Source organism: Rhodococcus sp. NPDC003322 (assembly GCF_053589555.1).
In genome coordinates this window covers 399,425-456,280 of the sequence record NZ_JBSFSC010000002.1, presented here as the reverse complement: position 1 = coordinate 456,280, position 56,856 = coordinate 399,425, and the positions used below count along the sequence as shown (strand labels likewise).

Sequence of the window (56,856 nt, the reverse complement as noted above, 5' to 3'; positions counted from 1 at the left end):
TTCTTGACGGCCTCCTCGATCATGCGGCCGCCGAGCGACCAGTCGGAGACGTCGCCGGTGACGGCGATCGCCTGGCCACCCGCCGCGCGGATCTCCTCGGCAACCGCGTGGGCGGCATCGCCCATGTCGTTGACGACGACGGCGGCGCCGGCCTCGGCGAGCGCGAGGGCCTCGGCGCGGCCCAGGCCCGCCCCGGCGCCCGTGACGATGGCGGAGCGGCCGGCCAAGCTGACAGATTCACCCATGGAATGTCTCCCGTGTTCGGTTGCCGCGGTTCGTCCGACGGCCCATGAACCGAAAACTAGTATTCATTCTAGTTCCTTGCAAGGGCGCATCCCACTGCGGCGGCAGTCCCGTTGTTCGGGAGTGACGCGCGCCACTCGCTCCCGTTTCGTGGGACCGTGTGCGACGCCGATCACACCCGCGTCAGAAGGACTCTGGATGTCGCTCAACCTTGCAGATCTGTTCGAAGCCGCCGCGGACGCCGTTCCGGACCGCGCCGCCATCGTGTGCGGGGATGTCCGCCTCACCTACGGCGAGCTCGACGCCGGTGCCAACCGGCTCGCCCACCACCTGACCGGCGCGGGTGTCGGACCCGGTGACCACGTCGGCATGTACATGCGCAACAGCACCGAGTTCGTCGAGGCGCTGCTCGCGTGCCTGAAGATCCGGGCCGTGCCGGTGAACATCAACTACCGCTACGTCGACGCCGAACTGACCTACCTGTTCGGCAATGCCGAACTCGTCGCGGTGGTCGCCGACGGCGAGTTCGCGGCCACCACCGCCGCGGTGCTGCCGCAGACCCCGACCGTGCGGCACGTGGTGACCGTCGGTCCGGTCGCCTCCGCGGACCTGGACTGGGGGAGCGTCACCGCCGTCGACTTCCACGAGGCCGTCGCCGCGCAGCCGGCCGACCGCGGCTTCCCCGAGCGCAGCAACGACGACCTGTTCATCATCTACACCGGCGGCACCACCGGTATGCCGAAGGGCGTGATGTGGCGGCAGGAGGACTTCTTCCACGCCGCGCTCACCGGCGGCAACCCGTTCGGTGAGCCGTACAGCGGTGCGGAGGCGGTGGCCGCCGCGGTCCCGCACATCCCGGAGATGACCTGGATGCTGACCGCGCCGCTGATCCACGGCGCGGCGCTGTACTCGCTGTTCACCGCCTTCTGCATCGGGACGACCCATGTGCTGATGCCGAAGTTCGACGCGATCGAGGCCCTCGCACTGATCGAACGCGAGCGCGTGATGACGCTGACCGTGGTCGGTGACGCCATGGCCCGCCCGCTCGCCGACGCCATCGCCGAGCACGGCGCCGAGTACGACCTCGGCTCGCTGATGGTCGTCGGGTCCGGCGGCGCACTGTTCTCGAAGGGCGTGCGCGACCAGCTCGTCTCGCATCTGCCCAACCTGACCGTCCGGGACGGGTTCGGGGCGTCCGAGTCCGGCGTCGACGGGAACCTCGAGATCGGCGCGGACGGCCTGATGCGGATCGCCGCCAAGCCGACCGTGCGGGTCGTCGACGAGCGGATGCGTCCGATCGAACCGGGTTCCGGCGAGGTCGGTTACATCGCCCGGTCCGGCAACGTGCCGCTCGGCTACTGGGGTGACGCGGAGAAGACGGCCGCGACGTTCCCCGTCGTGGACGGGGTGCGGATGTCGATCCTCGGCGACATGGGCCGGGTCGAGCCGGACGGCGCCATCGTGCTCCTCGGCCGCGGGTCGATGTGCATCAACACCGGCGGGGAGAAGGTGTACCCGGAAGAGGTGGAGATGGCCATCAAGAGTCATCCGGCCGTGATGGACGCCCTGGTCGCCGGCGTCGACGACGAGCGGTACGGGCAGCGGGTCGGCGCGGTCGTGCAGCCCCGCGACGGCCACGAGGTGCCCGACCTCGACGAGCTGATCGACCACGTCACCACCCAGGTCGCCCGCTACAAGGCGCCCCGGATGGTCGTCGGGGTCGACACGATCGTCCGCTCGCCCGCGGGCAAGGCCGACTACCGCTGGGCCAAGGCGACCCTGCAGGAGCAGGCCACCCGCGCCTGATCCTCCACGCCCCACAAAAGGCTGAAGGTCACCTTCATGCGCGTGAAGCGCACGAAGGTGACCTTCAGCCGGAAATGGGGGCGGTCAGACGCCGGAGGAGAGGATGCCCCGGCCCTCGTCACCGCCGTTGAGCACCCGGCCCACCCGGCGGGTGACCTTCCACTCGCCGTCGATGCGGGAGAGCTCCCACCGGTTCGCGGTGATCCGCGCGACCCCGTACACACCGGTCTCGGTGTCGCGCAGCACCAGCTGCGAGTGGCAGGTCGCGACCGCGGTGTCGCCGTCCAGCTTGATGTGAGGCGGGTAGAGCAGGTGACCGCTGCCGCCGTGGATGTAGGACTGGTGGTTGCGGGAGTGGACCATCGCCTCGATCTCGCCGCGGCCGTGCATGGCGCCGGTGTCGACGTCGTACAGGCCGTCCTCGGTCCACAGGCCGGAGACCTTCTCCGCCTGGCCGCTGTCGACGGCCGGGCCGTACGAGCTGATGAGGTTCATGATCGCCAGCTTGTCCTCGAGCAGCTGGACGCGGTCGGCGAGCCGTGCGACGAGCTCGGCGGTGTCGGTCATCTGTGGGCCTCTCTGTTGTCGATCGGTACTGCGGTGGATCAGTCGAATTCGATGCCGAGGGGGCGGGCCAGCTCGGCCAGTGTCGCGAGCTGATCGCAGTAGTGGTCGACGCCGGTCGCGTCGATGGTGACGCCGGCGATCGTGGCGCCGGCATCCCGCAGTCGGGTCAGGGCGCGCGCCGCGCCCTCGGGGGCGCCTGCCGGGTCCAGCGGTCGGCCGGCGGCGAGCACGATCTCCATGCCCTCGGGGGCGGGGGTCTTGGCGAGCATCGCGGTCAGGTCGTCCAGGCGCAGACCGAACGGCACCCAGCCGTCGCCCAGTTCGATCGCGCGGCGCAGCGACCGCGGCGTGCGGCCACCGATCCACAGCGGCATCCGGTCCTGGACCGCGTGCGGTTCCACGACCATGTCGGCGAAGTCGTAGAACTCGCCGTGGTACTCGGGGGTCGGACGGCCCAGCGCGGCCCGCAGTGCGCGCAGTGCGTCGTCGGCGCGGGCGCCGCGGCCTTCGAACGGCGCGCCGAGCAGGTCGAACTCCTCACGCAGGCTGCCGACTCCGAGGCCGAGGGTGACGCGGCCGCCGCTGATCCGGTCGAGGGTGCCGTATCGCTTGGCGATCTCGAGGGGGTGGTGATAGCCGAGGACGAGGACCTGGGTGAGCAGCCTGATCCGGGAGGAGTGGGCTGCGAGGAACCCGAGGGTGGCGAGGGGATCCCAGTAGGTGCCGCCGCGCTCGGCGGCGATCTCGACCGGGACCGCGACATGCTCGCTGCACGTTACGTGGTGATACCCGAGCCGGTCCGCGGCGGCGGTTATGGTGGCGACGTCGCCGATGCCCGCACCGATTTCCCAGTCCGCGCGGGTGGCGGGGTGCTGGATGAGCACCGGGGTGACGATCCCGATTCGCATGACCTTCTCGCTCCCGTCTGTCGGGGGACTTCGGGTCCCGCGACCGGTTTCTACATCACCCGGGGTGTGCGTGCGGGGACCCTCTCGGTCACCGGGACCGGTGATTGGAGTGGGGTGTTCCACATCACTGTCCGGTTTTGCTACAGTTTCAGAATTGATTTCAGTTTTGGATCGGATGGTCGATCCACCGGACCTTCAGGAGTCGTCATGACGGTCGTCACCGAAGCGCCAAGCCGCAAGACCCCCCAGGGCGGTCGCGAGGTTCCGCCCTCGATGGTCGAACGCATGACGTTGATCCTCGACGCGTTCGACGGCCGCGCCGCCCGGCTCACGCTCGAGGAGGTCGCCTGCCGCTCGCAGCTGCCGCGCTCGACCGTCCACCGCATCCTCGACTCGCTGGTCAAGCTCAACTGGGTCGAGCACGCCTCCTTCGGCTACCGGCTCGGCCGGCGGGCCCTCGGCACCGGCGGGGACGGCGGGCACGCCGAGATCCGTGAGGCCGCCGCACCCCTGCTGCACGAACTGCACCTGCAGACCGGCATGGTCGTGCACCTGTCCTTCCTCGACGGCCACGAGATGGTCTACCTCGACAAGGTCGGCGGCCGGATGGCGAGCGCGATCCCGTCCCGTGTCGGCGGCCGGGTGCCCGCGCACTCCACCGCCGCGGGCAAGGCGTTCCTCGCCTGGCTCGACCCCGAGCGGGTGGACGCCGTGTGCACCGGCCGGCTCGCCCGGGCAACCGCGAACACGATCACCAACCTCGGCACCCTTCACCTGGAACTGAACCGGATCCGGCAGCGTCGCGGGCTGGCGTTCGAGCGCGAGGAATCGGCCCGGGGAGTCGCGTGCGTGGGCGCCGCCATCCGCGGTCCCGAGGGGCCGGTCGCGGCGCTGTCGCTCAGCGGTGACGTGCGCACCGCCTCCCTCGAGCGGGTTGCGCCGCTGGTCGTCGACGCGGCACGGGAGATCGGCCGCACCCTGTACCCGGAACTCGGAGCCACCCGTCGTGCCGTGCAGCCGGCGGTTCCGGTCCCGGCGGACACCTGGTCGCCGGAGGCGCGGACCCGGGTGCTCGGTGGCCGCGCGGGCGGCTGGATCTAGGACGGACGGAACTCGGGCCCGGTCACGAGTGGCGTGACCGGGCCCGAGTGCTGAAAGCCGGTGGGCGTCAGCGGTTGTCTTTCGCCGCCTGACGACGGTCGCCGGCGGCGATGGTGGAGGCCTCGTACTTCATCCGGCCCGGGGACTGCCGCGTCTGGTCCACGCGCTGGACCCCGGCGGAGGACACCTTCCCGGTGTCGGTGTCGACGCCACCGAACGACGGCGCCTCCTTGCGGGCCCGCGCCAGCCGCTCCTGCTTGAGCTCGAGTGCGGTCTGCTCGGCCACGACCGCCAGCCGCCGACTGACCCGGGCCAGGGCGTCCTCGAAGAGTTCGGCCTTGCGGGCGTTGATCTTGTTGGCCCTCTTGCCTGCGCCGCGTCCGCCCTTCTCCACGACCTTCTTCGCGCCCGCGCGGCGGTACTTTCCGACGTACTTGTTGCGGGCCTTGCGGATCCGGCTGTGCAGGACGATCAGGTCGTCCTCGTCGAGGTCGGCCATCTCGGTCTTCTTGGTCTCACGAATCAGCAGGAATTCTGCTTCGTCCAGGGACTTCAGTGCTTTCGCCATGTCTACTCCCGTTCCGGGTCGTGGTGTGGGTCATGCTAGTCCCGGGTGGCAGGTCGTGAGGGCCATCGCCACGCCGGTCGGGCGGCGCCCGACAATCTCGCTGATCGGGAAAGTCACTCCCAGCGGGATGCCTGACCTGGCACCGTCGGGTCCATGACGAGCGAACTGACCTACGAGGGCACCAAGCGGGAGGTCGCCACCGACCTCGGCGTGCTCCGATACCACGAAGCCGGTGACGGCCCGCCGTTGCTGCTCCTGCACGGTTCCGGCCCCGGCGTCACCGGCTGGCGCAACTACCGCGGCGTCCTCGGCGATTTCGCCGAGCACTTCCGCTGCCTCGTTCTCGAGTTCCCCGGCTTCGGCGTCAGTGACCCGGGCGACGGGCACCCGATGGTGATGGCCGGCGCGTCCGTGGGGACGTTCCTCGACGCGCTCGGCATCGACGAGCCGGTGCACATGATCGGCAACTCGATGGGCGGCATCGTCGCCACCAACGTCGCCATCAACGCGCCGCAGCGGGTGAACAAGCTGGTCACCATCGGTGGCATCGGCAAGAACGTCTTCGCCCCCGGGCCCGGTGAGGGCATCAAGTTGCTGATGGAGTTCACCGACAACCCGACCCGTGAGGGCCTGATCCGGTGGCTGCACTCGATGGTCTACGACCCGGCCGTGGTCACCGAGCAGCTGATCGAGGAGCGTTGGGCGCTGGCCACCGAGCCGCTCACCCTCGAGATCGCCGCCCGGATGTACAGCAGCAAGGCGTTCGCCGCCAATGCCGCCGCCGCGAAGGCCTCCGGCGCCACCCCGTACTGGGCGCAGCTGCACAAGGTGCAGGCCCAGACGATGCTCACCTGGGGTCGCGACGACCGGGTCAGCCCCGTCGACATGGCGATGCTGCCGATGCGCGACATCCCGAACGCCGAACTGCACGTGTTCCCGAACTGCGGGCACTGGACGATGATCGAGGCCAAGGAGGCCTGGACTTCCGCGGTGCTCGCCTTCCTGACCCGCAAGGACAGCTGAGAATGACCACCGACCAGAACTGGGACACCACCGTCGACTTCCTGATCGTCGGCAGCGGCGGCGGCGGCATGTCCGCCGGCGTCACCGCCGCCGAGCTGGGCCTGAACACCCTGATCATCGAGAAGGGCAAGAAGTTCGGCGGCTCCACCGCCATCTCCGGCGGCGGCATCTGGATCCCCAACGCCCCCACCCTCACCCGCAAGGGGCAGGTCGACGACCCCAACGAGATCAAGGGTTACCTGCGCACCCTGACCAAGGGCTCCGGTGTCTCCGACGCCCGGATCGACGCCTACGTCGACAACGGCCCGAAGCTCATGGAGCTGCTGGACCGCAACAAGAACATGAAGCTGTACTGGGTGAAGGGCTACTCCGACTACCACCCGGAGGAGAAGGGCGGCAGCCCCCTCGGCCGCACCATCGAGTGCCTGCCGTTCGACACCCGGAAGCTGAAGGAGGACGAGCAGTTCCAGCGTCCCAACAGCATGAAGGGACCGCTCGGCCTGTGGGTGACGTCGAAGGATTACCACGACCTGGCACTGGTCAAGCGCACCTGGGCCGGCCGCCGCGCCTCGCTCGTCGCCGCGTGGCGCGTCGCGTCGAACACGGTTCGCCGCAGGCACATGTCCACCGGCGGTCGGGCCCTGGCCGCGCGGATGCGAATGGTGCTCAAGGACTACGGCGTCCCGCTGTGGCTGCGCACCTCGATGACGGAACTGGTCACCGACGCGAACGGCACCGTGATCGGCGTCGTCGCCGAGCGCGAGGGCAAGACCGTGCGGATCCGCGCCACCCGCGGCGTGCTGCTCGCGACCGGCGGCTTCGACCACAACCAGGAGATGCGCGACAAGTACCTCCCGGAGCACGGCCGCGCGAATGCCAGCGCCGGTGCCCGGGAGCTCAAGGGCGACGGCATCCTGGCGGGCCAGAAGCTCGGCGCCGCGGTCGACCTGATGGACGACGCCTGGTGGATGCCGTCGGTGTTCCACCCGATGGGCGCGGTCATCCCGCTGGTCTCCGAGCGGTGCATCCCGCCGTCGGTGATCGTCAACGCCAATGGCGAGCGGTTCACCAACGAATCGTCGCCGTACGTGAACTTCGTGCACGACCAGCTCGAGGGCGGTCACGTCCCGGCCTGGTTCGTCATGGACACCAAGGCGAAGAACCGCTACCCGTTCGCGCAGGTGCTGCCGAACATGCCGTTCCCGCAGGGCTTCTACGACTCCGGTGTCATCCACAAGGCCGACACGCTGCGTGAGCTCGCCGAGAAGATCGGGGTCCCGGCCGACAAGCTGCTCGCGACCATCGACCGGTTCAACGGCTTCGCCCGGTCCGGCAAGGACGAGGACTTCGGCCGCGGCGACAGCGCCTACGACCGGTACTACGGCGACCCCACCATGAAGAACCCCAACATGGACGAGATCGTCAAGGGCCCGTTCTACGCGATCAAGTGCGAGGCCGGTGACCTCGGCACCAAGGGCGGTCTCGTCACCGACGAGAACAGCCGGGTGCTGCGCGGCGACGGCTCCGCCATCGCGGGCCTGTACGCGACCGGCAACACCACCGCATCGGTGATGGGCAACGAGTACGCGGGCGCGGGCGCCACCATCGGTCCGTCGATGGTGTTCGGCTACCTCGCCGCCAAGTACGCCGCCGCGAACACGCTCCCACTGAGCGAGAGCAGCGAAGCCGCGTCCGCCTGAGGCTGGGACGTTCAGACACAAGAGGCGGCCCCGCCGCCGGATCATCAGCAGAGATGAGGGAAGTCATGGGAGAGGTCCTGGACCGGATCATGCAGCACGCGGACGAGATCCGCGAAGGCGGCATCGAGGGCGAGAAGCTCATGCGTCTGTCGGATGGCAACGCCAAGCGGCTGCGTGACTCCGGCGTCATCCGCATGCTGCAGCCGAAGGAGTTCGGCGGCCTCCAGGCGCACCCGCGTGAGTTCGCAGAGACCGCGATGGGCATCGGTGCCATCGACGGCTCCACCGGCTGGGTCTCCGGCATCGTCGGCGTGCACCCGTGGGAGATGGCCTTCTTCGATCCCAAGGCCCAGCAGGAGGTGTGGGGCGAGAACGTCGACACCTGGATCGCGTCGCCCTACGCACCCATGGGTGTCGCGGTCCCGACCGACGGCGGCTACATCCTCAACGGCCGCTGGTCGTTCTCGACCGGTAACGACCACTGCGATTGGGTCATGATCGGCGCCGCCCTCGGCGACAAGGACGGCAAGCGCACCGGCAAGAACCTGCACGTGCTGGTTCCGAAGTCGGACTACACGGTCGACGACGACAGCTGGAACGTCGTGGGCCTGCGCGGCACCGGCTCGAAGGACTTCGTCGTCAAGGATGCGTTCCTGCCCGAGTACCGCACGATCGACGCCGACATCGTCCTGCAGGGCAACGGCGCCGCGCACGCCGGACGCGACGAGACGCTGTACAAGTTCCCGTTCTCGTGCATCTTCCCGCTCGGCATCTCCTCGTCGCTGATCGGTATGGCGGAGGGCGGTCTCGGACTGTACATCGCCATGCAGAAGGAGCGGGTTGCGGTCACCGGCGTCCCGATCAAGGACGATCCGTACGTCATGTACGCCATCGGTCAGGCCGCGGACGAGATCAACGCGTCCCGTGTGGCGATCCTCGAGACCGTCGATCGCTTCTGGGACAAGACCGAGAAGGGGCAGGAGATCACCTTCGAAGAGCGTGCGATCGGTCGCCGCACCCAGACCAACGCCGCATGGCGCGCCGTGAGCGCACTCGACGAGGTCTTCGCCCGCGCCGGTGGCGGTGCGATGAAGGTGACGCTGCCGCTGCAGCGTTTCTGGCGTGACGCACACGTCGGCCTGTCGCATGCGATCCACGTGCCCGGTTCGATCAACCACGCATCGGCCCTGACCCAGCTCGGCGGTGAGCCGCAGGGCATCCACCGCTCGATGATCTGATTCCGGAAGGATTGGGAAGAGACATGACCGACATCCACTCCCTCGGGTACCTGCGGGTTCAGTCGCAGGATCTGGCCCGTTGGCGCGAACTGGTGATCGACGGACTCGGCATGGCCGAAGGCACCGGACCGGACGAGAACGGCCTTTACCTGCGCGTCGACGAGCGCACGTCGCGACTGCAGGTGCTGCCCGGCGACGTCGACAAGGTCCTCGCCGTCGGCTGGGAGGTGCGTGACCAGTTCGCGCTCCAGGCGGTGCGCGAGAAGGTCGAGAAGGCCGGCATCGAGGTCCGCGAGATGACGCAGGACGAGGCGGACCACCTGCGCGTCGAGCGGGCGATCACGTTCCAGGATCCGTCCGGCACGGTCGCCGAGGTCTTCTTCGGTCCGGTCCTCGACCACAGCCCGGTCGTCACCCCGCACGGTGGACGGTTCGTCACCGGTGCGGCCGGTCTCGGTCACGTCGTGCTGCCGACGCCGAAGTTCCAGGAGACCTACGACTTCTTCACCGAGGTCCTCGGGTTCCGTCCGCGTGGCGCGATCCGGCTCGGCGGCCCGGGTTCCCCCGGTCCGGCGCGGCGGGTGCGGTTCCTCGGCGTCAACCAGCGGCACCACAGCCTGGCGATCTGCCCGGCGCCGCCGACCGAGGCCCCCGGCATGGTTCATCTGATGATGGAGGTCGACACCCTCGACGCCGTCGGTCAGGCCCTGGACCGGATCAACAAGCTCGGCTTCTCGCTGTCCTCGACCCTGGGCCGGCACACGAACGACAAGATGGTCTCGTTCTACGTGCGCGCACCCGGCGGCTGGGACATCGAGTTCGGCACCGAGGGCATGCTCGTCGACGAGGATCACTACACCGCGGAGGAAATCACCGCGGACAGCTACTGGGGCCACGACTGGTCGGCCTCCGAGCCCCTCGCGGCGTTCACGCCGAAGGCCTGATTCCTCGGGCTCCGGCCCACCGATGCCGAATGCGGCGGTCGCTCACGAGGCGACCGCCGCATTCGGCGTCTTCGGGTCACGGGCGAGGCCCGCGGCGCCTATCGTGGATTCTCGGATCGCCGACGCCGGCCTGACGGCCCGCGCTCGCTCACCGGACTGCACGGCCGGCGTACCGCCGTCACATGGAGGTGCCCATGTCCAGTCCCTCGTCCTCGGAGCCGCGACCCGACTTCACCGGTCTGCTCGCGGTGTACGTCAACTGCACCCTCAAGCCGTCGCCGGAACTGAGCCACACGCAGGGTTTGATCGACCGGAGTGTGTCGCTGATGCGGGACGCGGGGGTGGCGGTCGACCAGATCCGGGCTGTCGACCACGACATCGCGACCGGCGTGTACCCGGACATGCGGGAACACGGGTGGTCGAGTGACGAGTGGCCGCGACTGTTCGAGCGTGTCCTGGCCGCCGACATCCTGGTGCTGGCCGGTCCGATCTGGTTGGGCGACAACAGTTCCGTGATGAAGAAGGTCATCGAGCGGTTGTACGGGTGCTCGGCGATCCTCAACGACAAGGGGCAGTACGCGTACTACGGCCGGGTCGGAGGCGCCCTGTTCACCGGCAACGAGGACGGCGTCAAGCACTGTGCGATGAACGTGCTCTACAGCCTGCAGCACCTCGGGTACACGATCCCGCCGCAGGCCGATGCCGGGTGGATCGGTGAGGCCGGGCCGGGTCCGTCCTATCTGGACGAGGGATCGGGTGGGCCGGACAACGACTTCACCAACCGCAACACGACGTTCATGACGTACAACCTCATGCACATGGCCGCAATGATCAAGGCCGCGGGCGGGATTCCCGCCCACGGTAACCAGCGTTCGCTGTGGGACGCGGGCTGTGCCCCGACGTTCCCGAACCCCGACTACCGCTGAATCCGGTTGCGCCGCCGCGTCTCCTCGGGCAGGGTGGTGGGCAACGTCGCGTGTCGATGGCGGACTGCGTCAGGCATGGAGGCGTCGTAGCTGAGGGGTTCTTCGTGACCATCTCGTTCAACCACACCATCGTCGGGGCGCGCGACAAGCAGCGCTCGGCCACCTTTCTCACCACGCTGTTCGGTCTGCCGGATCCGGTTCCTGCGGGCCACTTCCTGTCCGTGACACTCGCCAACGGTGTCACGCTGGACTATGCGCAGCCGCCCGGTCACGTCGACATCGTGCCGCAGCACTATGCATTCCTGGTCTCGGAGGACGACTTCGACGCCATCTACGGGCGGATCGTCGCCGAGGGACGCGACCACTGGGCCGATCCGCGGCAGACCCGGCCCGGCGAGTACAACACCAACGACGGCGGTCGTGGGGTGTACTTCCTCGATCCGGACGGGCACTACCTCGAAATCCTCACCCGGCCCTACGGTTCCGGAGGTCAGGCCGGTTCCGGAGGCTAGAGCGTGGCCGGGTCCGGGTGGAACGGGCTCGGCTCGGAGACCGGGGCTCCGAGCAGGCCGGCGGCGGCGTCGGTGAGGAAATTGCCCAGCGCTTCCCACGCCGCCTCGCGGTTGCCTGCGGCGACGGACGCCTCGTATTCGGCGCAGACGTCGAAGATCATGCGGCTCAGGATCCAGGCCCTGCCGATCATCACGTCGCGGTCGAGGTGGCCGAGGTGGGTGAGGGTCAGCGCGCGAATCTCCTCTGATTCGGACGACACGGTCGTTGCCCGCTCGGTGAGCAGTTTCACCGCGGTCGGGTTGTGTCGCGCCTGGCTGATGAACCGGGCCCGCCACGATGGTATCGGCAACGCCGAAAATGACTGTGTCGCAGGGAGGATCATGCAGCGCAGGTAGTCGGTCAGGCTCCCGTCGGCGCCGATCTCGCGGAACATGGCGGTACGCAGCGCGTCGGTGGTCTCGGCCTGTCGCTCGAACAGTGCCCGGATCAGGCCGTCGCGGTCGCCGAAGTGATAGGCGACCGCCGAGTGGTTGGCGGCCCCCGCGTGTTCGGCGATGCGCCGACTGGAGACCTGGTCGATGCCGTACCGGCCGAAGAGTTCCTCGGCCGCGTCCATCAGCGCTGTCCGCGCCAGCTCGCTCTTGCGCGCCATCTCGCTCCTGTCGTCGGTGGAACCGGCTGCTGGTTCCGTCGGTGTGACCCGGACCCATGATCTCGCGTGCGGTGAGACCAACGTCATGCACGCGTCACGTTGTCCATTTTAAGTCACGTGGCGTAATTTTGACTGGTACTCGGTCCGAGCCGGGAACGCAGTGACGCAGACGAGGAGTGGCCGTGAGCAAGAAAGTGCAACCGCCGGTCGAGGGGGTGGACCAGGTGGATCCCGCAGCTGCCGAGGCGGCGCGGGCCCGTAAGGAGAAGATCGCCCGCTACGTCGGCATGCTGATCTTCCCGTTCCTGATGGTCTCGATGATGGTGAGCGGCTACCTCGGAGCGATGCACGCACCGAAACCGCACGACCTGCCGGTGGCCGTCGTCGGAACATCGCAGGCCGAGGCCGCCCGACTCGCGGACGCACTGGAGGCGTCCAACCCGTCGGCCCTCGAGGTCCGGGTCGCCGACAGTGTCGACCAGGCACGGGCGCTCGTCACCGACCGTGAGGTCGTCGGAGCCGTCGTGTTCTCCGACTCCGGCGAGGCCACCGTCCTGACCGCAGGCGCGGCGGGTGCCTCCCAGGCATCGACCGTCAACCAGTTGCTGGTGCCGTTCGCGGCATCTCAGGACGCCACCGTCACCACCGACGACCTGGCACCGCTGCCCGCCCACGACAGCGCAGGCCTCGGCGTCATGTTCATGACCACGGCACTCGTGCTCGCCGGGTACATGCCCCTGAGCCTGATCCTCTCGGCGGCTCCGGAACTGCTTCGTAAGCGCCGCATCTACCCGCTGCTCGGGGGCTGGGCCGCACTGATCTCCGCCGTCGTCTGGTTCATCGCGGACCCGATCCTCGGGGCCGTCGAGGGTCACACCGCCGCGGTCCTCGGCATCTGCTGGCTCGGCGTGTTCGCCATCTCGTGCGTGCAGTTGTTCCTCACCCGCATCTTCGGGCCGCTCGCCGTGCTCGTCGGCATGCTGTTCCTGATGGTGCTCGGCATCCCGGCCTCCAACCTGGGCATGTCGGTGCACACGATGCCCGGCATCTTCTCGGTCCTGTACAACTTCCTGCCGTCGCCCGCCATCGGTGAGGCACTGCGCTCGGTCCTGTACTTCGGGGGCAACGGACTGACCGGCCACCTCGTCGTCCTCGCCGTCGGTGCCCTGGTCGCCGTCGCGTTGACGGTGCTCGTCGACGCCCTCAAGCGGCGCAAGAACCCCGAGACGGCGCTGCCCGAACCGACGCTCGCCTCCTTCACCGGCAACCGGCCGCAGTCGACCCGCGCCCGCTACGCCACCATCGCGCTGTTCCCGCTCGCCATGGTCGCGATGATGATGTCGATCATGACGTCGTCGATGTACCAGCCGTCGCCGCGCGAACTGCCCGTCGCCGTCGCCGCGTCGGACCCGGCGCAGGCCGAGCAGATGGCCACCGGCCTGGACAAGTCCATGGAGGGGATGTTCGACTTCCGGGTCGCCTCACCCGACGAGGCGGAGCAGCTGGTCGTCGACCGGACGGTCGTCGGTGCGTTCGTCCTGCCGAGTGCGGAGAACCCGACGGCGACGCTGATCACCGCAGGTGCTGCGGGCATGAGCCAGCAGCAGACGGTCACCACCGTGTTCACGCAGGTGGCACAGCAGCAGGGCATGCCACTGACCACTGCGGACGTCACCCCGCTCGGTTCGAACGACACCATGGGCACCGTGAGCATGTACCTGGCGATCGGCTGGATGATGTCCGGGTTCATGCTGATCATCGTGATGGGAACGGCGGCGCCGGAGCTGCTGGCCCTGCGCAGGCTGCTGCCGATCGCGGCCGGCTGGGCGCTGGCGATGTCCGTGGTGGTGTGGACGATCGCAGGCCCGATCGTCGGGGCCGTCTCCGGTCACGCCTGGCAGCTGATCGGCATCGGTGCGCTCGCGACGTTCACCATCTCGATGTTCACGACCGTGTTCGCGCGACTGCTCGGCATGCTCGCGGTGCTGCCGGTGATCCTGGTGGTCATGTTCCTCGGCGTCCCCGCCTCCGGCGGTGGCATGTCGATCTACCTGTCGCCCGAGATCTTCCGGGTACTCCACGACATCCTGCCGATGCCGGCCGCGGTCGAGTCGGCCCGCTCGATCCTCTACTTCGGCGGTGACAGCGTGGGAGGCCATGCGGTCACGTTCCTGATCTGGGCGGCCGTCGCGCTGGTCTGCGTGATCGCCATCGAATGGTTCGCCGGCCGCAAGCGGAACACCCCGCCCGCCGAACCGGTGGCCGAGGAGAAGGTTGCGGAGCTGGTCTGACCGCCGGCATGACGACGACCGCGGGCCTGGTGGACGACTCCACCGGGCCCGCGGTCATCGTCCTTCCCTCACCCTGTGCACACGGCTTCTGCAGCGCGCACAGGGGCATTCGACGCAGAAAACCCCTGTGCACACCCGAAAAGGAGTGTGCACAGGGGTTTTGCCGTGTTGCGTGGAGCGCCTACTTCTTGGCGGCGGCCTCACGCTCGGCGACGATCGTCAGCGCGATGTCGATGAGCATGTCCTCCTGGCCACCGACCAGGCGACGCTTACCGGCCTCGAGGAGCAGGGTGCGCACGTCGACGCCGTAGCGCTCCGCCTGGATCTCCGCGTGCCGCAGGAAGGACGAGTACACGCCGGCGTAGCCCAGGGTGAGGGTCTCGCGGTCGACGCGGACCGGCCGGTCCTGCAGCGGGCGGACGATGTCGTCGGCCGCGTCCTGCAGCTTGAAGACGTCGCAGTTGTGCTTCCAGTCGTACAGGTCGGCGACCGCGATGAACGGCTCGATCGGGCAGTTGCCCGCGCCGGCGCCGTGCCCGGCGAGCGAGGCGTCGACGCGGTAGACGCCCTCCTCGACGGCGACGACGCTGTTCGCCACCGACAGCGACAGGTTCTCGTGCGCGTGGATGCCGATCTCGGTGCCGTCGTTGAGGACGTCCTTGTACGCGCGGATGCGGTCCCGGACGTCGCCCATGGTCAGGCGTCCACCCGAGTCGGTGACGTACACGCAGTGCGCGCCGTAGGACTCCATCAGCTTGGCCTGCTTGGCCAGCTCCTCCGGCGGGGCCATGTGGCTCATCATCAGGAAGCCGGAGACGTCCATGCCGATCTCGCGGGCGGTCTCGATGTGCTGTGCGGAGACGTCCGCCTCGGTGCAGTGCGTCGCGACGCGCACCGACCGCACACCCAGCTTGTAGGCGTGCTTGAGCTCCTCGATGGTGCCGACGCCGGGCAGCAGGAGGGTGGTCAGGCGAGCGTGCTGGAGCACCTCGGCGGCCGCCTCGATCCACTCCCAGTCGGTGTTGGAGCCGGGACCGTAGTTCACGGAGCCGCCAGCCAGGCCGTCACCGTGCGCGACCTCGATGGCGTCGACACCGGCGTCGTCGAGGGCCGTGACGATCCGCTTGACGTCCTCCGGGGTGATCCGGTGGCGCACCGCGTGCATGCCGTCCCGGAGGGTGACGTCCTGGACGAAGATGGTGGGGTTGGTGCTCATCGGGTGGCTTCCTTCTTCTGGGCGATGCGCTCCGCGATCTGCTGTCCGGCGGAGGTCATGATGTCGAGGTTGCCCGCGTAGGTGGGCAGGTAGTGACCGGCGCCCTCGACCTCGAGGAAGATCGAGACCTGGTGGGTCGGGCGGGTGGCGCCCTCGACCAGCAGCGTCTCGACGGGCTGATCGGCCGGGATCTCGGTGATCTGGACCTGCTGCTTGAGCCGGTAGCCGGGCACGTAGGCGGACACGTCGCCGACCATCTTCTCCACCGACTGGCGGATCTCGTCGTGGGTGGCCGGGTCCGCGGCGTCGACGAGGCAGAACACCGTGTCGCGCATCATCAGCGGCGGCTCGGCCGGGTTGAGGATGATGATCGCCTTGCCGCGCTTGGCGCCGCCGACCGAGACGATCGCCGAGGAGGTGGTCTCGGTGAACTCGTCGATGTTCGCGCGGGTGCCGGGGCCTGCCGACTTCGACGCGATCGACGCGACGATCTCGGCGTACGCCACCGGGACGACCCGGGAGACGGCCGCGACCATGGGGATGGTCGCCTGACCACCACAGGTCACCATGTTCACGTTGGGGGCGTCGAGGTGCTCGTCGCCGTTGACCGCGGGGATCACGAACGGTCCGATCGCGGCCGGGGTGAGGTCGATCATCCGCTTGCCGAGCGCACCGAGGCGTTCGTTGTTCACCACGTGCGCCTTGGCGGAGGTGGCGTCGAAGACGATCTCGATCTCGTCGAAGTTCGGCAGTGCCACCAGGCCCTCGACACCCTCGTGGGTGGTCGGGACGCCCAGTGCGGCGGCGCGGGCGAGTCCGTCCGAGGCGGGGTCGATGCCGACCATCGCGCCCATCTCCAGGTACTCGGAGTGGTTCATCACCTTGATCATCAGATCGGTGCCGATGTTGCCCGATCCGATGATCGCGACCTTGACTTTGCTCATGCTTCCTTCTCTTCCACGAAACGAGCGGTCACGGTGCCGAGACCGGACACGGTGACGGTGACGGTGTTGCCGGCGCCGACGGGCGCCATCGGGCCGAGCGCGCCGGAGAGGATCACCTGTCCGGCGAGCAGCGGCTGGCCGAGCTCGCGGGCGGTCTGCGCCAGCCACACCACGGCCTCGATCGGGTCGCCGAGGCAGGCGGCGCCGTTGCCGGTCGAGACCTCGGTGCCGTCGACCTTCATCGACATGGTCACGTCCACCGGTTCGACCTCGTCGAGGGTGCGGCGCTCGGAGCCGAGGACGTACACACCGGACGAGGCGTTGTCGGCGACGGTGTCGCTGAAGCGGATGTCCCAGCCCTGGATCCGGCTGTCGCAGATCTCGAGCGCGGCGACCGCGTAGTCGATGGCGTCGCGCACCTGCGCGACGTCGAGGGGGCCGTCGATCAGGTCCTTGCCGAGGACGAAGCCGACCTCGCCCTCGATCTTCGGCTGGATCAGCCGCGACATCGGGATGTCGGACCCGTCTGCGAAGTCCATGTCGTCGAAGAGCACGCCGAGGTCGGGCTGGCCGACGCCGAGCTGCTCCTGCACGGCCTTCGAGGTCAGGCCGATCTTGCGACCGACGATGCGGGCTCCGGCCTGCAGTCGCCGATCGTTGAACTGCTGCTGGACGGCGTAGGCGGCCTCCAGGTTGGCCTCGCCGATCAGGTCCCGGATCGGCGCGCACGGCGCACCGGCCGCGGCGGCGGACGCGAGGCGGTCCGCGGCAGCGGCGATGTCGGATTCGCTCGCCGCGATGGAATTCGTGGGCTGGCTCATGGGCACTACTGTTACGGCACTCGCGCGAGGGGACCAGCCCAACGTCTCACTCAGCGATACGCTGGTCCATGTGACCGGCGCCGCGAATCTCGACACCGTGCTCGGCAAGGCGGTGACCATCCTGCGTGCCTACCGCCCCGAGGATCAGGTCCTGCCCCTCGCCGAACTGGTCCGCCGGACCGGCCTGCACAAGGCCACCGTGCACCGGCTCGCCGGCGAGCTGGTCGCGAACCGGCTCCTCGACCGGGTGGACGGCGGCTATCGGCTCAGCGGCGGGCTCTTCGAACTCGGGATGCTCGCCTCTCTCGAACGCAGCCTCCTGGAGATGGCGATGCCGTTCCTGCAGGACCTGTACGAGCGGACCCACGAGACCGTGCACCTAGGGGTCCGTGACGGCCACGACGTGGTCTACGTGGCCAAGATCGGCGGCCACAGGCAGGCCAAGTCCCCCTCCCGGACCGGCGGCCGGATTCCGTTGCACTGCTCCGCGATCGGCAAGACGCTCCTTGCCTACGCCGCGCCCGACCTGCAGCAGGAGGTCCTGGCGGGGCCGCTGGTCCGGCGCACGCCGCACACGATCGTCGCGCCCGGGATCCTGCGGCGTCAGCTGGACCGGATCGTTGAAACAGGGGTCGCCTTCGAGCACGAGGAATCCGCGCTCGGCATCAACTGCGTCGCCGCCCCCGTCGTCGGTCCCGGAGGGGACACCGTCGCGGCGATCAGCGTCACCGGGCCCACGGGACGGTTCCGGCCCGAAACCCAGGTCGCGGCCGTCAGGGCGGCCGCGGCGGGCCTGGGCAGCACCATCTCCCGTCGCGAGCAGCTGCGCTAGAGCCCACGCCGTCCCGCACCGCGATTGTCGGCCGAACGGGCAGCTCGCCATCACCGGAATTTGCTCACCAAAGGAAGTTGGCCGCAACCCCGAACAGGGCTGACGCGCCGCTGCAAGGGGTGCTGGCTATCGGCAATGCGTAGTCCGAAAGTCATGTGTCGCAACAGCGGAGCGCTCTTCGCCGCCCGCGCGATGTGGTGATGTCGGAGTGGTGACCCCCGACGGTGCCTGGATCGTTTCATGGTCCGTCAGGCTATGTTTTATCTCACTGCTGAAGTACTCTCGCGTTGAGAATGCATTCTTCGAAGGAGTGATTGTGAAGTACGTGAGTTTCGAGGTGTCGGAGAACCTGCCGAGCTGGGGTGCCGTGGTCGATGGGCAGGTCTACGACTTGGGGTCGGGGGGCGCGAATGTGGCCGCAACCTTGCGAGACGCGATCGAAGGAAATCTGCTTCGCGATTCCCTGATCGATGGACTGGAGCCTGTCGGCTTGGAGTCCGAGGTGTCGTTCCTGCCGGCCGTGCCGAATCCGACGAAGATCATTTGCGTCGGCGTCAATTACCGGTCTCATCAGGAGGAGACCGGTCGGGCGGAAGCTGGCGCGCCCACGCTGTTCACGCGGTTTGCCGACTCCCAGACCGGCCACCTCGTCCCCGTGCAGATTCCTGCGGTCGCAGGCCAGTTCGACTACGAGGGCGAACTCGCCGTGGTCATCGGTGCGCGGGCGTTCAAGGTCCCTGGTGCCGATGCGTCCTCGGTGATTGCGGGATACAGCATCTACAACGACTTCACGGTGCGCGACTGGCAGCGCGCGACCACTCAGTGGACCCCGGGCAAGAACTTCCCGGGCACCGGGGCGATGGGTCCGTACTTCGTGCCGGCTGCCGATGTAGCTGATCTCGACTCCTGCACTCTGGAGACACGGGTCAACGGTGAGCAGCGCCAGAAGGCGACGATTGCGGACATGCGATTCCCGATCGATCGTCTGATCGAGCACATCTCGACCTTCACCCCGCTCGCTCCCGGCGACATCATCGTCACCGGAACACCGGGCGGCGTGGGACTTTTCATGGACCCGCCGGGCCTGCTGAGCCCCGGCGACGTCGTCGAGGTCGAAATCACCGGCCTTGGAGTCCTTCGCAACGAGATCGTCGCGGAGCAGTAGCCGTGACGATCGCGGTCTGCACGATGTCGCACTCGCCGCTCATCGGAGAGGTCGAGCCTTCCGGTGGAGTGCTGGACGAGATCGACGCGGCGATGGCCAAGGTTCGGAGCGCGATCGAGGCATTCGATCCTGACGTTACGGTTGTCTTCGGGCCGGACCACTTCAACGGCGTCTTCTACGACATGATGCCGGCCTTCTGCATCGGCTCGGGGGCTGTCAGCGTCGGCGACTGGAGCACGCAGCAGCGCGTGCTCCCCGTCGACGGCGAACGCGCCGGTCTGCTCGTGCGGGCGGCGCTCGACGCGGAAATCGATGTCGCTCAATCGGAGAGGCTGTACGTCGACCATGGCATGGCTCAGACTCTCGAGATGCTGTTCGGTGCAGACTACGAGCGTCCCATCGTGCCGATCTTCGTCAACGCGGTGGGATTGCCACTGGTGGCGATGCGGAGGGTCAGGAAGCTCGGTGAGGCGATCGGCCGCGAGGCCGCGCTGTGGGGCAAGCGAGTCCTGGTTGTCGGCTCCGGAGGCCTCTCACACGACCCGCCGGTCCCCAAGCTGCAGGGTGCCTCGGCCGAGGTGCGAGAGCGCCTGATCGACGGCCGCCATTACACCACCGAGCAACGGCAGGAGCGGCAGCGGCGAGTCATTGACGCCGCGCTCGCCCACGGCCGAAACGGAGCCGGTCAACAGCCGCTCAACGAGCAGTTCGATCAACTCGTGATGGACACTCTGGCGGAATGTCGGCTCGGTGAGGTCGACGACTGGGCCAATGAATGGATGGTGCGCGAGGGCGGGGGATCGGCGCACGAGATCCGCGCTTGGGTCGCGGCCTTCGCGGCCGCCAACGCGGTCGCAGTGCCGACGGTTGCCGGCCGCTGGTACTGGCCGGTCCACGAATGGGGTACCGGCTTCGGCATCATGCTGACCGATCCTGTCGGTTCCTGATCTGCCGGCCTCTCGGGTCGCACGAGTGTGCTGCTCGTCGGGCCACCCCGTGCGGGCAAGTCAACTGTCCGTCGGGGTGGCCGTACCGTGACCGGGTTGCGGCATCGACGAGGATTCCACTGATCCCGCTCCGGCTGTCTGCGAACCGCAGCCCCAGCCGTTCTCCCGAGATCTGCTTGCCCACGTTCGAGTTCCACCGGCCAGACTTTGCCGGGATCGACAGCCGGTAATCGGCTGGGCTTGATCGCCCGGGTCGGATGGTTGGCTCAATCCGTGATTCGCATGTGCCTTGTTCATGTTGTGGCACAAGCTGTTCGAGTGTCGATTCTGACTTGGTCACCCTCGGATCGCTGCCCACGCCGGCGCCGGGCGGGCGTGGGCTTCGCCGAGTTGTCCCTGTGCCGCAGTCGCCCGTTCTCGGGCGGAGCCTTCGTGCCCTGCGCTTGAGTGGAACTCACTCGAGTCGAAATCATAATCATGGACAATTGTGTCTGGCATCACTAGAATGATGATTCTAGATACTAGATTCGCCTCGTTGCAGGCGACCCACCCTGCCTCCTGCGGGTGCCCCTGATGAAAGGAACTGCTGGCATGCCTTTGGCAGTCGCTGCCATGTCCCATGCGCCGTCATTCGGCAATGTCGACCCGGGAGGCACGATGATGGCGGAAATCGAGGCCGCGATCGGTGAGGTGCGTGCCTTCGTCGAGAGCTTCGACCCTGAGGTGGTCGTCGTCTTCGGCCCCGATCACTTCAACGGCCAGCTGTACTCACTCATCACTTCCTGGGCGATCGGAGCCGAGGCCGTCGGCGTCGGTGACTACGGCACCACGGCAGGCCCGGTGCCCGTCGACGGAGACACCGCCCGCACCCTGCACGCCCTGGTCCTCGAACAGGGAATCGACATCGGCCGGTCCGAGCGGATGACGGTGGACCACGGCATCCTGCAGCCGCTCGAGTTCATCTATGGCCACCCGCTGAGCCGACCCATCGTTCCCATCTTTGTCAACGCTCTCGGCTTCCCGCTCACGCCGATGCAGCGTGTCCGGTTGTTCGGGGAAGCAGTCGGTAGGGCGGCGCAACAACTCGACAAGCGAGTTTTGCTGGTGGCCTCCGGCGGCATCTCGCACAACCCGCCTGTCCCGCGCTGGGAAGGCGCCCCGGAACCGTTGCGGGAGCGTCTCATCGCATACGCCCCCACCCGAGCTGATCGCGCCGCGCGCGAGCAGGCGATCGTCGCGGGAATCCAGGCCATCGCGGACGGCAAGGCCTCGAGCGCGCCCCTCAACGAAGCCTGGGACGAGCTGGTCCTTGATGTGTTCCGCTCCGGTGACCTGTCCACGGTCGACGGATGGTCCAACGACTGGTTTGTGGCCGAGGGCGGCAGCGCTGCGCACGAGATGCGCAGCTGGATCGCGGCATACGCCGCGCTCTCCACAGCCGGTCCCTACCGCATTGCCGTCGACCACTACTGGCCCGTGCAGACCTGGGGCGCCGGTTTCGGTATCCAGGCCGCGATCGGAGCGTGATGACATGTACGAGTTCAAGACCTTTTGGGCAGCAATCGCAGACCTGCCGCACCGCCTCGACTACGTCGAGGTGAACGGCTGGCGCACCCGTGTACTCACGGTCGGCGGCACTGGCCGGCCCGATGAGCAGACCGTGGTCCTGCTCAACGGAACCACAGGGCACATCGAGGCTTTCACCCAGAACATCCGTGCCCTGGCGTCGAAGTACCGCGTGGTGGGGTACGACTATCCCGGCCACGGCTTCACCACTCTGACCGATCACGACCTGGAGATCCCCGAGTACGAGGAACACCTGCTCGCACTGCTCGACGTGCTCGGCATCGAGCGCGCGCACCTGTGTGGCGAGTCCCTCGGCGGATGGATCGCGATCAAGTTCGCCGCCCGCCACCCCGAGCGGGTGCGGACGGTGATCCTCAGCGCGCCGGGCGGTCGCGTCACGACCGCCGAGCGGGTGGACCGCGCGCAGTCCGTCAGCCGGCAGGCCGTCACCGAACCGACCTTCGGCAATGTCAGGCAGCGGCTGCAGGTCGTCATCCACGACCCCGAGAAGATCACCGACGAGCTGGTCCACATCCGGCAGGCGGTCTACTCCCGCGAGGGCTTCGGCGACTCCATGCACCACATCGCGGTGCTGCGTCAGCCGGAAACCCGCTTCCGCAACCAGGTCACCGACGAGGACTTCGCGGCGATCCCCGTACCGGCACTACTGGTGTGGACCGACCACGAACCCAGCGGCGGCCCCGAGGTGGGAGAAGAACTCGCCGAACTGATCCCGGACGGCGAGTTCCTGCTCATCGAGAACGCAGCGCACTGGCCGCAGTGGGAGGACCCCGAGACCTTCAACGCCGCCGCCCTCGACTTCCTCGCACGAAAAGGCTGAACCATGACAGACACCAGCGTCATCGAGCAGATCGCCGATGAGCTCTACTGCGCCCGCCGCGAGGTCACGACCATGGACTTCGTCAGTCCGCGGCTGTCCGAGCGCGATCTGGATGCGGCGTACCGCATCTCCGAGCTCGTCGCCACCCGGCGGGAGGCCGAACTCGGCGTGCGTCGCGTCGGCCGCAAGGTCGGCCTGACCAATCCGCTCGTGCAGAAGCGGGTCGGGGTCTTCGAGCCCGACTACGGCATCATCCACGACGACATGGTTCACACCTCGGGTGTGGTGCGGCCGGCGTCCGCGCACAACTTCCTGCGAATCGAGGCGGAGGTTGCCTTCGTACTGGCGAAGGACATCCTCGACGCCGAGCTCGAGGCGATCAAGGACGCAATCGACTACGTCACTCCGGCATTCGAGCTCGTGGACTTCCGCTACGCAGGCAACGTCGGTCAGATTGTCGACACCATCGCCGACAACGCAGGGTGCGACGGGGTCGTATTGGGCGAGGAACGACACGCCTACGGCGAAATCGAACTGGCCGACGTCGAGATGGTGATCACCACGGCGGCCGGTTCCGAAATCACCCGCGGCGTGGGTGGGAACGTGCTGGGCGACCCGATCAACGCGGTGCAGTGGCTTGCAGAGACGGCGTTGCGGATCGGCCAGCCGCTGCGAGCCGGCGAGATCCTGCTCTCGGGCTCCATCGGATACATCGAGCCCTGGCCGGCCGACGTCGAATGCACCGCCACCATCACCGGACTCGGTTGCGTTCGCGCAACCCTCGACTCGAAGGAATGAAGCGATGACCGGAATCACCGAGAACGTCTCTGGGACTGCGCCCGTTGTCAGCACCGAAATCCGCGTCGCCATCGAACAACTGGTGGCAGAGCACCATTGGATGATCGACCACGGTCATGCCGACCGGCTCTACACGCTCTACGCCGAGGACGCAGTCTCTTTCGGACCGCTCGGCACCATGAACGGCCGCGATGCCATCAAGGCGTGGGGCGAGCGCCGCGTCACCCAGGACGCGGGCACGGTCCGTCACTTCTCCGGCGGCACCCGCCTGGCCTGGGAGGACGGGGTCCTCACCGGCACGACCTACTACACGACTTTCCGCAGCACGCAGGACGATCCGCTGCGGCCCGCAAGCGTCGGCGAGTTCCGCGAGGAGTACGTCCAGGTGGACGGCGAATGGCGTATCCGTCGCCGGGAGATAGTTCCGGTCTTCGGTGGTGAGAACGCAGCCGCCCACGCTCGTCGACTGGCCGAGGGTGGCAAGTGACGAACATCCCCGCCCTTCTCCATGTCGCCACCCCGTCTCTGAGCATCGTCGAAAGCGGTCTGTTCAACGGGTACGACGGTGTCGTCATCGACCTGCAGCACGGTGAGGTCGGGCTGGAGACCGCCTGCACGATGCTGCGGGCGATTCCGCGCGACGTCGGGTACGCCTATGCGCGTGTGGCGCGCATCGACTCGGGTGCGATCGGTCGCCTGATGGACAGCGGCGCGCGCGGCGTCATCGCCCCGACCATCGAAAGTGCCGACGAGGCCCGCGCCCTCGTGGCGGCGACCAAGTATCCGCCGCTCGGTCGCCGCAGCCTGGGGCCCAGCCGCCCCCAGTTGTATTCCGGCAGCAGCTACACGGAGGCCGGGAACGAAGCGGTCGAGTGCATCGTGCAGATCGAGACGCGCCGTGGGCTCGACTCCGCCGAGGAGATCCTCTCGGTGGAGGGTGTCGGGTCCGTGTACATCGGACCGGCGGATCTGGCCGTGTCCTTCGGTCTCGGTGGTGGGGCCGACTGGACGGACGGCCCGGTGTACGACGCGATCGTCGAAGTCGCGAAGGCGGCTCGGGCACACGGGCGGACCTGCGGCATCTACTCCAGTTCCCCCGTCTACGCGGGTGATCTGGCTCGTGCGGAACTGATCGATTACGTGGGGCTCGGGATCGACCTCCTCATGGTCGGCGCCCAGGCACGGCAGAACATCGCAACCCTGAGGAGTGAATCGTGAACACGGACGTCCTGATCATCGGCGCGGGCCCCACCGGGCTGACGCTCGCGAACTTGCTTGGGCAGCAAGGTGTGCGCACTGTGCTGATCGAGGCACTCGAGGAGCTCATCGATTATCCGCGTGCGGTCGGAATCGACGACGAGGCGCTGCGGGTGATGCAGTCGATCGGCTTGGTCGACAAGGTGTTGCCGCACACGGTCCCCGACCAGCAGGTCCGGATCGTCAACGGGGACATGAAGATCATTGCGGAGATCAACCCGACGACACGCGAATTCGGTTGGCCTCGACGTAACGGCTTCGTGCAGCCGTTGGTCGACCAGGTCCTGTTGGCAGGTTTGGAGCGTTTCGAAACGGTCGACGTCCGGCTCGGGACCGAGGCAATCGACCTCGTGTACAACGACAGCGAGGCGACAGTCACGGTCAGATCAGGCGAAGAGACCTCGCAGATCACTGCGCGCTACGTCGTCGGGTGTGAGGGTGGTCGGTCCTTCACCCGGACCCATCTCGGTATCGAGTTCGAAGGCGAGACGCGCAAGCAGCGCGGTCTGGTGATCGATGTCGCCGACGACCCGCTCGGCACACCGCATGCAGTATTCGGTGGCGATCCGACGCGTGGCTACGCCACTCTCGGTCTCCCGCATGGTATTCGGCGCTGGGAATTCATGATGCTCGACGACGAGGGGGAGGAGTTGGTGGAATCGGACGAGTTCATCTACGGCCTCCTTGCCGAGCACGTGCCCGATCCGAGGCGACTCAACATCATCCGTCGACGCGTCTACACCCATCACGCTCGACTGGCAGCGAGGTTCCGGGAGGGGCCGGTTCTCTTGGCCGGAGACGCGGCCCACGTCATGCCGGTGGTCGCGGGTCAGGGGTGGAACTCGTGCATTCGTGACGCGATGAATCTTGGTTGGAAGCTTGCTGCTGTCGTGAAGGGGCGAGCCGACGACGCGTTGCTCGACACCTACGCGGAGGAGCGTCGCGACCATGTGAAGGCGATGGTCGATCTGTCGGTCGGCATGGCCAACCTGGTCACCAACCGCAGCAAACTGCGTTCTGCCGCGCGTGATGCCGCGGCAGTGGTCGTCGACAGGTTGCCGCGGCTCAAGGCGTACGTTTCCGGTCAGGGGTTCAAACCCATGCCGCGCTACGAGCGTGGCGTCGTGGTGCCGGCGCGGGTGCGGCAGTTGAAGTCGGTACCCATTGCAGAGGACTTCAAGTCGGCTGTCGGTACGCTCTTCCCGCAGCCGCGGGTGTGCACCACGACCGCGTCCGATCAGTTGCTCGACGATGTGACGGGGGCCGGCTGGCGGATCTTCGTGTGGAACAACGATCCACAGCAGCTCATCGACAAGGAAAACGCGGAGCGGTGGGAGTCGCTCGGCGCTCGCCTGGTGCATCTGGTACCTGCTGCCCAGCTTTCGTGGGCGGCGGCGAACGCGGGGGACGGCGTGAACGTAGTGGGCGATCCGTCGGGCGTGATCAAGTCCTGGTTCCATCAGCGGCCGTTCTCGGCGGTGATTGTGCGACCGGACCATGTCATCGCGGCCGAGTGTCTCGCTCAGGATCTCGACTCGACTCTGGAGTCGGTGTTCTCCACTGCTCGTCTGCAGTTGACCTGAGAATGCATTCTCTAGCACAAATGCATTAATGCTTGATTAATGTGAAATATGTGACATAGTCGATGTTGCGGGCGTCACACCTGCACGGCCGATCAAGATCGCCGGGAACAGTCGGATTCAGGGAAGAAGGAATTCATGAAGCGGACCTTGTCTGTGCTTGCCGGGAGCGCGGCCCTGGCGCTCGCGCTGACTGCGTGCTCCAGCGGTTCGAACGACGGCGCCGCACCGAAATCGGACAGTGGCCTCGACGTCGTGAAGGTCGGGCTCTTCCCCTCATCGGCGGTCGGTGCCTTCGAGATCGGTATGGAGCAGGGCTTCTTCGCCGATCACGGCATCGAGGTCGAGCTGGTCATGGGCCAGTCGAGCGCCGCGCAGCTGCCGGCCGTGAATTCCGGAGGCCTCGACTTCGTCCTGGCCAGTCCGACCACGCCCCTGGTCGCGAGCAGCAAGGGCCTCGATGTCCCGATCGTGTCCGGCTACGCCAAGAATCGTCCCGACACCGTGAACGACTCCGTCGCCGTCCTCGTCGGCGCGGGCTCGGACATCAAGTCGGCCAAGGATCTCGAAGGCAAGCGCGTCGCGATCAACGCCCTCGGTAGCATCGGCGAAATCGGGATCAAGGAGGCCGTCGCGCAGGATGGTGGCAACCCTGACAGGATCACGTTCGTCCAGCTCGGCTTCGACCAGGTCGCCGCGCAGCTCGCGAGCGGTCAGATCGACGCCGGGATGGCGGGCCCTCCTTTCATGGGGCAAATTCTGAGCAGCGGCGGCACCATCGTCAGCGACTTCATCCCCGCTGCGGGCCTCGGCGGAGCCGAGCTGGTCATCGTTGGCGGCCGCAAGCTCGTCGACGCCAACCCCGATCTGGTCGAACGGTTCACCGCAGCCCTCGACGAAACCCTCACCTACGCCGAAGAGCATCAGGATGAGGTCCGTGCCCTGCTGCCGAAGGTGATCGGCACCGACCCCGCGGTCGCGGCGAAGACCGAATTCATTCAGTGGGACGCGGCGTTGGACGTCGACGCGATCGACCAGTTCAGCACCCTGCTGGTGAAGTACGGCGTCATGAACAAGGAGCCCGGCGAGAACGTCGTCTGGACCAAGTGACCGCGTGGGTCGGGCCGCAAGGCCCGGCCCGCCCCCCTTTTCTGTAACACTCGAAAGGTTGCCTGCCATGAGCGTGGCACAACGAGAACGGGAGAGCCCCATCGCGGTTCGGCCGCAACGGGTCGGTTCCCGAACGCCCAATGCAATCGCCCCGTACAAGCCACTCCTCCTGGGTGTGGCCGGCATTCTGGGTTTTCTCCTGATCTGGCAGGTATTCGCTGCCGTCGGACCGGTCAGTTCGCACTTTCTGCCGCCACCGACGGTGGTCTTCTCGGAATTCATCCAGAACCTCTCCGACCCGGACTTCTGGATCGCAGTCGGTTACACCCTTCGGGCGTGGCTGATCGGCCTGGTGATCTCCAGCGTCGCCGCGATCGTGGTCGGCGTGGTCATCGGATCCAGTGCGTTCCTGCGGCGGGCAACCCATTCGACGATCGAGTTCCTGCGCCCTATCCCAGCGGTCGCTCTCATTCCGCTGGCGGCGCTCCTCTACGGTCCGGCCCTCAGCGCCGAGTTGCTGATCGTCGTCTATGCCTGCTTCTGGATCGTGCTGGTCCAGGTGCTCTACGGCGTCGCCGACGTCGACAAGGTCGCCACGGATACCGCCCTGACCCTGCAGATGAACTTCTGGCAGCGGGTTCGCCATCTGATCTTCCCGACCCTGTTGCCCTACCTCATGACGGGTGTGCGATTGGCCGCCACGGTCGCCTTGATCCTGTCCGTCGGCGTCGAGCTGATCCTCGGTACACCCGGTCTGGGACTGGATGTCGCACTCGCACAGATCAACGATGACGCGCCGGCGATGTACGCGCTCATCGTCACCAGCGGTCTGCTCGGGATGCTCGTCAACTGGCTCATGGGAACGGTGGAAAGCAAGGTTCTCTTCTGGCACGCGTCTGTGCGTGGAGGTGTGCGGTCGTGAAAATGCTGAAGAGTTTCGGATACTTCGTCGGTCTGCCGGTCGTGCTGATCGCATGGTGGTCTGCCGCCACGAAAGACGGTGGCAGCTTCTATGTTCCGGACCCGGAGCAACTCGTCACCGCGTTCCGCACCGTGTGGCTCGGCGACGGGCTGACACAAGACGCCCTCCCGAGCGTCGTGCGTCTTCTGATCGGTCTGGCGATCTCCATCGTGCTCGGGGTGGCGCTCGGTGTCACCATCGGCTCGATCGACTGGGTGCGGTGGCTGTTCAGCCCTCTGCTCGAGTTTCTCCGCGCGATTCCGTCGACGATCATGATCCCCGTTCTGCTCCTTCTGATCGGCATCAACGACGCCATGAAGGTCACCATCATCGTCCTCGGATGCCTGTGGCCCATCCTCCTGAACACCGTCAAGGGCGTCGCCTCCATCGACGAGGTCCAGGGCGACACCGGCCGGGTCTACGGACTCACCGGCATCGACCGGATGCGCTATCTCGTGCTGCCGGCCGCCTCACCGCAGATCTTCGCCGGCATCCGACAGAGTCTCGCAGTCGGACTCGTCCTGATGGTTGTCTCGGAGATGTTCGCGGCCACTGAAGGAATCGGCTACGCCATCATCAATTTCCAGAATCGGATCGACATCCCCGAAATGTGGAGCGGCATCGTGTTGCTCGGCCTGCTCGGCGTGGCGCTGTCCGTGTTGTTCCAGATCGTCCAGGGCCGGATCCTCGGATGGTACGAAGGATTGAAGGAAAGTGCGAATGACTGACCACCAAGACGTTCGACTCCATGTCGACAAGGTGAAGAAGGTTTACCGCCGCGACGGCAACGAGTTCGAAGCGGTCAAGTCTCTCACCTTCGACCTGCACCAGGGTGAGTTCGCTTGCCTCGTGGGCCCGTCGGGTAGCGGTAAGACCACGCTGCTCAAGTGCATCGCCGGTCTCATGGAGCCGACCTCGGGTTCGGTTGTGCTGGACGGAAAACCCGTCCACGGCCCGGCCAAGGGTATGGCGGTGGTGTTCCAGGAGTACGGCCGCAGCCTCTATCCCTGGATGACGGTGGCCGCCAACGTCGAGCTGCCGCTAAAGGTCGCCAAGCTGCCCAAGGCGGAGCGCCGTGAGAGGGTCGACGAGGCGCTGCAGTCGGTCGGCCTCGAACAGGCCCGCAACAGCTACCCTTGGCAGCTGTCCGGCGGTATGCAGCAACGTGTTGCCATCGCTCGGGCGGTCGCCACGCACCCGAGCGTGCTCCTCATGGACGAGCCGTTCGCCGCGGTCGACGCGCAGACCCGTGCCGACCTCGAAGATCTGGTCCGCTCGGTGTGGAAGCGACACAACATGACCATCCTGTTCGTCACCCACGACATCGAGGAGTCCGTCTACCTCGGGCAGCGGGTCCTGGTGCTGTCGAGTTCGCCCACGGTGATCCAGGACGATCTGACGATCGACCTGCCGGACGACCGGGACCAGCTCGCGACGCGCTCGCTCGCCCGGTTCAGCGAGCTGCGAGCACATGTGTACGAGCAGGTGCAGATTGCGAAGACCAACAAGGGCGGAATGCTCACCTCGCATCAGCCCGCGGTGTTGTGATCTCGAATGAATATGCAGCAGAAGAATATTGATGCAGATGCGGTCATCGTCGGCGGTGGCCCCGTGGGGCTCACCCTTGCCCTGCTCCTCGCCGACGAGGGCGCCCGGGTTTCGGTGATCGAACCGATGACCGTACCCGGGGACCTGCCCCGTGCAATCAGCATCGCCGACGAGTCCTTCCGCATTCTCGACCGTCTGGGGCTGGCGGACGACCTCAAAGCCGAGTCCTATCTGGACACCGGCGCGCGCTACTTCGGCCTCGGCGACCGCATGCTCGCCCAGTCCAAGCCCGTTGCGTCCCGCACCGGACACCCCGCCAAGTCGCAGTTCGACCAACCCGTACTGGAACAGTTGTTGTGGGACAGGGCGGTCGAACACCCCGACATCGACTTTCGCATGGGCCAACGCGCGGTCGCGATCACCCAGGACGGCACCACCGTCACGGTAACCACCCGCTCCGAGGAAGGTGTCACCTCGACCGTCGTCGGATCGTGGCTGGCCGGCGCGGACGGAGGCCGCAGCTTCACCCGCGATGCCCTCGGCGTGCCCCTGGTCGGATCGACCCAGGAAGAACGCTGGGTGGTCATCGATCTGCTGAACACCACCCGCGCGAAACAGCCCTACGCCGAGTTCCACGGCAACGGCAGCCGGCCGTACGTCTACGTCCCCGGCATCAAGGGACGACTGCGTCTGGAATTCATGATGCTCCCCGGCGATGACGCCGAGGAGATCACCCGCCCGGACAAGATCCGCGAACTGGTCCTTCCGTTCCACCCACAGGTGACCCCGGAGGACATCCGGCGCGCAGTCGTCTACGTCGCCCACCGGAGGCTCGCCAAGACCTACCGGGTCGGACGGGCGTTCCTCGTCGGTGACGCCGGCCATCTCATGCCCCCGTTCTCGGGCCAGGGACTCAACGCCGGTCTGCGCGACGCGTCGAACCTGGCATGGAAACTGCGGGCCGTGCTCGACGGTGTCGGCACCGAGCGCCTTCTCGACAGCTACGAGTCCGAACGTCGCACCCACGCCAAGAAGATGGTGCGCATCTCGCACGTCACCGGCTCGATCGTCATGGCCCGCGGTGTCGCCGCCGTCGCCCGCGACGCCGTCTTCACCGTGGCTCGGTTGTTCCCGCCGGTCCACGCCTATCTGTCCTCCATGCGGTTCATCACCCCGCCGGACTATGCGAACGGTGTCGCCGTCAAGCCGGGACGTGAGGTGGACCGCAGCCTCGCAGAAGCCGTCGGCAAGGCCATGAGCCAGCCGACGGTCGAGACCGCCGAGGGCACCACCTCGCCCCTCGACGCGCATCTCGGCACCGGATGGGCGATCCTCGAACTCGGGACCGGTCGGGTCGCACGCGATCCGTTCTGGAACGGAGTTCCGCGCGTGCGCCTTCTCCCACGCGGCCACCACCGTGGCCCGGAGGAGGCAGGTCCCTGCGATCTGACCGATCTCAGCGGCGCGTTTGTCGACCCGACCCGCCCGCTCGGCGTGCCCCACGCCGTCGTCGTTCGCCCGGACCGCTACGTCGCGGCTGTGCTCACCGCTGCCGACGAGGCGCGGGTGGTCGCCGCACTACGGACCTACGTCGACTTCTCGCGCAGCGTCGACCGCTCCCGGAGGAAAGAGAGCAGATGAGCACTTCTGGTATCGACCGCTACGACGACCTGTTCTGGCGCGACGAGTACGAGCCGATCACCGAATCCGACGACTTCCTGCAGGAGATCGCTCACAAGGCCGATCTTCCCTCGCTGCTGGTGGCCATCGCCGCCGCAACCGGTGACACCACCATCCTCACCGAGGACCTGCGCCCACCGTTGACGCCCGTCGACACGATCGGACACCCTCACGGTGGCATGTCGGAGGCTCAGCAGCACAGGGCCCGCGAGCTCGTCGCGGAAGGGCTGCGCCGCATCCGCGACGAGCGGATCACGCGTGTCGACATGCTGTCCGATCCTGCCGTCGCCGATGTGCTTGGCTATCTCACCGGCGGCAACCCCGACTGGGTCGACTCGCTCAAGCACGAACTCGACCTGGCCGAGGACAAGGGCGCCGCTCCGGACTGGCGGTACGACGACATCGCCGCGGGACGCCGCTTCGAGGTGCTCATAGTCGGTGCGGGCGTCTCCGGTATCGCCGCCGGGCACCGCTTCCGTCAGGCCGGCGTGCCCTTCACGATGATCGACACCGCCGACCGGATGGGCGGCACGTGGCAGAAGAACCACTATCCCGGAGTGCGCCTGGACACACCGACTTTCGGATACTCCTACTCCTTCGCGCAGCGCGTCGACTGGCCCCACCAGTTCGCCGAGGGCGGGGAGATCGACGACTACCTGAGCACGGTCGCCGATCGCGCCGGGCTCACCGAGCTGATCGAGTTCGGTACCCGACTGGTGAGTGCACGCTGGGACGAAGCCGGCGAGTGGGTGGTGGTGACCAGCGACTCGCACGGCGTCGAACGCACCCGAACGTTCCAGGCGATCATCAGCGCGGTCGGGCAGTTGGATATTCCGAACATCCCAGACTTCCCCGGGGCCGAACGCTTCCGCGGTGTCACCATGCACTCGCAGGAGTGGGACGACTCCTACGATTGGCGTGGCAAGCGGGTCGCCGTCGTCGGTACCGGTGCCAGTGCCTATCAGATCGTGCCGGCGATCTACGACGAGGTGGCGTCGCTGACCGTCTTCCAGCGCAGCGCGCCGTGGATGCTTCCCGCGCCGACCTACCACGACAACCACTCGGAGGCGTTCGCCTGGCTGGTGCGCAAGGTGCCCTACTACGGGCAGTGGTACCGACTGTGGGTGATCACGCAGGGAACCCCGGGTCGGTTCCACACTGTTCGTGCCGAAAAAGACTGGCACGGTGTGTCATTGAGTGTTTCAGTGAAGAACCAGCAGGTGCGTGAGGAGCTGATCGCCCGGCTGACCGAGCAGTTCGAGGGCCGGCCGGACCTGCTGGAGATCGCGATCCCGTCCTACCCACCGGGAGCGAAGAGGATGCTGCGTGACAACGGTGTGTGGGCGAAAGCGTTGATGGCCGAACACACCCGGGTGTCGACGCACGGCATCGTGGAGTTGACCGAGACCGGTATTCGCACTGCCGACGGCGAGCATCACGAGGTCGACCTCATCATCTACGCAACCGGATTCAAGCCGTCGGACTATCTCGACGGTATCGAGGTGACCGGTCGCAGTGGGGCCGAGATCCACGAGTACTGGAAGGATGACGCTCGCGCCTACAACGGCATCACCGTGCCGGGCTACCCGAACTTCTTCATGCTGTACGGCCCCAATATCGGTGGTGTCGTCGCCGGCAGCCTGCACTTCATGCTCGAGCGCGCGGCGGAGTACTCGCTCGAGGCGGTTCGTGAGGTCCTCGAACGCGGCGTCAAGGCCCTCGACGTCACCCCCGAGGCGCTGGATCGTTTCGTGGAGTGGGTCGACCGAGAGAACCGCCAGATGGCGTGGGGCCAGCCCTACGTGCGTAGCTGGTACCAGAACAGTGTCGGCAGGGTCTCGCAGGTGTGGCCCTACACCAACGCCGAATACTGGAAGATCACCGAGCGCGTGGACCCGGACGACTACACCTTCCTGCCGTGACCTCCGTGAGTGCGAACATCAGGGAGTTCGCAGTCAGCAGCGGCGTTGTCCGCGCCGACGTCGCCGACGGGGTCATCGACGCCCGCGGTGTGCGGTACGGGGCGCGGCTCGACCCGGCCGATCGTGGTTCCGAGCTGGGGCCGCCGACCGTCGCACAGTCGCCGCCGACCGCATTCCCTCAGGTCAGTGGGGTGCTCGACGGGATCCTCGGACCGGCGCTCGCTGAACTGCCCCAGCACGAGGATGCCTTCTCGCTGCGGATCCAGGCACCTGTCGACGCCGTCGGCCTGCCGGTGCTGCTGTTCGTCCCCGGCGGCGGATTCACCACCGGCTCCGGCGAGTCACGCTGGTACGACGCTCATGATCTCGTCCGCAGCGGACGGATCGTGCTCGTCACGGTCAGCTATCGGATCGGTGCGCTCGGACATCTCTGCGGCGCCGGCGATGCCGCCGCCTCGGCCCGGCCCCTTCGAGATCTCGAGGGGGCGGCTCGCTGGGTGCGGGACAACATTGCCGCGTTCGGCGGCGATCCCGCCAATGTCACGATTGCCGGGGACTCCGCCGGTGCGTGGTACGCGCATGCGCTCAGCGTTCTGCCCGGTACCCGGGGGATGTTCGCCCGCACGCTGCTGGTCAGCGTCCCGCGCCTCGCACCGTTGTCCGCGGACGACCACGCGGCTCGGCGTGTGGCGTTCGCTTCGGCGCTGGCACCGGAGCGGATCGCCACTGCCCCAGTCGAGTCCGTTCTGGCAGCGCAGCGCGCCACGGTGCTGGGCTACCGCGGTGCGGGCTTCGCCTTTGCTCCGGCTGCCGGGCCCCAGGCACCCGGATGGCTGGGCGCGCCGAGGTCGAGCGCCGCCCACCTGCACACCTCCGCGCTGCTGGTGCTCACCACCGCCGACGAGTCTGCGGCATTCCTCAGGGCAAAACCCGCGGAGGAGTTCACACGGGCGGCACTGGAGGACTTCGTCACGCGCTCCTTTCGTGCGCCCGAATCGGTGCTCGAGCACACCGCCGGCCGGAAGTCCGGGTACGAGCAGGCTGTGGCCGCGATGACGTGGTGGCAATTCCAATCGGTGGCATACGATCTTGCGCAGTACGCGGCGGTTCCGACGCGACTGATGCGGCTCGGTGTGCGCAGTCCTCTGGAGCGGGCCCTGTCGCCGCACTGCTTCACGCTTCCGTTCCTCTTCGGGGATCGTCACGCTTGGCGGGACGCACCGATGATGGAGGGCCTCGATCGGGACGTCTTCGAGTGCGTGCGGGCGGCATTCCGGGACGCGATCGTCCCGTTCGTCCGTGACGGTGCCGGCACTGCTCCCGTGTGGCAGTCGGCGAGTCCGCGCCTCCTCGCGGTCGAGGAGAGCGGCGCTCGCACGGTTCCTGTTGATGACCTGGCCGTTATGGAGGCGAGCGACCGATAGGTTTGGTCGGTGCCGGGGCGGGACGATATTGAAGTATTTCGTAGTTTGTGAATGCGGTGAGGAGAGTGGAATGGCGAGACGTCGGATTCACCAATCGACCCCGGAGAACGAGCGGGCGATTCTCGAGGCGGCGTTGAGTCTCGCTGTCACGGCCGGTTACGAGGGCACCACGATGGCCGAGGTGGCCAGGCGGTCCGGGCTACCGATCGGCTCGGTCTACTGGCACTTCGAGAACAAGGAACAGCTCTTCGCCAAGCTCATCGAATTCTGTTTCGAGATCTGGAAGCAGGACCACACCGGTCCGACGAACCGTGACCTGTTGCGTCGCAGCATCGCTGGATCGGCGGGCGGTTCGGCCAACCCGGAGAACAAGGCCGAGGCGTTCTGGATCCTCGCCCTGATGTTCGCCTTGGAACGTCGTCTCGAGGACAACAAGGCGCGGCAGAAGTACCTCGAGGTCCGTAAGCAGATGTTCGAGTTGATGGTGCAGCGGGTGGAGCCGCAGATCCCGGCCGAGGTACTCGCCGCAGATCCGGAGTTCGGCCGCAAGATGGTCGTGCTCGGTCGTGCCCTCACCGACGGCTTCTACATCGCGGCGTGTGCCGGAGACGAAATCGACTTCGCCGAATTCGCCGATCTGTCGGCGTCCGCCGTCGAGGCGCTCATCGCGCGCCGCGCCGATGAACTGAGCAAGGACGAAAACTCATGACGCAGAGGGCAGCAGTTGTTGTCGCAGGTGGCTCGGGCATCGGTGCCGCCGTCGCCACGGAGTTGCACGAACACGGCTATCAGGTGGCGATCCTGTCGCCGTCCGGGCGCGGTCGCAAACTCGCCGAGGAACTCGGCGGTGTGGGACTTGACGGAACGAACCGCTCCGAGGACGACCTGCGGGCCGTCGTCGACTTGGCCTTGTCGGAGTTCGGCCGGATCGACACCGTGGTCAACAACTCGGGGCATGGCGCCACCGGTGGTGTGCTCGATCTGACCGACAGCGATTGGCAGGACGGCATGGAGGGCTACCTGCTCAATGTCGTCCGGATGGCCCGAGTGGTGACTCCCCATTTCCTCGAGGCCGGTGGTGGCAGCATCGTGAACATCTCCACCAGCTCGCCGTTCGAGCCGAACCCGCGGTATCCGGTGTCGGCGACATTCCGGGCCGGGCTCGCCTCGTTCACCAAGCTCTACTCCGACGAGTACGGGCCGTCGGGTATTCGCATGAACAACGTCCTTCCGGGGTGGACCGTCGCCGACCCCTCCGCGGTCGCACCCGAGTGGACCCAGCGCATCCCGCTGCGCAGGGCTGCCAGCACGCAGGAGATTGCTTGTACCGTGCGCTTCCTCGCCGGCGAGGAGTCGAGCTACATCACCGGACAGAACATTCGCGTCGACGGCGGGGTCACCCGCAGCGTCTGAAGTTCGTCCCGGTCGACCGTGTCCGGGTGGTTGCGCTCTCGCGGGATCAGCCGAGCGACTGTGCGATGACCCTTGTCGTGCTCGTGTAGTGCTCGCGCAACAGCTTCTCGGCGGTTGCCGCGTCACGAGCGAGCACGGCCTCGAGGATCTCCCGGTGCTCCGCTTCGATATCGCGTGATTCTGCAGCCTGCGAGGGTGCAGTCCACTGCCGGTAAAGAACGGTGGCATCGGCGAGCGTTGCCGCCAGGTCGGTAAGTGCCGAGACGCGGCACGGTTCCAGAATCTTTGCATGGAAGTCCTGGTGGGCCTCGAGCCACTCAGGGCTGATGTGATGCGGATCGTCGACTCTGCGGCGAGGCGTTCGCTCCAGCCTGTGGTGAGCGCCGATCAACTCCGATTCCCACGCGAGGCTCCCCCGCTCGATGGCGAGACCAACGCCGAACCCCTCGATCCGGCAGCGCAGTTCGGTGAGGTCCTGGAGTTCATCAAGCGTCAACTGAGCGACGAAGAAGCCGTGATTGGGAACGAAGGAGACGAGCTGCTCGCCAGCGAGCCTGGTGAGGGCCTCGCGCATCACGGTGGTGCTGGCGTCGTATCGCTTGGAGAGCTCGCCGACCTGAAGTCTTCTTCCGGGTTCCCACTTCCCGCTCAGGAGGTCGGCGCGCAAGGCCTCCCGTATTTGCGTGCTGAGTGAAGCCCATTTGTCTGTACGCGCCATGCAGACAATATACCGATCCCCACAGAAAACATTATCTGGTCGTCTTCCCTCAGGGGTTGCTCAGCCCCAGCGAGCGCGCCAGCGTTGGCCACGTGTCCGGTAGCTGGTCCTTCCAATAGGGCCAGGCGTGCACGCCGGTGGGTTCGTAGCGGAACGTCGCGGGAATGCCGAGTTCCTTCAACCGTGATTGCAGGCGCCGGGTGCACGTGTTCGACGCCGCCTCGATGGGGCCGCCGAGGAGCACGCGGTCCGTGAGGACGCTGTCCGCATCCTCGTGCCGTCCGGGAACACCGGTCATCGCCGAGGCGTAGATCTCCATGCCACGCAACCCTTCCGCGCCGAGCACCGAATCGTGCGCCACCCATCCCGGCCCGCCGATCTCGCCCCAGATGTTCGCCGGGTCCCCGCCGCGGGACGAGATCGTCTCGAGCACGCTGAGGCGGCCGACGTCGTCCATCGTGGAATAGCAGCCGCTGAGCACCGCGATTCCGCGGTACATGCCGGGATGGCGGTGAGCGAGCATCATCGCGCCCTGCGCGCCCATCGAGACGCCGAGCAGCGACTTGACGCCGTTGGTCTTCAGTCGGGCGTCCATCAGCGGGGGCAGTTCCTCGGTGATGAACGTTTCCCACTTGTGCAGTCCGACAGTGGGATCGGTCTGCTCCCAGTCGGAGTAGAGGCTCGCCACACCGCCGTTCGTCAGTACGACGTTGACGTTCTTGTCGGCGAAGAACTCTCGGGCACCGCCGAGGTCCCGCAGGCCGCTGTAACCCTCGGGCGCGTCGACGCCTTCCAGGGCGTAGATGGTCGGCCGGGGCTCCGAATCATCCTTCGGTAGAAGCACTTCCACACCGACCTCGCGGCGCAGTGCGGGGGAGGCGACGATGTACCGGACGTACTGCTCGGACCGGCTGCTCTCCCGGACGATCGTGGGGGTGGTGATGTCGTCGCGCAGCTCGGGCGGGGCCGGAGGCTGCTGCTGCAGTGGCCCCGGGATCGTCGATCCGGTGCTGACGCTGCCGCCGTCGGAGCTGGCGGCGCTGCCCCCGCCGCCGCTACCCGTGTCGGGCACGGCACCGGACGGTCCGACAGGTACTGCCACCAGCGCGGCGAGGGACACGCCGAGCGCCCCGACGCGGAGGGCGTGGCGCTGCCAGGCACGGATCGGTCCGGCACGGAACATCGGTTCTCCCTCGGCGGTCGCTGGGCGGGTGCGCCGAACCTACCGCGCGCGGCGACCGTTGCCGGGGCGAATGGTCGAAATGTCAACGACCCGACGAGAAACGGCGGTGGCCGCACCCCGGGGTAGGGGTGCGGCCACCGCCGTGAACAGGCGTTTTCGCGGTTCTACTTGCGATTGAGCAGCTTGCGCATGGTCTCCGCGGCACCCTTGACGAGCTTGTCGCGGGGGAAGCCGGCGCGCTTGACGGCGCCCTGGTAGTTGCCGCCGGCGACCCACACCGGGCCGTCGGTGAGGTGCTCGAGACCCTCGCGGGCGGCGTCCTCGGGCTCCTGGACGATCATGCCGGGAACGTCGAAGTTCAGTCCGGCACGGATCATCGCGGGGGTGCGGGTGACGCCGAGGACCAGCTCGACGACGTGCACGCCGTGCGGCTCGAGCTCGAGCCACAGGCTCTCCGCGAACACCCGGCTGAACGCCTTCGACGCCGCGTAGATGCTCTGGTGCTCGGAGCCCATGTAGCCGGCCAGCGAGCCGAGCAGCATGATGCCGCCGCGGCCGCGCTCCTTCATCAGTGCGCCGAAGTGGTGCGAGAGCTCGAGCTGCTTGGTGATGTTCAGGTCGATCACGCCGCGGAAGCCGTCGAGATCGCCGGTGACGAACTCGTGCCCGTAGGAGTTGGCGCCCGCGTTGAAGATCAGCAGCCCGACTTCGACGTCGTCGGTGACGGCGCGGATCTGGGTGAGGGCGTCCGCGGCGAGAAGGTCCAGGGACAGGGTGCGGACCTCGACGCCGTGCGAGCGCACCTTCTCCGCGGTCTCCTCGAGGGGGCCCGGCTTACGGGCGATCAGCACGAGGTTGAAGCCCGCACCGGCGAGCTCGTCCGCGAACGCCGCGCCGACGCCCTCGGAGCCGCCGGCGATGACGGCCCACGGGCCGTACTGGTTGATGTCGATCATGAAGGATCCTGTCGTCGATTCAGGCGATGTCAGTGTGCCACTTGGGGCGTCGGGACGGGGTCCTCGTTGGTGATGGAGAGACGTCCGTCGAGCGCGGCGCGCTGGATGGACGCGGCAAGCGCCTCGCAGCGCATCACCGGCGCACCGGGCCGGCCCTCGCGGCCGGTCCACTCGTGGATCTCCCGGCAGGTGTCCTGCGCGGTCTCGGTCCACTGCACGGCGGTGTGTTCCCAGCTGTGCTTGAGGACCTGCACGCAGGCCCCGCAGGCGTCACACTCCAGCGGCTGCATTCTCGCGGGCCCTTTCGAGGTTCGCCTCGACCTCCTTCTGCCAGGAGGCGACGGCCTTGGTGGTGTCCATCTCGTGCTCGAAGCGGTCGACCATCTCGGTGGTGACGTCGGCACGGTCCACGTAGAACTGGTCGTACCAGCGGCGCAGCTGGTAGACCGGGCCGTCCTCCTCGCACAGCAGCGGGTTCTCGATCCGGGTCTTGTTCTTCCAGATCTCGATGTCCTGCTCGAAGCCCCTGGCGATGAACTCGCCGAACTTCTGCGCCGTCTCCAGCGCCTTGTCACCGAGGACCGGCGACTTCTTGACGATCATGCCGTACATCAGCACGAACTTGTCCGGCGAGACCGGGTAGTGGCAGTTGATGAGGATCGACTCCACGTCGTAGCCCTCGTACTGGTAGGCCAGGTCGTCGATCATGAACGACGGGCCGAAGTAGGAGGCGTCCGAGCGGCTGCCGAGCATCTTCGGGGTGTTCGCGGCGTGAGGACGCATGTCTTCGCGGGCCACGCCGCGCATGAACTGGCTGGCGACCTGACCCTCGAAGACGTTCTTGAAGAACGTCGGGAACGAGTAGTGCACGTAGAAGAAGTGCGCCATGTCGACGATGTTGTCGACGATCTCGCGGCAGTTGGTGTCGACCTCGGTCGTGTACCAGACCCATTCGGTCCACTCGTCGCTGAGCGCGCCCTCGATGCGAGGGATGTACATGTCCTCTTCGGTCGGCGCCTTGCCCTCGGGGTCGTGCCAGATGAACAGCATGCCGTCCTGGTCGAGGGTCGTCCAGGCGCGGGTGCGGGCGAGCGGGGGCACGCGACGGGCGTAGGGGATCGACGTGCACTTGCCCTTGCCGCCCCAGCGCCAGTCGTGGAAGGGGCAGGCGATCGAGTCGCCCTTGACGGTGCCCTGGCTCAGGTCGCCGCCCATGTGCCTGCAGTAGGCGTCGAGGGCGCTGAGCTTGCCCTCGCTGTCCGCGAAGACGACGAGCTTGGTGCCGAAGGCCTCGACGCTGTGCGGCTTGCCGTCGCGGAAGCTCTCGGAGAGTCCGAGGCAGTGCCAGCCGCGGGCGAACCTCGTCGGCGCGGCCCCGGCCTCGATCACGCGAACTTCGTCGTGCGCGGACTGCGTGCTGGTCACGGTTCATCCTTCCCGTCGGGCGGTGCCGCCTCCGGGCGACACGATTGATGACTTCGGACGCTAACGACGCCGGTAATCGGGCACCCGCGGGGATCTCACTGGCCGGGACCGTTGGCCGTGCGCCGGACGATTCGACGTAGGACGAGCCGATAACATTGGTCAAATGGACAACGAGGTACTCGGTCGGGTGCGGGAGTTGCTCCCCACCATCGCGGAACGGGCTCGCGCCACGGAGGATGCCCGCCGGGTGCCGGACGAGACGATCGCGGCACTGGTCGAGACCGGGGTGTTCCGCATGCTGCAACCGACCCGGTACGGCGGCTTCGAGTCCGACCCGGTGCATTTCTACGAGACGGTTCGCGCGATCGCCGGGGCGTGTGGCTCCACCGGATGGGTCACCGCGGTGCTCGGCGTGCACCCGTGGCACCTGGCCCTGTTCGAGGACGAGGCGCAGGCCGCCGTGTGGGGCGAGGACCCCGACGTGCTGATCGCGTCGTCGTACGCCCCGGTCGGCACCATGGTGCGGGTCGAGGGCGGCTACGAGGTCATGGGCTGCTGGCGGTTCTCGTCCGGGGTGGACCACTGCGGGTGGGCGCTGCTCGGGGGCATGCTCGTCGACGACCGTGGCGACCCGATCGACAACACCACGATGCTTCTGCCGCGGTCGGACTACCAGATCCGCGACGTCTGGGATTCCGTCGGGCTCCGCGGCACCGGCAGCAACGAGATCTTCGTGGAACGGGCGTTCGTGCCCGACCACCGGGTGATGCGCAACTACGAGTTCTCCCAGCTGCGAGGCCCCGGACAGAAGGTGAACACGGGACCGCTGTACCGGATCCCGTTCGCGACGGTGTTCACCTCCACGATCGCCGCCCCGGTGCTCGGCGTCGTCTACGGCTGCTACGAGGAGTTCCTGGCGCGGATGCGGGACCGGGTGCGGCTGAGCCTCGGCGGCGGGCGGTTCGCGGAGGACCAATTCGCGCAGGTGGGCATCGCCCGTGCCTCGTCGGAGATCGACGCATCGATCCTGCAGATGGACCGCAATGTGCGCGCATTGATGGACGTGGCGTCGGCCGGCGCCGAGATACCGATGCAGATGCGGCTTCGGGCCCGCCGCGACCAGGTGATGGGTACCGAACGGGCCCTCGACGCCATCGACCGGCTGTTCAAGATGTCCGGTGGCAACTCCCTCGACGCAGGCAACCCGGTCGAGCGGGCGTGGCGGGACGCGCACGCGGGCGGCGTGCACGTCGCCAACGACCTCGAACGGGCGTTGAGCCTCTACGGGCGCGGCGCGTTCGGGCTGCCGGTCGAGGACAACATGATCTGACCGGTCCGGGTCACGTTTCGACCGGGGCGTTCGCGAACCGGCGGGCCAGGTTCGGTTCGGTCGACGGTCCCGGCGACCAGGACGCGATCCACGGTCCGGTGCCCTCACTCTGGTCCAGCACCCCGGCTTCGAGCCAGGTGTGCTCGCCGCCGAGGATGTTGCCTGCCACGCGATGGTCGAGTTCGTCGGTGTTCTCCCACAGGCCGGCGAAGAGGCGGTCGATGCGCAGCCGGGACTGCTGGCAGAACGCGTCGGCCAGCTCGATCGCACTCGCGCCGCGGGCCGGATCGCGCGAGCGTTCCATGTCCGCACGCACGCAGGCCGCGGACATCGCGAACAGCTCGGCGCCGATGTCGACGACCCGGCCGAGGAACACCTGGTGCTTCTCCATACCGGCCTGCCAGCGGGCCATCCCGTAGAAGGTGGACCGCGCGAGCTTGCGCGCGTTGCGCTCGACGAATCTCAAATGTGTTGCCAGCGTGTCGAACTCGCTGTACGAGTTGGGCAGTTGGCCCTTGCCGGACACCAGGTGTGGCAGCCACTTGGCGTAGAAGCCGCTGGCCCCCAGTGCCGCCTTCGCCTTGTGCTGCATGTCGGCCTTGGGGTCGGCGAGGTCGCCGGCGGCGCTCAGGTGCGCGTCGACGGCCTCCCGCGCGATCAGCAGTCGCATGATCTCGCTCGAGCCCTCGAAGATCCGGTTGATCCGCAGATCCCGCAGCAATTGCTCGGCGGGCACGGCGCGTTCCCCGCGGGCGGCCAGCGACTCCGCGGTCTCGTAACCGCGGCCGCCGCGGATCTGGATCAGCTCGTCGGCGATCCGGCAGGCCATCTCGCTGGCCCACAGCTTCGCCAGCGCGGCCTCGATGCGGATGTCGTTGCGGCCCTCGTCGGCCATCTGGCCCGACAATTCCAGCGTCGCCTCCAGCGCGAAGGTGGTGGCCGCGATGAAGGAGAGTTTTGCCGCGACCGCGCCGTGCTCGCCGACCCGACGACCCCACTGCACGCGCTCCGCGGACCATTCGCGGGCGATCTTCAGTGACCACTTCCCGGCGGCGGTGCACATCGCGGGAAGCGCGAGCCGCCCCGCGTTCAGGGTGGTCAGCGCGATCTTGAGGCCGTCGCCCTCACGTCCGATCAGGTTCTCGGCGGGTACCCGCACCCGGTGCAGCCGGGTGACACCGTTCTCGATGCCGCGCAGGCCCATGAAGGCGTTGCGGCGCTCGACGGTGATGCCGGGGGAGTCGGCCTCGACCACGAACGCGCTGATCCCGCCGCGGTGATTGTCACTGCGCGGCACCCGCGCCATCACCACCAGCAGTTCGGCGACCACCCCGTTCGTGGTCCAGAGCTTGACGCCGTCGATCTCGTACGCGGTCCCGTCCTCGGTCGGGGTGGCCGTCGAGGCCATCCGTGCCGGGTCCGATCCGACGTCCGGTTCGGTGAGCAGGAATGCGGACAGTGCGCCCTGCGCGCAGCGCGGCAGGAATCTCCGCTTCTGTTCGTCGGTACCGGCCAGTTTGAGCGGCTCGGGAACACCGATCGACTGGTGGGCGGACAGCAGTGCGCCGAGGCTCGGGTGCACCGATCCGACCAGCATCAGCACCCGGTTGTAGGCCACCTGGGACAGCCCGAGACCGCCGTACTCCTCGGGGATCTTCAGGCCGAAGCAGCCCAGCTCGGCGAAGCCGCGGACGTAGTCGTCGGGGATCACCGCGTCGCGCTCGATCACCGATCCGTCCAGGCCCTCGCAGTAGTCGCGGAGTTTCACGAGAAACCGCTCGGTGCGGGCGCCCTCCTCCGGGGTGGGGTGGGGGAACGGGTGCACCAGGTCGAGCCGGAACCGGCCGAGGAACAGTTCCTTGGCGAACGAGGGTTTCTCCCACCCGCTCTCGCGGGCCTCCTCGGCGACCGCGCGTGCCTGTTCCTCGCTGACCTGGGCCGATGACACCATGATCCCCTCCTCGACGGGAACATCGCTGAAAGCCTACTGGCGAGTATTCCCCTCGCTGCGCGTTTGCGGTAGCCCTCCCGGCGAGTCCTTGTCGCCCGGCCTCGGGTCGGAAGGGCCCACCGGTACGGGGCGCTGCGCCGGCCGCCGGGGTCGGCTCACCCCCTGTGGATGAGGTGACCGGTGCCGGCGTGTACCTAGCGTCGGGTATCGAAACCCACGCATCCGCACCACAGGGAGATCATGTGAACGACGCAGGTGACGCCCTCGCGCAGGCCCTCGCCGGGATCGGCGTGCCCGACCGGGTCCGGACGCCGATCGGGACGTTCGAATTCTTCGACGGGGTCCCACTGCCCGAGACCACGAGCAGGCTGTACGACGGGCTCGACTTCCTGCGCGGCGTCGAAGTCTTCCTGAACGCCGTGCCGGGCGCCTCGCTCGTCGCGATGCGGCGCGGTTTTCGCAGCGTGGGCATCGACGGCCTGAGCACGCTCGCCTACACCGACCCGCGGGCCAACTCGGGCAGCTACTTCCTGACGCCGAACACCGAGACCACCTACGCCACGATGTTCCTCGATCTGCGCGACGGACCGGTGGTCGTCGAGCCGCCCATCGAATCACTCTGTGTGGTCGACGATTTCTGGTTCCGCTACGTCGCCGACATGGGCATCGCCGGGCCGGACAAGGGTAAGGGCGGCAAGTATCTCTTCCTTCCGCCCGACTACGAGGGCGACGAGCCGGACGGCTACTTCGTCCACCGCACGCCCACCTTCACCAACTGGGCCGTCTTCCGGGCGCTGGGCGGGGTCGAGGCGATCAAGCAGACCCGCGTCTACCGGCTCGCCGACGCCGCGAACCCGCCCGCCATGAACTTCGTCAACGTCGCCGACAAGAAGTTCAACACGGTGCACGCGAACGACTTCTCCTTCTTCGAGGAGATCGACGAACTGGTCCAGGAGGAGCCCGCGGAGTCGCTCGATCCCGAACGAGCGGGCCAGCTCGCGGCGATCGGTATCAGGCACGGCGGTCGCTTCGCCCCGGACGACCGGCTGCGCGGAATCCTGGACACCGCGGCCCGGACCGCCGCCGGTATCAGCCGGGCGCTCGTCTACTTCCCCCGCGACCCGGACAGCTTCGTGAGCGCGGGCTCCTCGTGGAAGCAGGCGTTCGTCGGTGGCAGCTACGAGTTCCTGCACAACCACGCCCGGCTACTGGACGCGCGGACCCAGTTCCACTACTTCGCCACCGTGATCACCCCGGCGATGGCGCACGCGCAGATCGGCGCCGGGTCCGCGTACGCCTACACGGCCGAGGACTCACAGGGGCGGATCCTCGACGGCGGCAAGTTCTACCGCCTCACCCTGCCGCCGAACCCGCCCGCGAAGAACTTCTGGTCGGTGGACCTGTACGACACCCAGACGAGATCACTGATCCAGACCGACAACCCCTATCCGAGCCTGACGAGCCTGAGCGGGACCGTCGAGCCCGAAGCCGATGGTTCGACCGTCCTGTGGTTCGGGCCGACACCGCCCCCCGGCCGGGAGGCGAACTGGATCCGCACGCTCCCGAACAAGAGCTGGTTCCCGATGCTCCGGCTCTATGGACCCCTGCAACCCTGGTTCGACGGGTCGTGGCTGCCGGGCGAACTCGTGGAGGTCGAGCCGGAGCGGGGCTGAACGCCCGAGCATCCCGAGTTGCCGCCGCGCCGGCCGTTCCGGCGGGGTGCGAGAATCGGTGGCCGGGAGGTGACGATGACCAGCGCGGCGCGGCCCCCGGCCTACACGATGAGGCAGTTGTTCGTGTTCGTCGCGGTGGCGGAGACCGGCACGATCCGGGAGGCAGCCGAACGGCTGCACGTGTCCCAGTCGGCCGTCTCGCTCGCCGTCACCGAACTCGAACGCGGGCTGCGCGCCCAACTGTGTGTTCGCCGACGCGCGCACGGCGTCCAGCTGACCCCGACCGGCGAGCGGGTCCTGCTGCGGGCGCGGGCCCTGCTGGAGCAGGCCGGTGACCTCGAGGCCGCCGCGGCGGGGGCGGAAGGTGAGCTGACCGGACCGCTGGCGATCGGGTGCTACTCCTCGCTGGGGCCGACGCTGCTGCCGCGGCTGCTCTACGAGTTCAGCGAGCAGCACCCGAGGGTGGGCGTCGACTTCGTCGAGGACAACCAGGACCGCCTGACCCGCCGGCTGACGTCGGGGGAGCTGGACCTCGCGATCGTCTACGACCTCGATCTGTCGCCGGAGTTGCGCCGCGTCCGGATGGACACCCGCCGGCCCGCGATCCTGCTCCCTCCGGGGCATCGGCTTGCCGACCGGCCGGTGCTCGAGCTCGCCGAGCTCGCCGAGGAGCCGATGGTGCTGCTCGACGCGCCGCCCAGCTCGTTCCACGCGCTGCAGATGTGCAGCCAAGCCGGCTTCACCCCGCGAATCCGATACCGGCCCAAGAACTTCGAAACCGCGCGCGCACTCGTCGGCCGCGGTCTGGGTTGGACCCTGCTGATCCAGCGTCCCCAGTTCGACGTCACCTACGAGGGTCTCGAGTTGGCGGTCCGGCCCGAGGTCAACCCGCCGATCGACCCCGTGGACATCCTGCTGGTGTGGTCGCAGGACGCGCTCCTCAGCCGGGCGGCGCGCGCATTCGTCCAGTTCGCGGCGGACGGCGAGTCCGTTCCGTTCTGAACCACAGGATTTCTGCATTTCCATCCCGACTTCTTGCGCTTTTCACGCGATGTGATCCAGGTCAAGATGTCCTGCAGGCCGGTTATCGGCACGCGTGCAGTTTGGGCTCGTCCGGTGTGCGCATCAAGAGTTGAAAGGCACCGAACCATGACTGCAACCATGGCCGCGGCTCCGCCGCGGGAGTTGCACGACAAGGCCCGCAAGGCCGCGTTGGGCAGCTTCGTCGGCACCGCGATCGAGTGGTACGACTTCTTCATCTACGGCACCGCCGCCGCGCTGGTACTCGGACACCAGTTCTTCCCGAACTCGTCGGACCTCGCAGGCACCTTGGCGTCGTTCGCGACCCTGGCCGTCGGATTCATCGCGCGTCCCATCGGTGGCGTCGTCATGGGGCACTTCGGTGACCGTGTCGGCCGCAAGTCGATGCTCGTCATCTCGCTGCTGCTCATGGGCTTCGCGACCGTCGGCATCGGTGTGCTTCCCAACTACGACGCGATCGGCGTCCTCGCCCCGATCCTGCTGGTGACGCTGCGCTTCATCCAGGGCCTCGGCGTGGGCGGCGAGTGGGGCGGCGCTGTGCTCGTCGCCACCGAGAACGCCCCCGAGGGCCGCAAGGGTCTCTACGGCGCCGCACCCCAGATCGGCGTGCCCGCGGGTGTCCTCCTCGCGAACCTCGTCTACCTGCCGCTGACCGCGTTCATGAGCGACGAGACGTTCAAGGCGTGGGGCTGGCGCATCCCGTTCCTGCTGAGCGCCGTCCTCGTCCTGGTCGCGATGTGGATCCGCCTCGGGCTCGAGGAGAGCAACGAGTTCCAGAAGTCCAAGGATCAGGAGCAGTCGTCCAAGCTGCCGATCATGGAGGTCCTCACCAAGCACTGGAAGACGGTCCTGCTTGCCGGTGGCACGTTCATCGCGACCAACGGAATCGCCTACGCCTACATGGTCTACGTGCTCAAGTACGGCGAGACCGAACTCGGCTTCAGCAAGACCACGATGCTGTTCCTGCTGATCGGGTCCTGCCCGTTCTGGATGGCGGGCATGGCCTTCAGCGCGTGGAAGTCCGATACGCTCGGCCGCCGCACCGTCTACGTCCGCAGCTCGATCGCGCTGGTGATCGCCGCCGCCGTGTTCTTCCCGCTGATGGACACCGCCGTCCTGCCGGTCATGGCCGCCGCGATGATCGGTCTCGGCTTCATCCTCGGCTGCTGCGCCGGCCCGCAGTCCGCGCTGTTCGCGGAACTGTTCCCGCCTGCGATCCGGTACTCCGGGGCTTCGCTCGGCTACCAGGTCGGAGCCATCCTCGGTGGTGGCCTGGCGCCGATCGTCGCCACAGCGCTGTTCGCCGGCTTCGGCACCTCGCTCGCGATCACCGGCTACTTCGTGCTGATCGCCCTGATCAGTCTCGCCAGCATCCTCGTGCTGAAGGTCCCCGGCGCCCAGCCCTCCCGTCCGATCGAGCAGGAAGCGGTCTGAGCATGTCGACCTACTACCAGCCCAGCAAGTACCCGGCATCGGACTTCGCGTCGATGACTCCCACCGACGAGGCCCTCCCTGTCGTGGTGGTCGGCGCCGGCCCCGTCGGCATGGCCGTCGCCCTGGGTCTCGCGCAGCGGGGCATCCCGGTCACGATCCTCGAAGCGGCCGACCAGGTTTCGTTCGGCAGCCGCGCGATCTGCATCTCCCGGCACAGCCTCGAGGCCGCCGCGCGCCTCGGCTTCGGTGCGGAGCTCGAGAAGATCGTGCTGCCGTGGGTCGGTGGCCGCAGCTTCTACCGGGACGAGCAGGTGCTGCATTTCCAGATGCGCAACGCCGATCACGACGTCCGCCCGCCCATGATCAACGTCTCCCAGTCGGAGTTCGAGCAGATCATGGTCGACACGATCGAGGCCAACCCGCTCATCACGCTGCACTGGTCCGCGAGCATCGCGGGTGTGCTGCGCGCCGGCGACGAGGTCACTCTCGAGGTCGACTGCGCGGCAGGCACGCGCCACCTGCGCGCCCGCTGGGTCGTGGCCGCCGACGGTGGCCGCAGCCGCATGCGCGAGCTCGCCGGACTGCGCCTGCAGGGCAACAACTACGACGGCCGCTACGTCATCGCCGACATCCACTGGGAGTCGGAACTGCCTGCCGAGCGCATGGTCTGGTTCGATCCGCCGAGCAACCCCGGCTCGACGATCATCATGCACAAGCAGCCGAAGAACATCTGGCGCATCGACTACCAGCTGGATCCGTCCGAGGACGCCGAGATCGAGACGCAGGAAGATCGCATCCGCGATCGCATCACCAAGCACCTCGAGTGGCTCCAGAACGACCTGCCGTGGACGCTCGAGTGGCACGGCTTCTACAGCGCCCGCGCGCTCGCGCTCGAGAACTTCACCCACGGCCGGATCCTGTTCGCCGGCGACGCGGCGCACCTCGTGCCGATCTTCGGTGTCCGCGGCCTCAACTCGGGCATGGAGGACGCCGAGACCCTCGCCTGGCAGTTGGCGGCGGTGATCCACGGGAACGCAGACGCCGCACTGCTGCAGGCGTATTCGGTGGAACGCCACGACGCATGGCGGCAGAACGTCGCGAACGCCGGCAAGAGCACGCTGATCATGTCGCCCGGCAGCCACGGCTACCTCACGACGCGTGACGCGATCCTCGCCCTGTCGGTGACCCGCCCCGAGTTCAGCCACCTCATCAACCCGCGTCAGTCCAGCGCCACCAACGCGCGGATCTCGCCGCTCACGTGGCCGACCCCGGCCGACGCCTCGGGTGTCGCTGCGGGCGACCCGGTCGAGGATCGCCGGGTGACCACCGCCGACGGTGTCGAGACGTCGCTGAACGTGCTGCGCGGCACCGGGTTCGCGGTGCTCGGCGTCAACGTCGACGCCGCCGCCCTCGCGGCCGCCGCCGCCACGCTCGCAAGTGCGCTCGCGCCGGAGTCGGTGCGTGCCATTCTCGTCGGCGCCGACGCATCCGCGTCCTCCGTCGCGGTCCTGCCGGACGCGGACGGGCAGGTTGCCGCGGCGCTCGGCGCCCGTGACGGCGAGATCTTCGTCATCCGCCCCGACGGCGTGCTGCTGTGCCGCATCGACGGTGTCGACCGCATCGACGACGTCGCGCGGCACCTCGGCCAGGGCGATGCCCCGGCCGGCGCGTCCGCCGCCGTGGACAGCGGACCGCAGATCGATCCGGCCGAACTGCGCCGCGAGAACGTGTGGATGGGCCTGTCCGACGCACTCGACCAGGTCGCAGAATCGGACCGCGAGGGCTTCCTGGCGCGCCTCGCGCTCGTGCTCGGATCGCAGGTCGGGCAGCGTGAGTTCGAGGAAGCCGTCGCGGCTGCCGCGGATCCGTCGCTCACCGTCCCAGCGGACGAGAACACGGGTGCCACCATCGGTGCCTGAGAAGTCCTCCACGATCGGGGCCGCACGGCGCACGCCGGCGGCCCCGACCGCGTCTTCGTGGGGCGTCGTCGCGGTTGCGTTGAGCGCGGGCGTGCTGGCCGCGAGTCAGGTCGGCAAGGTCATCGTCGCGCTGCCGGTGGTGCGGGACGACCTCGGGATGAGCCTGACAACGTCGGCGGTGCTGCTCTCGTCCTACACGTTCGTCGGCGCCCTGATGGGCAGTGCCGCAGGACGATACGTCGACCGGTGGGGACGACGGCGGATGCTCGCGCTCGCGCTGGTCGTCCTGGCGGCCGGCGCCGCCCTGGGCGCAGTCTGTCCCGCGACACCCGTCCTGCTGTTCTCCCGGATCCTCGAGGGGCTCGGCTTCATGGGCGTGGCGGTGTCGGCTCCGGCGCTCATCACCTCCGCCACAGGGGAGGGGCACCGACGCCTGGCTCTCGGTGTGTGGGGGATCTACATGCCGCTCGGCCAGTTCGTCGCGATCCTCGCCGGGCCGGCGGCGATCGGCGCGATCGGGTGGCGCGGGCTGTGGGCGGTGAACGCCGCGGCGCTGCTCGCCTGCGCGGCACTGGTTCTCGCGGTCGTGCCAACCCCGGCTGCGGCATCGGGGGCGCCCGCGGTCACGAAATCCGCACCGGTCTGGCGCAACTCGGCCGCGATGCTCCTTGCGATCGCGTTCGGGACCTACTCGTTGCAGTATCTCGCGGTTATCGGCTTCCTGCCCACGATGTACGCCGCCGGCGGATGGGCGGACACGTCGGCCGCGGTGCTGACAGCGCTGGTGGTGCTCGGCAACATCGTCGGCAACGTCAGCGCCGGGCTGTTGCTGCACCGGGGCGCGCGGCCCGGAACGCTCATCGCGGTCGCGGCGTCATCGATGGGCCTGGCCGCCGTCGTGGTCTACGCGGGCTGGGCGCCGTTCGCGTTGTCCTACGCGGCCGCGGTGTCTTTCGCCCTGCTCGGTGGTCACCTTCCGGCCGCGGTGTTCGCGGCGGTGCCCGCGGCCGCGACCGGACCGAGCGAGATCGGTCCGGTCAATGGGCTGGTGGTGCAGATGTCGAACTTGGGCTCGATCGTGGGCCCGCCTGCGGTCGCGTTCGTCGCCACACACGTGGGTGGTTGGGCGATGAGTCCGCTGGTGCTGGGTACCGCCGCTGCGGTGTGTCTCGCCGCCGGTGTCGCGGTGCGTGTCAGGGATTCTCGCTGACCCGCACCGCACCGGGTCAGCGCAGCAGCAAGGATCCCAGCCTCTGGGCGGCGCCCATGACGGCCTCGCCCAGCTTCTGTTCGTCGGACGAGTCGAACACCGAGACGCCGATGCTCACGAGGTCGGCGGGGCGACGGTTCGGAAGGGCCGCCGAGATGCCGGTGACGGAATGGGTCACCTCGCCCGAGGTGACCGCGAACCCGCGCTCACGAGCGCGGGTGACCTCGGGGCGTTCGCCGTCCCGCGGCGGGAGCACCGCGAGCATCGCCAGACCCGCCGATCCGCGGTTGATGGGGTCGATCTGACCCGGATGGAAGCCGACGTGGGCGCGGGAGTTGCGGGGTTCGATGACCATCAGTGCGCGGACGGCGTCCACACCTTCCCGGACGGCGAGGTGGGCGGTCGCGGAGGTCACGTCCGCGAGTTCCTCGAGCACCGGACGTGCGAGCTCGCGCAGATCCTGTTCCACCGAGCCGGCGAGCGTGACGAGTCCCGCGCCGAGCAGGATGCGCTTGTTGTCGGTGCGTCGGCAGACCCGGTGGGCCTCCAGGGTGCGGACGAGGCGGTCCGCGACGGTCCGGTGCACCCCGATGCCGTCGGCGATCTCGGTGATCGTCAACCCGTACTTGTGCTGCGTCAGCAATTCGAGGATCTCGAGGCCGTTGTACAGCGTTTTCGACATTCGCGCGTCGAGCGGGACGGCTCCCGTTCTCCTTGCATTTTCGGTCGTGTGCTCATCGGAACGAGCCGATGTCATGGATCCCTCCCTTGACGCATGTGAGGCGAGCCACCTACGCTTCACCTTAATCGCACTAGCCGTTCGATTATCGCACACATCGTGTGACGGTGCAATCCCGATCGGGATGTACCGGCGAATGACCGAGGAGTTCGTTTCAATGACCGGGACCGGTATCACTGGCGCTGCCGACATCGCCGCGGCCGTGTTCGTGGAGATCCACCAGCTCTACGGTCGCCAGAGTCACCTCATCGACGAGGGGCACGCGGCTCGGTGGGCGGCCACATTCACAGCGCAGGGGGAGTTCCACTCGCCCAGCTACCCGGCCCCGGTCGTCGGAACGGTCGCGCTCACCGAGTTCGCGCACGGGTTCGTCGCGAACGCGGCCGCTGCAGGCGAGGCGCACCGGCACGTCCTGACCAACATCGACGTCGAACCCGGCGGAGACGGTGAGCTCGACGTCCGCGCCTACCTGCAGATCGTCGCGACGCGGATCGGCGGTGAGTCCCGCCTCGTGCGATTCACCACTGTCACGGACCGTGTGGTGCGAGAGGACGGCCAGTGGCGCATCGCGCGCCGCACCGTCCGGCGAGACGACCAGGCCCGACCGGCCTGACCGTCGACCCCCTGCGAGGCCTCGGCATGCGAGTGCCTCGAACCTTTTGTAGAACATTGCTTTTGGAGGAACACCCGATCATGGCTGACAACGCTGACACCCAGAACCCCGGCCGCACCAACGCGTCTCAGATGACCGCGCGATACCCGGAGATGGCCGGCAAGGTCGCCGTCGTCACCGGCGCCGCCCGCGGGATGGGCGCGGCCTTCGCTGCCGGTCTCGCCACCCGCGGCGTCAACGTCGTCGGCGCCGACATCAACGAAGAGCAGATGGCGGCCAGCGCGCAGGAGATCAACGACGCCCTCGCGGCGAACTCGATCGCCGACGTTCCGGGCCGTGTCGTCGGTGCCCGCGTCGACGTCACCAAGGCCGACGAGCACGAGGCCCTCGCGCAGACCGCGCTGAAGGAGTTCGGCCGCATCGACTTCTGGATCAACAACGCCGGCATCTTCCCGTTCGGGCTCGTGCAGGACATCTCGCCCGAACAGATCTCCGCCGTGCTCGACGTCAACGTCGAGGGGGTGCTGTTCGGCTCTCAGGCTGCGGCACGGCACATGGTTCCCGGCGGCGCGATCGTCAACATGTCGTCGGTCTCCGCTGTGCGCAACCGCCGTGGCCGCGCCGCCTACTGCACGTCCAAGGCGGCTGTCGCGCACCTGACCCAGTCGCTCGCGGTCGAGCTGGGCGACAAGGGTATTCGCGTCAACGCGATCGCCCCCGGCTACATCGACACCGAGATGACCCGCTGGGTCCAGGAGGATCCCGTCGCCCTGGCGAACGCCCTGGACTCCGTGCCGCTGCACCGGCTGGGTTCGCCCGAAGAGGTCTTCGGTCCGATGCTGTTCCTGCTGTCGGACAGCGCCCGCTACGTCACCGGCCACTCCATCGCCGTCGACGGTGGGTCGCGCCATGTCTGATGCCGTTTCGTACCCCGGAGTCGTCCTCGTCACCGGCGCCGCCGGCGGCATGGGCGCCAATCATGCGAAGGCGCTCGCCGCGCGCGGTGTGCACGTGTGCGTCGCCGACGTCGCGGACACCTCCGCGGTCACGGCCGAGATCGAGGCCGCCGGAGGCAGTGCGTCGGCGCACGAACTCGACGTCGCCGACTCCGCCGCATGGACTCGCGTGATCGGCGAGATCCGTTCCGTCAAAGGAGAACTCGGTGGCCTGGTCAACAACGCCGGTATCAGCCGTCGGCGCGAGTTCATGGACACCCCGGACGACATCTGGGAGTTGACCATGCGGATCAACCTGTTCGGCCCGTTCTACGGGATGAAGGCCGCCGCACCGCTGATGCGGGAGAGCGGCGGCGGATCGATCGTGAACATCTCGTCGATCTCCGGCCAGGTCGGCTACTTCTCGCCGGCATACGCATCGAGCAAGTGGGGGCTGACGGGGCTGTCGAAGTCGGCGGCCGGACAGTTCGCGCAGTGGGGCATCCGGGTGAACTCCGTGCACCCCGGACTGGTGGGCACAGCCCTCGTCGGGGGAGCCGACGCCTTCGTCAAGGCCTCGCTGGAGAGCATTCCGGCCGGACGCATGGGCACCGTCGACGAGATCACGAACGCGGTGCTGTTCCTGCTGTCCGACCGATCGACGTACATGAACGGCAGCGAGGTCACGGTCGACGGCGGCCTGGTGTCCAACGGGCTGTACCACCGCATCCTCGCCGAAACGGAAGGAGTCCTCTCATGAGTGAAGACAACTGGGACGTCGTCGTGATCGGCGGCGGCGGAGCGGGACTCGCGGCCGCGGTGTCCGCGGCCGAGCAGGGCGCATCGGTGCTGCTGTTCGAGTCGCAGACCGAACTGGGCGGCTCGACGCAGCTGTCGGCGGGCCTGTTCACCGCCGCCGGCACCAGTGTCCAGCGCGGCCTCGGCATCGAGGACACCGCCGAGAAGTTCTTCCAGCACTACATGGATCTCAACCACTGGATGCTCAAGCCGGGTCTGGTCCGGGCGTTCTGCGAGAACGCCGGTCCCACCCTGGAGTGGCTCATCGAACTGGGTGTCGAGATCCCCGCCCGGGAGTCGGCCAACGCGCACATGCCGGGTCTGGCTCAGGCGGGCGTCGAGGACGTCTGGCGTGGTCACGTGCCCAAGGACCAGGGCTACGGGCTGGTTCAGGTGCTCGACAGGGCCCGTCGCGACCAGGGCGTCGAGGTCGTCCTGAACACCCGCGTGCGGTCGCTGCTCGTCGAGGACGGCCGGGTCGCCGGTGTCGTCGCCGACGACATCGAGGTCCGCGCGTCGTCGGTGGTGATCGCCAGCGGCGGGTTCGCACAGAACAAGGACCTGGTCGACAAGCTCTATCCGTTCGCGAACCGGGGCGGCGACTCGCTGTTCGTCGTGGCCGCGGAGGGTAGTCAGGGCGATCATCTGGCCTTCGGGAAGCAGGTCGACGCCGCCGTCACCGGTGAGGGCTGGGGCCTGATGCTCCCGACGGCCTACTTCCAGCGCCACCACCACTGGCAGTCCGGCTTCCCGCCCAAGTCACGGATCTACGTCAACGGCGACGGCCGCCGGTTCATGGACGAGGACGCGTCGTACGCGGTGTCCACCGGCATCATCGACGCACAGCCGGACGGCGCCTGGGTCGTGTTCGATGAGAATGCTCGCGTGAATCTTCCTGTGGGATATACTGATTGGGCTCCGGAGCGGATTCTCGACGAGGCCGACGCCGGACGCACTCTCCGAGCGGACACGCTCGGGGACCTTGCCGCCGTGATGGGCGTGCCCGCCGATGCTTTCGAGGCGGCCGTCGCGCGGTGGAATGATCAACTCCCCAACGGTGTCGACGACGACTTCCTGCGTCATCGCACCCTCTCGAACAAGGGATCGACCGCCCACCCGGACCCGATCGACCAGGGCCCGTACTACGCCGCCCGGTTGCTGCCCGCCGAACTCGTGTGCACGCACGCGGGGGTCGAGATCGACAGCAACGCATCGGTACTGGATCGGACCGGTCGTCCGGTCGCGGGACTCTTCGCGGCCGGCGAGGCCGGAGCCGGCATCCTCGGTCTCCGGTACGTGGGCGGCGGCAACGCCGTGGCGAACGCCCTCACGATGGGCCGGATCGCCGGAATGAACGCCGCGCGCACCGCACGCGGCGAGTCGACGACATCGACGGCACTGACAACTGCAGGAATCTGACACCGAGCGTGTTGCGCACCAGACACTTACAAAGGACCATCCATGACAACGAACGACATTGTGGAGCCCGCGGTTCGTAACCCCGGGCCCGCCCGAGGACCGGATCCCGTGCAGACCCAGACCGAGCCGAAGCAATCCACCGTCAAGGTGGTGCGCGCGGCCATCGTCGGCACCGTCGTCGAGTACTACGACTTCGGCATCTACGGCTACATGGCGACCATCATCGCGTCGCTGTTCTTCGTCTCGGAGAACGACACCGCCGCCCTGCTCGGCACGTTCGCGACGTTCGCGGTCGCGTTCTTCCTGCGGGTGCCCGGCGGCATCTTCTTCGGCCACATCGGCGACAAGTACGGCCGCAAGAACGCCCTGTCCTGGACGATTCTGCTGATGGTCGTCGCGACCGCGGCGATGGGCATGATGCCCACGTATGTCACGCTCGGCGTGTGGGCAACGGCGATCCTGGTGCTGGCCCGATGCCTGCAGGGCTTCGCGGCCGGTGGCGAGTTGGGCGGCGCCAACGCCTTCGTGTCGGAGTCCGCTCCGGCCAAGTGGCGCGCGTTCCAGACCTCGATGGTCAACTCGGGCACCTACCTCGGATCGCTCGTGGCGTCGCTGACCGCGCTGGCGCTGACTTCCGTGTTCACGCACGACCAGATCATGTCGTGGGCGTGGCGTATCCCGTTCCTGCTGTCCGTCGTCATCGGCGTGATCGGCATCTGGATCCGTAACCACATGGAGGACACCCCGCAGTTCAAGGAACTCGAGGACAAGGGCGAGACCGCGAAGGTGCCGGTCAAGGAACTGCTCACCAGTTCCGGTCCGGCACTGGTGAAGATCATCTTCCTCGGTGCACTCATCACGGGTGGCTACTACATCGCGTCCGTGTACGCCGCGACGTACCTGCAGAAGGCCGGCGGCCAGTCGTCCACCGTCGCGTTCCTGTCCACGTCGCTGGCCCTGGTCCTCGGTGTCATCACGCTGCCGATCGCGGGCTACCTGGCCGACCG

At 67.7% G+C, this 56,856-nt stretch carries 53 protein-coding genes (2 of these 53 only partly in view); 38 read left to right on the top strand and 15 right to left on the bottom strand.

The genetic code is table 11. The features are described 5' to 3' along the window. A protein-coding gene (locus tag ACWDUM_RS08540) for a 3-oxoacyl-ACP reductase (RefSeq protein WP_450133625.1) crosses the window boundary here: on the bottom strand, positions 1–245 show its start. Its footprint begins 679 nt before the window's first position; only the first 245 of its 924 coding nucleotides appear in the window; it begins with the start codon at positions 243–245; its stop codon lies beyond the left edge, outside the window. Between the two features lie 196 nt (positions 246–441). On the opposite strand from ACWDUM_RS08540, the gene ACWDUM_RS08535 reads away from it, so the two are divergent. Continuing rightward, positions 442–2,049, top strand: coding sequence for an acyl-CoA synthetase (locus ACWDUM_RS08535; protein WP_450133624.1), 1,608 nt, complete (start codon positions 442–444; stop codon positions 2,047–2,049). An 84-nt stretch (positions 2,050–2,133) separates the two neighbouring features. Here the strand turns inward: ACWDUM_RS08535 and ACWDUM_RS08530 are convergent, their stop codons facing one another. Continuing rightward, complete coding sequence (locus tag ACWDUM_RS08530; protein WP_450133623.1) at positions 2,134–2,616, bottom strand: nuclear transport factor 2 family protein; 483 nt, start codon at positions 2,614–2,616, stop codon at positions 2,134–2,136. A 38-nt stretch (positions 2,617–2,654) separates the two neighbouring features. Continuing rightward, positions 2,655–3,524: an LLM class F420-dependent oxidoreductase gene (locus tag ACWDUM_RS08525; RefSeq protein WP_450133622.1), complete on the bottom strand. Its 870-nt coding sequence runs from the start codon at positions 3,522–3,524 to the stop codon at positions 2,655–2,657. A 207-nt stretch (positions 3,525–3,731) separates the two neighbouring features. On the opposite strand from ACWDUM_RS08525, the gene ACWDUM_RS08520 reads away from it, so the two are divergent. Continuing rightward, positions 3,732–4,625 carry an IclR family transcriptional regulator gene (locus ACWDUM_RS08520; RefSeq protein WP_450113107.1) on the top strand — a complete coding sequence of 298 codons (894 nt, stop codon included), beginning with the start codon at positions 3,732–3,734 and terminating at the stop codon, positions 4,623–4,625. Between the two features lie 67 nt (positions 4,626–4,692). Here the strand turns inward: ACWDUM_RS08520 and ACWDUM_RS08515 are convergent, their stop codons facing one another. After that, entirely contained in the window at positions 4,693–5,193 is a 501-nt protein-coding gene (locus tag ACWDUM_RS08515) for a hypothetical protein (RefSeq protein ID WP_450113106.1), read from the bottom strand. Between the two features lie 153 nt (positions 5,194–5,346). Between ACWDUM_RS08515 and ACWDUM_RS08510 the strand changes: the two genes are divergently transcribed. The 6 genes from ACWDUM_RS08510 to ACWDUM_RS08485 all read left to right on the top strand — a co-directional run bounded on the left by ACWDUM_RS08510 (position 5,347) and on the right by ACWDUM_RS08485 (position 11,536). Continuing rightward, positions 5,347–6,216 (top strand): alpha/beta fold hydrolase, encoded by an 870-nt coding sequence (locus ACWDUM_RS08510; RefSeq protein ID WP_450113105.1) that lies wholly within the window; start codon positions 5,347–5,349, stop codon positions 6,214–6,216. Between the two features lie 2 nt (positions 6,217–6,218). Next, positions 6,219–7,916 carry an FAD-binding protein gene (locus ACWDUM_RS08505; RefSeq protein WP_450133621.1) on the top strand — a complete coding sequence of 566 codons (1,698 nt, stop codon included), beginning with the start codon at positions 6,219–6,221 and terminating at the stop codon, positions 7,914–7,916. Between the two features lie 65 nt (positions 7,917–7,981). After that, positions 7,982–9,154 (top strand): hydroxylase, encoded by a 1,173-nt coding sequence (locus tag ACWDUM_RS08500; protein ID WP_450113103.1) that lies wholly within the window; start codon positions 7,982–7,984, stop codon positions 9,152–9,154. Between the two features lie 23 nt (positions 9,155–9,177). Beyond that, positions 9,178–10,098: a VOC family protein gene (locus ACWDUM_RS08495; RefSeq protein ID WP_450113102.1), complete on the top strand. Its 921-nt coding sequence runs from the start codon at positions 9,178–9,180 to the stop codon at positions 10,096–10,098. A gap of 194 nt (positions 10,099–10,292) precedes the next feature. Beyond that, a complete protein-coding gene (locus tag ACWDUM_RS08490; protein WP_450113101.1) occupies positions 10,293–11,024 on the top strand; it encodes a flavodoxin family protein in 732 nt (243 codons plus the stop codon). Positions 11,025–11,128: 104 nt separating this feature from the next. Further along, positions 11,129–11,536 (top strand): VOC family protein, encoded by a 408-nt coding sequence (locus ACWDUM_RS08485; RefSeq protein ID WP_450133620.1) that lies wholly within the window; start codon positions 11,129–11,131, stop codon positions 11,534–11,536. Here the strand turns inward: ACWDUM_RS08485 and ACWDUM_RS08480 are convergent. Continuing rightward, on the bottom strand, positions 11,533–12,189 hold the full coding sequence (locus tag ACWDUM_RS08480) for a TetR family transcriptional regulator (RefSeq protein ID WP_450133619.1): 657 nt from the start codon (positions 12,187–12,189) through the stop codon (positions 11,533–11,535). The genes ACWDUM_RS08485 and ACWDUM_RS08480 overlap by 4 nt on opposite strands. Before the next feature lie 182 nt (positions 12,190–12,371). On the opposite strand from ACWDUM_RS08480, the gene ACWDUM_RS08475 reads away from it, so the two are divergent. Continuing rightward, a complete protein-coding gene (locus ACWDUM_RS08475; protein WP_450133618.1) occupies positions 12,372–14,480 on the top strand; it encodes an ABC transporter permease in 2,109 nt (702 codons plus the stop codon). A 181-nt stretch (positions 14,481–14,661) separates the two neighbouring features. Here ACWDUM_RS08475 and dmpG read toward each other — a convergent pair whose 3' ends face one another. From dmpG to ACWDUM_RS08460, 3 genes are read right to left on the bottom strand one after another with little or no spacing between them, the layout of a single operon-like run. Next, positions 14,662–15,696 carry a 4-hydroxy-2-oxovalerate aldolase gene (dmpG, locus tag ACWDUM_RS08470; RefSeq protein WP_450133617.1) on the bottom strand — a complete coding sequence of 345 codons (1,035 nt, stop codon included), beginning with the start codon at positions 15,694–15,696 and terminating at the stop codon, positions 14,662–14,664. Next, the gene (locus ACWDUM_RS08465) at positions 15,693–16,640 is read right to left on the bottom strand and encodes an acetaldehyde dehydrogenase (acetylating) (RefSeq protein WP_450133616.1); all 948 of its coding nucleotides are present in this window, start codon (positions 16,638–16,640) and stop codon (positions 15,693–15,695) included. The genes dmpG and ACWDUM_RS08465 overlap by 4 nt, the downstream gene beginning before the upstream one ends. Continuing rightward, entirely contained in the window at positions 16,637–17,461 is an 825-nt protein-coding gene (locus ACWDUM_RS08460) for a 2-keto-4-pentenoate hydratase (protein WP_450113095.1), read from the bottom strand. Before ACWDUM_RS08460 ends, ACWDUM_RS08465 begins: the two co-directional genes overlap by 4 nt. 70 nt (positions 17,462–17,531) lie before the next feature. Here ACWDUM_RS08460 and ACWDUM_RS08455 point away from each other — a divergent pair, with 70 nt between their 5' ends. The 18 genes from ACWDUM_RS08455 (at position 17,532) to ACWDUM_RS08370 (ending at position 36,505) form a co-directional block, all read left to right on the top strand. Continuing rightward, positions 17,532–18,293 (top strand): IclR family transcriptional regulator, encoded by a 762-nt coding sequence (locus ACWDUM_RS08455; RefSeq protein WP_450113094.1) that lies wholly within the window; start codon positions 17,532–17,534, stop codon positions 18,291–18,293. A 316-nt stretch (positions 18,294–18,609) separates the two neighbouring features. Beyond that, positions 18,610–19,458 carry a fumarylacetoacetate hydrolase family protein gene (locus ACWDUM_RS08450; RefSeq protein WP_450133615.1) on the top strand — a complete coding sequence of 283 codons (849 nt, stop codon included), beginning with the start codon at positions 18,610–18,612 and terminating at the stop codon, positions 19,456–19,458. A gap of 2 nt (positions 19,459–19,460) precedes the next feature. Beyond that, the gene (locus ACWDUM_RS08445) at positions 19,461–20,405 is read left to right on the top strand and encodes a 3-carboxyethylcatechol 2,3-dioxygenase (RefSeq protein WP_450133614.1); all 945 of its coding nucleotides are present in this window, start codon (positions 19,461–19,463) and stop codon (positions 20,403–20,405) included. A gap of 573 nt (positions 20,406–20,978) precedes the next feature. Continuing rightward, a complete protein-coding gene (locus tag ACWDUM_RS08440) occupies positions 20,979–21,932 on the top strand; it encodes a 3-carboxyethylcatechol 2,3-dioxygenase (RefSeq protein WP_450113213.1) in 954 nt (317 codons plus the stop codon). Positions 21,933–21,936: 4 nt separating this feature from the next. Next, positions 21,937–22,812: an alpha/beta fold hydrolase gene (locus tag ACWDUM_RS08435; protein WP_450133613.1), complete on the top strand. Its 876-nt coding sequence runs from the start codon at positions 21,937–21,939 to the stop codon at positions 22,810–22,812. 3 nt (positions 22,813–22,815) lie between these two features. Continuing rightward, on the top strand, positions 22,816–23,610 hold the full coding sequence (locus ACWDUM_RS08430) for a 2-keto-4-pentenoate hydratase (protein ID WP_450113090.1): 795 nt from the start codon (positions 22,816–22,818) through the stop codon (positions 23,608–23,610). Positions 23,611–23,614: 4 nt separating this feature from the next. After that, entirely contained in the window at positions 23,615–24,097 is a 483-nt protein-coding gene (locus ACWDUM_RS08425; protein ID WP_450113089.1) for a nuclear transport factor 2 family protein, read from the top strand. Beyond that, positions 24,094–24,828, top strand: coding sequence for an HpcH/HpaI aldolase family protein (locus ACWDUM_RS08420; protein WP_450133612.1), 735 nt, complete (start codon positions 24,094–24,096; stop codon positions 24,826–24,828). The genes ACWDUM_RS08425 and ACWDUM_RS08420 overlap by 4 nt, the downstream gene beginning before the upstream one ends. Further along, on the top strand, positions 24,825–26,450 hold the full coding sequence (locus tag ACWDUM_RS08415; protein ID WP_450133611.1) for a bifunctional 3-(3-hydroxy-phenyl)propionate/3-hydroxycinnamic acid hydroxylase: 1,626 nt from the start codon (positions 24,825–24,827) through the stop codon (positions 26,448–26,450). The genes ACWDUM_RS08420 and ACWDUM_RS08415 overlap by 4 nt, the downstream gene beginning before the upstream one ends. Before the next feature lie 135 nt (positions 26,451–26,585). Next, positions 26,586–27,557, top strand: coding sequence for an ABC transporter substrate-binding protein (locus tag ACWDUM_RS08410; protein ID WP_450113086.1), 972 nt, complete (start codon positions 26,586–26,588; stop codon positions 27,555–27,557). A 4-nt stretch (positions 27,558–27,561) separates the two neighbouring features. Next, on the top strand, positions 27,562–28,479 hold the full coding sequence (locus tag ACWDUM_RS08405; RefSeq protein ID WP_450133610.1) for an ABC transporter permease: 918 nt from the start codon (positions 27,562–27,564) through the stop codon (positions 28,477–28,479). A gap of 2 nt (positions 28,480–28,481) precedes the next feature. After that, a complete protein-coding gene (locus ACWDUM_RS08400) occupies positions 28,482–29,246 on the top strand; it encodes an ABC transporter permease (RefSeq protein WP_450113212.1) in 765 nt (254 codons plus the stop codon). Continuing rightward, complete coding sequence (locus ACWDUM_RS08395; RefSeq protein ID WP_450133609.1) at positions 29,239–30,066, top strand: ABC transporter ATP-binding protein; 828 nt, start codon at positions 29,239–29,241, stop codon at positions 30,064–30,066. Before ACWDUM_RS08400 ends, ACWDUM_RS08395 begins: the two co-directional genes overlap by 8 nt. A 6-nt stretch (positions 30,067–30,072) precedes the next feature. Then, the gene (locus tag ACWDUM_RS08390; protein ID WP_450133608.1) at positions 30,073–31,707 is read left to right on the top strand and encodes an FAD-dependent monooxygenase; all 1,635 of its coding nucleotides are present in this window, start codon (positions 30,073–30,075) and stop codon (positions 31,705–31,707) included. Beyond that, complete coding sequence (locus tag ACWDUM_RS08385; RefSeq protein ID WP_450133607.1) at positions 31,704–33,668, top strand: flavin-containing monooxygenase; 1,965 nt, start codon at positions 31,704–31,706, stop codon at positions 33,666–33,668. The genes ACWDUM_RS08390 and ACWDUM_RS08385 overlap by 4 nt, the downstream gene beginning before the upstream one ends. Beyond that, positions 33,665–35,092 (top strand): carboxylesterase family protein, encoded by a 1,428-nt coding sequence (locus tag ACWDUM_RS08380; protein WP_450133606.1) that lies wholly within the window; start codon positions 33,665–33,667, stop codon positions 35,090–35,092. The genes ACWDUM_RS08385 and ACWDUM_RS08380 overlap by 4 nt, the downstream gene beginning before the upstream one ends. Before the next feature lie 70 nt (positions 35,093–35,162). Further along, entirely contained in the window at positions 35,163–35,801 is a 639-nt protein-coding gene (locus tag ACWDUM_RS08375) for a TetR/AcrR family transcriptional regulator (RefSeq protein WP_450133605.1), read from the top strand. After that, entirely contained in the window at positions 35,798–36,505 is a 708-nt protein-coding gene (locus tag ACWDUM_RS08370; protein ID WP_450133604.1) for an SDR family oxidoreductase, read from the top strand. Before ACWDUM_RS08375 ends, ACWDUM_RS08370 begins: the two co-directional genes overlap by 4 nt. Positions 36,506–36,551: 46 nt before the next feature. Here the strand turns inward: ACWDUM_RS08370 and ACWDUM_RS08365 are convergent, their stop codons facing one another. The 5 genes from ACWDUM_RS08365 to ACWDUM_RS08345 form a co-directional block, all read right to left on the bottom strand. Then, entirely contained in the window at positions 36,552–37,223 is a 672-nt protein-coding gene (locus tag ACWDUM_RS08365; RefSeq protein WP_450133603.1) for a GntR family transcriptional regulator, read from the bottom strand. Positions 37,224–37,272: 49 nt separating this feature from the next. Further along, on the bottom strand, positions 37,273–38,406 hold the full coding sequence (locus ACWDUM_RS08360; protein WP_450133602.1) for an alpha/beta hydrolase: 1,134 nt from the start codon (positions 38,404–38,406) through the stop codon (positions 37,273–37,275). Positions 38,407–38,570: 164 nt separating this feature from the next. Next, complete coding sequence (locus ACWDUM_RS08355) at positions 38,571–39,362, bottom strand: SDR family NAD(P)-dependent oxidoreductase (protein ID WP_450113076.1); 792 nt, start codon at positions 39,360–39,362, stop codon at positions 38,571–38,573. A 29-nt stretch (positions 39,363–39,391) separates the two neighbouring features. Beyond that, entirely contained in the window at positions 39,392–39,652 is a 261-nt protein-coding gene (locus tag ACWDUM_RS08350) for a hypothetical protein (RefSeq protein ID WP_450133601.1), read from the bottom strand. Next, positions 39,633–40,787 (bottom strand): Rieske 2Fe-2S domain-containing protein, encoded by a 1,155-nt coding sequence (locus tag ACWDUM_RS08345; protein WP_450113074.1) that lies wholly within the window; start codon positions 40,785–40,787, stop codon positions 39,633–39,635. Before ACWDUM_RS08345 ends, ACWDUM_RS08350 begins: the two co-directional genes overlap by 20 nt. A gap of 163 nt (positions 40,788–40,950) precedes the next feature. Between ACWDUM_RS08345 and hsaA the strand changes: the two genes are divergently transcribed. Further along, positions 40,951–42,117: a 3-hydroxy-9,10-secoandrosta-1,3,5(10)-triene-9,17-dione monooxygenase oxygenase subunit gene (gene hsaA, locus ACWDUM_RS08340; RefSeq protein WP_450133600.1), complete on the top strand. Its 1,167-nt coding sequence runs from the start codon at positions 40,951–40,953 to the stop codon at positions 42,115–42,117. A gap of 10 nt (positions 42,118–42,127) precedes the next feature. Here hsaA and ACWDUM_RS08335 read toward each other — a convergent pair whose 3' ends face one another. Then, complete coding sequence (locus ACWDUM_RS08335; protein WP_450133599.1) at positions 42,128–44,068, bottom strand: acyl-CoA dehydrogenase family protein; 1,941 nt, start codon at positions 44,066–44,068, stop codon at positions 42,128–42,130. A gap of 242 nt (positions 44,069–44,310) precedes the next feature. Here ACWDUM_RS08335 and ACWDUM_RS08330 point away from each other — a divergent pair, with 242 nt between their 5' ends. The 5 genes from ACWDUM_RS08330 (at position 44,311) to ACWDUM_RS08310 (ending at position 51,345) form a co-directional block, all read left to right on the top strand. Then, positions 44,311–45,741, top strand: a complete 1,431-nt coding sequence (locus ACWDUM_RS08330) for a DUF1254 domain-containing protein (RefSeq protein ID WP_450133598.1) — start codon at positions 44,311–44,313, stop codon at positions 45,739–45,741. 75 nt (positions 45,742–45,816) lie between these two features. After that, complete coding sequence (locus ACWDUM_RS08325; protein WP_450133597.1) at positions 45,817–46,743, top strand: LysR substrate-binding domain-containing protein; 927 nt, start codon at positions 45,817–45,819, stop codon at positions 46,741–46,743. Between the two features lie 147 nt (positions 46,744–46,890). Then, positions 46,891–48,216, top strand: a complete 1,326-nt coding sequence (locus ACWDUM_RS08320; RefSeq protein ID WP_450133596.1) for an MFS transporter — start codon at positions 46,891–46,893, stop codon at positions 48,214–48,216. Between the two features lie 2 nt (positions 48,217–48,218). After that, on the top strand, positions 48,219–50,135 hold the full coding sequence (locus ACWDUM_RS08315; RefSeq protein ID WP_450133595.1) for an FAD-dependent monooxygenase: 1,917 nt from the start codon (positions 48,219–48,221) through the stop codon (positions 50,133–50,135). Then, positions 50,128–51,345 carry an MFS transporter gene (locus ACWDUM_RS08310; RefSeq protein ID WP_450133594.1) on the top strand — a complete coding sequence of 406 codons (1,218 nt, stop codon included), beginning with the start codon at positions 50,128–50,130 and terminating at the stop codon, positions 51,343–51,345. Before ACWDUM_RS08315 ends, ACWDUM_RS08310 begins: the two co-directional genes overlap by 8 nt. A gap of 16 nt (positions 51,346–51,361) precedes the next feature. Here ACWDUM_RS08310 and ACWDUM_RS08305 read toward each other — a convergent pair whose 3' ends face one another. Beyond that, positions 51,362–52,027, bottom strand: coding sequence for an IclR family transcriptional regulator (locus ACWDUM_RS08305; RefSeq protein ID WP_450113066.1), 666 nt, complete (start codon positions 52,025–52,027; stop codon positions 51,362–51,364). 214 nt (positions 52,028–52,241) lie between these two features. Here ACWDUM_RS08305 and ACWDUM_RS08300 point away from each other — a divergent pair, with 214 nt between their 5' ends. The 5 genes from ACWDUM_RS08300 to ACWDUM_RS08280 form a co-directional block, all read left to right on the top strand. Beyond that, positions 52,242–52,697, top strand: a complete 456-nt coding sequence (locus ACWDUM_RS08300) for a nuclear transport factor 2 family protein (protein WP_450133593.1) — start codon at positions 52,242–52,244, stop codon at positions 52,695–52,697. An 80-nt stretch (positions 52,698–52,777) separates the two neighbouring features. Continuing rightward, on the top strand, positions 52,778–53,614 hold the full coding sequence (locus ACWDUM_RS08295) for an SDR family NAD(P)-dependent oxidoreductase (protein ID WP_450133592.1): 837 nt from the start codon (positions 52,778–52,780) through the stop codon (positions 53,612–53,614). After that, a complete protein-coding gene (locus ACWDUM_RS08290; protein WP_450133591.1) occupies positions 53,607–54,392 on the top strand; it encodes an SDR family NAD(P)-dependent oxidoreductase in 786 nt (261 codons plus the stop codon). Before ACWDUM_RS08295 ends, ACWDUM_RS08290 begins: the two co-directional genes overlap by 8 nt. Beyond that, positions 54,389–55,849, top strand: a complete 1,461-nt coding sequence (locus tag ACWDUM_RS08285) for an FAD-dependent oxidoreductase (protein ID WP_450133590.1) — start codon at positions 54,389–54,391, stop codon at positions 55,847–55,849. The genes ACWDUM_RS08290 and ACWDUM_RS08285 overlap by 4 nt, the downstream gene beginning before the upstream one ends. A 108-nt stretch (positions 55,850–55,957) precedes the next feature. Beyond that, positions 55,958–56,856: the 5' portion of an MFS transporter gene (locus ACWDUM_RS08280; protein WP_450133589.1), read on the top strand. 391 nt of this gene lie beyond the right edge of the window; only the first 899 of its 1,290 coding nucleotides appear in the window; its start codon is at positions 55,958–55,960; the stop codon falls past the right edge of the window.

Excerpts from the sequence above, each read along its gene's own strand:
- ACWDUM_RS08530 (WP_450133623.1), bottom strand. The coding sequence starts at position 2,616 with ATGACCGACACCGCCGAGCTCGTCGCACGGCTCGCCGACCGCGTCCAG.
- ACWDUM_RS08285 (WP_450133590.1), top strand. The coding sequence starts at position 54,389 with ATGAGTGAAGACAACTGGGACGTCGTCGTGATCGGCGGCGGCGGAGCG.
- ACWDUM_RS08510 (WP_450113105.1), top strand. The coding sequence starts at position 5,347 with ATGACGAGCGAACTGACCTACGAGGGCACCAAGCGGGAGGTCGCCACC.
- ACWDUM_RS08395 (WP_450133609.1), top strand. The coding sequence starts at position 29,239 with ATGACTGACCACCAAGACGTTCGACTCCATGTCGACAAGGTGAAGAAG.
- ACWDUM_RS08465 (WP_450133616.1), bottom strand. The coding sequence starts at position 16,640 with ATGAGCAAAGTCAAGGTCGCGATCATCGGATCGGGCAACATCGGCACC.
- ACWDUM_RS08370 (WP_450133604.1), top strand. The coding sequence starts at position 35,798 with ATGACGCAGAGGGCAGCAGTTGTTGTCGCAGGTGGCTCGGGCATCGGT.
- hsaA (WP_450133600.1), top strand. The coding sequence starts at position 40,951 with ATGGACAACGAGGTACTCGGTCGGGTGCGGGAGTTGCTCCCCACCATC.
- ACWDUM_RS08400 (WP_450113212.1), top strand. The coding sequence starts at position 28,482 with ATGCTGAAGAGTTTCGGATACTTCGTCGGTCTGCCGGTCGTGCTGATC.
- ACWDUM_RS08410 (WP_450113086.1), top strand. The coding sequence starts at position 26,586 with ATGAAGCGGACCTTGTCTGTGCTTGCCGGGAGCGCGGCCCTGGCGCTC.
- ACWDUM_RS08480 (WP_450133619.1), bottom strand. The coding sequence starts at position 12,189 with ATGGCGCGCAAGAGCGAGCTGGCGCGGACAGCGCTGATGGACGCGGCC.
- ACWDUM_RS08535 (WP_450133624.1), top strand. The coding sequence starts at position 442 with ATGTCGCTCAACCTTGCAGATCTGTTCGAAGCCGCCGCGGACGCCGTT.
- ACWDUM_RS08460 (WP_450113095.1), bottom strand. The coding sequence starts at position 17,461 with ATGAGCCAGCCCACGAATTCCATCGCGGCGAGCGAATCCGACATCGCC.
- ACWDUM_RS08365 (WP_450133603.1), bottom strand. The coding sequence starts at position 37,223 with ATGGCGCGTACAGACAAATGGGCTTCACTCAGCACGCAAATACGGGAG.
- ACWDUM_RS08425 (WP_450113089.1), top strand. The coding sequence starts at position 23,615 with ATGACCGGAATCACCGAGAACGTCTCTGGGACTGCGCCCGTTGTCAGC.
- ACWDUM_RS08520 (WP_450113107.1), top strand. The coding sequence starts at position 3,732 with ATGACGGTCGTCACCGAAGCGCCAAGCCGCAAGACCCCCCAGGGCGGT.
- ACWDUM_RS08350 (WP_450133601.1), bottom strand. The coding sequence starts at position 39,652 with ATGCAGCCGCTGGAGTGTGACGCCTGCGGGGCCTGCGTGCAGGTCCTC.
- ACWDUM_RS08515 (WP_450113106.1), bottom strand. The coding sequence starts at position 5,193 with ATGGCGAAAGCACTGAAGTCCCTGGACGAAGCAGAATTCCTGCTGATT.
- ACWDUM_RS08525 (WP_450133622.1), bottom strand. The coding sequence starts at position 3,524 with ATGCGAATCGGGATCGTCACCCCGGTGCTCATCCAGCACCCCGCCACC.
- ACWDUM_RS08385 (WP_450133607.1), top strand. The coding sequence starts at position 31,704 with ATGAGCACTTCTGGTATCGACCGCTACGACGACCTGTTCTGGCGCGAC.
- ACWDUM_RS08430 (WP_450113090.1), top strand. The coding sequence starts at position 22,816 with ATGACAGACACCAGCGTCATCGAGCAGATCGCCGATGAGCTCTACTGC.
- ACWDUM_RS08375 (WP_450133605.1), top strand. The coding sequence starts at position 35,163 with ATGGCGAGACGTCGGATTCACCAATCGACCCCGGAGAACGAGCGGGCG.
- ACWDUM_RS08490 (WP_450113101.1), top strand. The coding sequence starts at position 10,293 with ATGTCCAGTCCCTCGTCCTCGGAGCCGCGACCCGACTTCACCGGTCTG.
- ACWDUM_RS08315 (WP_450133595.1), top strand. The coding sequence starts at position 48,219 with ATGTCGACCTACTACCAGCCCAGCAAGTACCCGGCATCGGACTTCGCG.
- ACWDUM_RS08440 (WP_450113213.1), top strand. The coding sequence starts at position 20,979 with ATGAAAGGAACTGCTGGCATGCCTTTGGCAGTCGCTGCCATGTCCCAT.
- ACWDUM_RS08295 (WP_450133592.1), top strand. The coding sequence starts at position 52,778 with ATGGCTGACAACGCTGACACCCAGAACCCCGGCCGCACCAACGCGTCT.
- ACWDUM_RS08495 (WP_450113102.1), top strand. The coding sequence starts at position 9,178 with ATGACCGACATCCACTCCCTCGGGTACCTGCGGGTTCAGTCGCAGGAT.
- ACWDUM_RS08305 (WP_450113066.1), bottom strand. The coding sequence starts at position 52,027 with ATGTCGAAAACGCTGTACAACGGCCTCGAGATCCTCGAATTGCTGACG.
- ACWDUM_RS08355 (WP_450113076.1), bottom strand. The coding sequence starts at position 39,362 with ATGATCGACATCAACCAGTACGGCCCGTGGGCCGTCATCGCCGGCGGC.
- ACWDUM_RS08435 (WP_450133613.1), top strand. The coding sequence starts at position 21,937 with ATGTACGAGTTCAAGACCTTTTGGGCAGCAATCGCAGACCTGCCGCAC.
- ACWDUM_RS08290 (WP_450133591.1), top strand. The coding sequence starts at position 53,607 with ATGTCTGATGCCGTTTCGTACCCCGGAGTCGTCCTCGTCACCGGCGCC.
- ACWDUM_RS08505 (WP_450133621.1), top strand. The coding sequence starts at position 6,219 with ATGACCACCGACCAGAACTGGGACACCACCGTCGACTTCCTGATCGTC.
- ACWDUM_RS08300 (WP_450133593.1), top strand. The coding sequence starts at position 52,242 with ATGACCGGGACCGGTATCACTGGCGCTGCCGACATCGCCGCGGCCGTG.
- ACWDUM_RS08360 (WP_450133602.1), bottom strand. The coding sequence starts at position 38,406 with ATGTTCCGTGCCGGACCGATCCGTGCCTGGCAGCGCCACGCCCTCCGC.
- ACWDUM_RS08335 (WP_450133599.1), bottom strand. The coding sequence starts at position 44,068 with ATGGTGTCATCGGCCCAGGTCAGCGAGGAACAGGCACGCGCGGTCGCC.
- ACWDUM_RS08325 (WP_450133597.1), top strand. The coding sequence starts at position 45,817 with ATGACCAGCGCGGCGCGGCCCCCGGCCTACACGATGAGGCAGTTGTTC.
- ACWDUM_RS08320 (WP_450133596.1), top strand. The coding sequence starts at position 46,891 with ATGACTGCAACCATGGCCGCGGCTCCGCCGCGGGAGTTGCACGACAAG.
- ACWDUM_RS08500 (WP_450113103.1), top strand. The coding sequence starts at position 7,982 with ATGGGAGAGGTCCTGGACCGGATCATGCAGCACGCGGACGAGATCCGC.
- ACWDUM_RS08390 (WP_450133608.1), top strand. The coding sequence starts at position 30,073 with ATGAATATGCAGCAGAAGAATATTGATGCAGATGCGGTCATCGTCGGC.
- dmpG (WP_450133617.1), bottom strand. The coding sequence starts at position 15,696 with ATGAGCACCAACCCCACCATCTTCGTCCAGGACGTCACCCTCCGGGAC.